The organism is Variovorax boronicumulans (assembly GCF_029892485.1).
GTDB classification, from domain to species: Bacteria; Pseudomonadota; Gammaproteobacteria; order Burkholderiales; family Burkholderiaceae_C; genus Variovorax; species Variovorax boronicumulans_B.
Genome location: NZ_JARXVG010000008.1, coordinates 57672 through 112635 on the forward strand (window position 1 = coordinate 57672; position 54964 = coordinate 112635).

A 54964-nucleotide genomic window follows, 5' to 3' on the forward strand; every position below is an offset into this window, starting at 1 on the left:
CGTACTACTCGCCGAACAAGGCGCGCTTCATCCTCACGCTGACGAAGACGCTCTAAATAAAAATAACGAGGTGGGGCCCCAAGCTGCCGCACCATTTCATTCCATCCAAAGGAGAAGTTCACATGAAGCTGGTCACAGCCATCATCAAACCGTTCAAGCTCGACGAAGTGCGTGAAGCACTGTCGGCGATCGGCGTGCAGGGGATCACCGTCACCGAAGTGAAGGGCTTCGGCCGCCAGAAGGGCCACACCGAGCTCTATCGCGGCGCGGAGTACGTGGTCGACTTCCTGCCAAAAGTCAAGATCGAAGCGGCCGTCTCCGACGACCTCGTCGATCGCGTGATCGAAGCCGTCGAAGGTGCAGCGCGCACCGGCAAGATCGGCGACGGAAAAATCTTTGTCTACAACCTCGAACAGGTCGTACGCATCCGCACCGGCGAAACGGGCCGCGAAGCCCTCTGACCGGGTCTGGCACTCAAGAACAAAGACCATGAAAAAACTGCTTGTCTCTCTTGCGCTCGGCCTGAGCGTTCTCGCCGCCGGCACCACCGGCTTCGCGCAAACTCCCGCCGCGCCTGCTGAAGCGCCCGCCGCATCCGCGCCGGCCGCTGCAGCGCCGGCCCCCGCGGCTGCCCCGGCAGCTGCTGCCCCCGCCGCTGCAGCACCTGCTGCGGCCGAAGCAGCACCCGCCGCAGCCCCCGCGCCGTCCTTCAACAAGGGCGACACCAGCTGGATGATGCTGTCCACGCTGCTCGTCATCATGATGACCATCCCCGGCCTCGCGCTGTTCTATGGCGGCCTGGTCCGCAGCAAGAACATGCTGTCGGTGCTGATGCAGGTGATGGTCACCTTCTCGCTGATCGTGGTGCTGTGGCTCATCTATGGCTACAGCATCGCATTCACCGAGGGGAACGCCTTCTTCGGCGGATTCGACCGGCTCTTCATGAAGGGGATCTTCGATCCGGCCACCGGCGTGTTCGCACCCGGCGCGACCTTCAGCAAGGGCGTCTACATCCCCGAGCTGCTGTTCGCCGCCTTCCAGGCCACGTTCGCCGGCATCACCTGCTGCCTGATCGTGGGTGCCTTTGCCGAACGTGCCAAGTTCTCGGCCGTGCTGCTGTTCATGGTGATCTGGTTCACCTTCAGCTACGCGCCGCTGGCCCACATGGTCTGGTTCTGGATGGGCCCGGACGCCTACACCGCCGCCAACGTGGTGGATGCCAACAACGCCAAGGCCGGCCTGATCTGGCAGTGGGGCGCGCTGGACTTCGCAGGCGGCACCGTGGTGCACATCAACGCGGCCGTCGCCGGCCTCGTGGGTGCCTTCGTGATCGGCAAGCGCGTCGGCTACGGCAAGGAAGCCTTCACCCCGCACTCGCTCACGCTCACCATGGTCGGCGCTTCGCTGCTGTGGGTCGGCTGGTTCGGCTTCAACGCAGGTTCGGCCCTGGAAGCCGGCACCAGCGCCGTGCTCGCCTTCATGAACACCTTCTCGGCCACCGCCGCCGCCGTGCTCGCATGGTGCATCGGTGAAGCACTGATGCGCGGCAAGGCCTCGATGCTGGGTGCCGCTTCGGGCGCCGTTGCAGGCCTCGTGGCCATCACCCCGGCCGCCGGCAACGTCGGCCTGATGGGCGCCCTCGTGATCGGCTTCATCGCCGGTTTCGCCTGCCTCTGGGGCGTCAACGGTCTCAAGAAGCTGCTCGGCGCAGACGACTCGCTCGACGTGTTCGGCGTGCACGGTGTCGGCGGTATCGTCGGCGCGCTGCTCACCGGCGTGTTCAACACCCAGGCACTCGGCGGCCCCGGCCTCGTGGGCGACTGGGTCACGGCCAGCGTCATCTCCAACGGCATCGGTGCCCAGGTCTGGATCCAGCTCAAGGGCGTGCTGCTGACCATCGTGTGGTCGGGCGTGGTGGCCTTCATCGCCTTCAAGATCGCCGACCTCACCATCGGTCTGCGTGTGTCGGAAGAAGAAGAGCGCGAAGGCCTCGACATCTCTTCCCACGGCGAAACCGCCTACAACCGTTGATCCCCTTCTGGGGAGCCCTTCGGGGTTCCCCAGCCGGATGACCACCATCCTTTTTCTTCACAAGAACAATTCTTCGTAACGAGTTTTTCAAGCGAGGTCTCCTTTGGATGTTCAGCCCGCGAGCGCCCCGGCGCCAGCGGGCTTTTTTTTGCCTGTCGCCGCCATCGCGAGGGGCACAATCGCCACCATGTGGACCTCCATCGAAGACAGCCTCTGCGAGCTCGGCGAATCGCCGTTCTGGCACCCTGAAGAACGTTCCCTGTACTGGCTCGATATTCCGGGCCGCGCCGTGCTGCGAACGCGCGGCGACATCGGAACACCGTCTGCCACCGTCGAGCGATGGGCGCTCTCCACCGAACCCGGCTGCATGGCGCCGGCCCGAACTGGCGGTCTCGTGATCGCGCTGCGCGACGGCATCTACCGCGCGCGCGAATGGGGTGGTGAGCTGGTCGCGATGGCGCGCGTGGAGCACGACGTGCGCACCATGCGCTTCAACGACGGCAAGTGCGATCCGCTCGGCCGCTTCTGGGGCGGTTCGCTCAACGAGGCGAAAGACCGAGCCAACGCAGCGCTCTACTGCTTCGATGCGCGCCCCGACACGGACATCTCGCCCACGCTCACGCAGATGGCCAACGAGTCCACCACCGCCAACGGCCTCGCGTTCTCGCCCGACGCCCGCACTCTCTACTGGGCCGACACCGCCGCGCACGTGGTCTGCGCATGGGACTGGGACGCCGAGGCCAACGCGCTCTCGCACGCCCGCGTGTTCCACCAGTTCGATGCCAAGCCCGAGGGCTGGACACCCGGTTCGCCCGTTCGTTACGAAGGCCGTCCCGATGGCGCGACGGTCGATGCAGAAGGGCACTACTGGGTCGCGATGTTCGAAGGGGCGCAGTTGCTGCGCTTCGCGCCGTCCGGTGACATCGTTGCTTCTGTTCCCGTCCCTGTTCAGTGCCCGACCATGCCCTGCTTCGGCGGCGACGATCTCAAGACGCTCTTCGTCACCAGCGGTCGCAAGGGCCGGCCTGCGGCGGAGATCGAACGGCTTCCGGCATCGGGCACGGTGATCTCGATGCGCGTCGATGTGCCTGGGTTGCCTGTCAGCTTCTTCGAGGATTGAGGTGGGGCATTCAGGGCGCGATCCCGCCGACGGGGTACCTTGCTCCGCGAATGTCCCCCGCCTTCGGCTCCTCCTTGATTTCGCTGCGCAAGGCACCCCATCGGCGTGCTCGTCATGCGCAGCGGTGGTTGATCGGCCGCACACCCACAGCGTGCCCAAGTGCACAGGGCATCGGGTGCTCCCCGCAGCGAAATCAAGGAGGAGGGCGAAGCCCGGGGGACATTCGCGGAGGGGAGTACCCGGTGGCCTGTGCACCCGCCCTGAACAAGCGATGAGCGCATAGAACCATGGCCCTCCAGCACATCCCGCCCATCCAGTGCCTGCTCACTTTCGAAGCCGTGGCCAGGTTGCGCAACGCAGGCCGCGCAGCCGATGAACTGTGCGTCACCCCCAGCGCAGTCAGCCACCGCATCCGCCAACTCGAAGCGCACGTCGGCTTCAAGCTCTTCGGCCGCAGCGATTTCAGCCTGACGGCCGACGGCGCCGCCTACCTCGCAAACGTTCGCACCGGCCTCGCGGCACTGCAGGCCACGCCGCTCGCCAATGCAGCCCCGCGCGCGACGCGCCTGCGCATTGCCGTCACGCCCACCTTCAGCCGCCAGTTCCTCATGCCCCGGCTCGAACTGTTCCGCAACATCTACCCGGACATCGAACTCGTGCTCCAGGTGTCGATCCCGCTGCTCGACGTGACGGCCGAGCAGGCCGACCTCGAAGTGCGTTACGGCACCGGCGCGTATGCCGACTGCGAGCACCGCCTGCTGCTCGAAGAAGAAGTGGTGCCCGCCTGCAGCCCCAGTTACCTCAACGAATTCGGACCGTTCGACGGTTTTCGCACCGCAGCCGAGATCGCGAGCGCGCGGCTCATCCGCAGCCCGCTCGAGCCCTGGAGCACCTGGTTCGCGCATTGCGGCATCGACCAGCCCGAGCCGCACGTCGGCTCGCAATTCAACGACCTGGGCCTCGTCTACGACGCGGCGGCGAGCGGCTTCGGCGTGGCGCTGGTGCGCCAGAAGATGGGCGCTGCGTGGTTCGAATCGGGCCGCCTGGTGGCGCTCTCCGACCGGGCCGTGCCGTCGCCGCACCGGCACACCATCTGCTGGCAGCCCGGCACCCTCGAGCGATGGGAGTGCGCGGCCTTCGTCGACTGGCTCGCGCAGAGCCTGCGCTGACCGTTCCGGGCCGGGTCCGCCGGCAAAGTTCTCTCAAGCGCCGCACAAAAAAGCTTCAACCCGGCGCCGCCGCATTTCCGTAGAGTGCGGTACACCACGAGACATCCCGCCCGAACAAGAGAAAGACGAGGCCCGCCGCATGAATGCGCCGCTCACTGCCGTCCAGAACGATTCGCTACAGAAAACGGAGCGCCAGTCGCAGATCGTGCGCGCGCTGCAAGCGCACCTGCCCGCGCATGCCCTGATCTGGCACGCCGAGGACACCACGCCCTACGAGTGCGACGGTCTCACCGCCTACCGGCAGCGGCCGCTCGTCGTGGCCCTGCCCGAGACCGAGGCGCAGGTCGCCGCGGTGCTCAAGACCTGCCACCAGCTCGGCGTGCCCGTGGTCGCGCGCGGCGCGGGCACCGGCCTCTCGGGCGGTGCGATGCCGCATGCGCTGGGCGTGACGCTCTCTCTGGCCAAGTTCAACCGCATCCTCAAGATCGATCCGGTGAGCCGCACGGCGGTCGTGCAGTGCGGCGTGCGCAACCTGGCGATCAGCGAGGCGGCCGCACCGTTCAATCTCTACTACGCGCCCGACCCGTCGAGCCAGATCGCCTGCACCATCGGCGGCAACGTGGCCGAGAACTCGGGGGGCGTGCATTGCCTGAAGTACGGCCTCACGCTGCACAACGTGCAGCGCGTGCGCGGCTTCACCGCCGAGGGCGACGCCATCGAGTTCGGTGGTGAGGCGCTCGATGCGCCGGGGCTCGACCTGCTCGCACTGGTCATCGGCAGCGAAGGCATGCTGGCCGTGACCACCGAGGTCACCGTCAAGCTGGTGCCCAAGCCGCAGCTCGCGCGCTGCATCATGGCCAGCTTCGACGACGTGCGAAAGGCCGGCGACGCGGTGGCCGCGGTGATTGCGGCCGGCATCATTCCGGCCGGGCTGGAGATGATGGACAAGCCCATGACCGCCGCCGTCGAGGACTTCGTGCGCGCGGGCTACGACCTCGATGCCGCGGCGATCCTGCTGTGCGAATCCGACGGCACGCCTGAAGAAGTCGAAGAAGAAATCGGCCGCATGACCGCCGTGCTGCGCGGCTGCGGCGCCACCGCCATCGCGGTGAGCAACAGCGAAGACGAGCGCATGAAATTCTGGAGCGGCCGCAAGAACGCCTTTCCGGCGTCGGGCCGCATCAGCCCCGACTACATGTGCCTGGACTCGACCATCCCGCGCAAGCGCCTGGCGGACATCCTGCTCGCGATCCAGGAGATGGAGAAGAAATACAACCTGCGCTGCTGCAACGTGTTCCACGCGGGCGACGGCAACCTGCATCCGCTGGTGCTGTTCGATGCGAACGATCCCGACGAGCTGCACCGCTGCGAGCTCTTCGGCGCCGACATCCTGGAGACCAGCGTCGCGATGGGCGGCACGGTTTCGGGGGAGCACGGCGTGGGCGTGGAAAAGCTCAACAGCATGTGCGTGCAGTTCACCGCCAGCGAGAACGAGCAGATGTTCGGTGTGAAGCGTGCGTTCGATCCGGCCGGGCTGCTGAACCCTGGCAAGGTGATTCCCACGCTGCAGCGCTGCGCTGAATACGGCAAGCAGGTGGTGCGCGGCGGCAGGCTGCCGCATCCCGATCTGCCGCGCTTCTGAAAAAAGAATCATGGATCAAGCCCTCAGCCAGATCGTCGAGCGCATCCGCGCCGCAGCCACCGACGCCACGCCGCTGTGCATACGCGGCGGCGGCACCAAGGATTTCCACGGCGAGGCGCTGCAAGGCGACATCCTCGACACCACCGCGCTCGCGGGCATCACGAGCTATGAGCCGAGCGAGCTCGTCGTCACCGTGCGTGCCGGCACGCCGCTCGCCGAACTCGAAGCCGCGCTGGCCGAGAAGGGGCAGTGCCTGCCCTTCGAGCCGCCGCACTTCGGCCCGGGCACCACCGTCGGCGGCATGGTCGCCGCGGGCCTGAGCGGCCCCGCGCGCGCCAGCGTGGGCGCGGTTCGCGACTACGTGCTCGGTGCCACGCTCGTCAACGGCCGTGGCGATGTCCTGAGCTTTGGCGGGCAGGTGATGAAGAACGTCGCGGGCTACGACGTCTCGCGCGTGCTCGCAGGCTCGCTCGGCACGCTGGGCGTGATCGCCGAGGTGAGCCTCAAGGTGCTGCCCGTCGCGCCGGCCGAGGCCACGCTGGAATTCGCCTGCAGCCAGGCCGATGCGCTGCGGCTGCTCAACGAATGGGGCGGCCGGCCGCTGCCGCTGAATGCGAGTTGCTGGTTCGAATACGCCGGCGCGGGCGCGCTCTACCTGCGGCTGCGTGGTGCGGTTGCGGCCGTGGAGGCGGCATGCGCGCATCTCGGCGGCGAGCGCAAGGACAACGCGCGCGCCGCCGCCGACTGGCAGGCACTGCGCGACCAGCAGCTGCCGTGGTTCGACACCGCCAATGGCCCGGATGCGCTCTGGCGCCTGTCGGTGCCGCAGACCGCGCCCGTGCTCGCGATCGAAGGCAATGCGCCGCTGATCGAGTGGCATGGCGGACAGCGCTGGTACAAGGCCCCGCCCGGGCAAGCAGCGCGCATCCGCGAGATCGCGCGCGCTGCAGGCGGACACGCCACGCTGTTCAGAACACCTGCCTCGGACGTCCCCCGCTTCGACGCACTGAGCGCCCCGATTGCCCGCATCCACCGCGCGCTGATGCACGAGTTCGATCCGCACCGCATCTTCAACCGCGGCCGGCTTTTCGCAGACGAATAAAAAGAGACCACACCCCGCGATGCAAACCGAACTCGCCCCCGAATTCCGCGACACCGACGAAGGTCGCGAAGCCGAAGCCATCCTGCGCAAGTGCGTGCACTGCGGCTTCTGCACCGCCACCTGCCCGACCTACCAGTTGCTGGGCGACGAGCTGGATGGCCCGCGCGGACGCATCTACCTGATCAAGCAGGTGCTCGAAGGCAAGGCGCCGACGCGCAGCACGCAGCTGCACCTGGACCGGTGCCTCACCTGCCGCAACTGCGAGAGCACCTGCCCGAGCGGCGTGCAGTACGGCAACCTCGTGGACATCGGCCGCAAGATCGTCGACGAGAAGGTGCCGCGCCCCGCGATGGAATCGGCCACGCGCTGGCTATTGAAGGAAGGGCTGCCGTCGCCGCTCTTCGGCCCCGCGATGAAGCTCGGGCAATCGGTGCGCGGCTTGCTGCCCGATGCGCTCAAGGCCAAGGTGCCCGCAAAGCAGGAAGCGGGCGCATGGCCCACCGCCACGCATGCGCGCAAGGTGCTGATGCTCGCGGGCTGCGTGCAGCCGTCGATGATGCCCAACATCAACAGCGCCACTGCGCGCGTGCTCGATGCGGCCGGTATCCAGGTCGTGATCGCGAAGGAGGCCGGCTGCTGCGGCGCGGTGAAGTTCCACCTCAACGACCAGGAGGGCGGCAAGGCGCAGATGCGCGCCAACATCGATGCGTGGTGGCCGCAGGTCGAACGCAATGAAGTGGAAGCCGTCGTGATGAACGCGTCAGGCTGCGGCGTCACGGTGCGCGAGTACGGGCACATGCTGCAGCACGACGCGGCCTATGCGGCGAAGGCGGCGCGCGTCAGCGAACTGACGCGCGACCTGAGCGAGCTGCTGCCCGATCTCGTGCCCGTCTTGAAGGCGCGCGTGCGTGCGCCCGAGGGCGTGGTCGCCTACCACCCGCCCTGCACGCTGCAGCACGGGCAGAAGCTGCGCGGCGGCGTCGAGACGCACCTGCGCGCGCTCGGCTTCGACGTGCGCGTGGCCATGAACGAATCGCACCTGTGCTGCGGCTCGGCCGGCACGTATTCGGTGCTGCAGCCTGAGCTGGCCTACCCGCTGCGCGACCGCAAGCTGGGGCACCTGAAGCAGTTGCAGCCCACCACCATCGCCTCGGCCAACATCGGCTGCATCACGCACCTTCAAAGCGGCAGCGGGGAGACGCCGGTGCGCCACTGGGTGGAATTGCTGGATGCCGCATTGGGCACGCCGGGTAGGGCCTGATCGCACAGCAGGGCAGGCTCCGGTCCGACTCGCGCGACGGGCGCTTGCGGCGCATCATGGCGGACCGAATCTGCAAGGAGCCCATGCCATGTCCCACCTTACCCAACTTCCGCTGCGACGCGTTCTGCTGGCCTGCGCTTGCGCAGCCGGCGCGGTGGCGGCGCACGCCCAGTCCGCAATGCCCGCATGGCAGGGCGCAGGGCCGACGCGCTATGTGTGCGGGGGCATCGGCTCCGACGAATCGAATGCCATGCGCGCCGCCATGAAGGAGCATCCGCTCTCGCTGCTGTTCGCGCGCGCCGACGGCGCCTACATGGCCAGCGTGGACGTCGCGATCAAGGGCGGCGACACGAACTCCTCGGCTGCCCTGGCCTTCCGCGCCGGTGGCCCGGTGTGCCTGATCGATTTGCCCGAGGGGCGCTACACCATCGACGTCACCACGCCCGGCGGGCAAGCCAAGAGCCAGACGGTGACGGTGGGCGGCGGTGCGAAGACCGCCAGCTTCCGCTTTTGAGGAAGGCCGTCAGCCGGCTGCCAGCGCCGCCTCGACATCGCGCGTGAGCGAGGCGGGCGTGTCCAGCGGCGCATAGCGCTTGAGCACCGTGCCGTCGCGCCCGATCAGGAACTTGGTGAAGTTCCACTTGATGGCCGTGAGGCCCAGGAGGCCGGGCTTCTCTTTGGTGAGCCACTGGTACAGCGGCGCGGCGTTGCCGCCGTTGACGTCGATCTTCTCCATCATCGGAAAACTCACGCCGTAGTTCTTGGTGCAGAAGGCGCCGATTTCCTCGTTGGTGCCCGGGTCCTGCGAGCCGAACTGGTTCGACGGAAAGCCCAGCACGACGAGGCCCTGGTCGGCGTACTTCTCGTGCAGCGTCTCCAGCCCGGCGAACTGCGGCGTGAAGCCGCATTTGCTCGCCGTGTTGACGATCAGCAGCACCTTGCCCTTGAAGGCGGAGAGCTTCACCGGCTTGCCGTCGATCTGGTTGGCTTCGAAGTCGTAGACGTTGGTCATGGGATGTCCTCAGTGAGTGGAGCGATCATCGCCCCGCGCGGGCGTTCGCGCAAACGCCGACCAGACCGCACCTGCCACGATCAGCGCGCCGCCCACGAGGATGCGCGCGTCCATGGTGGCCGCGCCCAGCGCCACCGACGAGACGCTGGCGAACAGCACTTCCGACAACATGATCACCGAGGCCGCGCTCGACGCGAGCCGCGCGGCGCCGTACTGCAGGCACACGTTGGCCACGATGAAGCCGCCCCCGAGGAGCACCGCCCAGCCGAGCCAGCCGGATGTAGCGAGCAGCGGGGAGGCGATGCCGCCGAAGCTGGAGCCGATCAGGGCCGCGACGCCGCCCACCACCGCGCAGCCGCAGAACATCGCCAGCGCGCGCGACTCCCCCGGCGCTTCGCGCAGATGGCGCAGCGTGATGTTCGTCACCGCGAAGCTGAAGCCCGCCGCCACGCCGAGCCAGTCGGGCAGGCTCGACGGCACGGGCCAGTCGGTGCCGGGCGCCTTGAGCACCACGACCACGCCGGTCAGCGCCAGCGCCACCCGTGCGAGCGCACCGCCCGTGGGCCGCTCACCGAGCAGCAGCCAGGCCAGCAATACGTTCCACAGCGGCATCAGGTAGAACAGCAGCACCACGCGCACCACGTCGCCCTCTGTCGCGGCCCAGTTGAAGCCCACGTTGGTGAACCCCGCGGCAAGGCCCAGCGCGATCAGCATCGGGAACGCCGCGAAGGCCTTCCATGCATGCCGCCGCAGGAGGCCCATCACGACCGCGATGAACAGGTAGATCAGGCAGGTGGTCCACAGCGGGTGCAGCCCATGGCCGGCGAGCTGGCGGAACGGGAACCAGGAAACGCCCCAGACGAAGGCGTTGAAGACAAGTGCGAGCGCGGGCATGGAGGCGTTGGAGGGGTGAGGGCTCGGGCGCTCGGCGCGCCGGCCTTCTCACCAACGCAGTCGCGCAATGTCAGTGATGCTTGTCGCTGCGGGCGATGGCCAGCAGATGCTCGACTTCTTCGGGGTACTTCTTCAGGTTGTTCTCGTGCCAGCGCTTGATGAGCCACATGCAGCCCGCCACCACCAGGCCGAAGGCGCTGATCGCACCATAGGCCGACAGGCCCAGCCCCGTGCACACGCTGTAGAAGCCGCCCAGCAGAAGAATGCAGGCCTGCTCGTTGAAGTTCTGCACGGCAATCGACCGGCCCGCGCCCATCAGGTTGTGGCCGCGGTGCTGCAGCAGCGCATTCATCGGCACGACGAGGAAGCCGCCCAGGCCGCCCAGGATGATGAGGAACGGCACCGCCAACCAGACGTTGCCGATGAAGTTCATGCCGATGACCATCAGCCCCATCGCGATGCCCATCGGGATCACGCGGGTGGCCATGTCCAGCCGCATGCGCATCGAGGCCACGATGGCGCCCACGGCCGTGCCGATGGTCACCACGCCGGTCAGCGCCGAGGCCTGGGTCGTGTTGTAGCCCAGCGCGAGCGATGCCCAGGCCAGCACGATGTACTTGAGGTTGCCGCCCGCGCCCCAGAAGAGCGTGGTGGTGGCCAGCGAAATCTGGCCCAGGCGGTCGCGCCACAGGCGCGCATTGCAATGCCAGAAGTCGGGCAGCAGCGCCACGATGTTGCGCGCGAAGCCCTGCTCGGGGTTGGAGCGCAGCGGGCGCATCTCGACGCCGGTGTGCGGGATGCGCGTGTTGAACCAGGCCGCCAGCATGTACACGAAGATCAGCACCGAGATCGCGGCTTCGGCCGGCGAATCGATGCCGGTGTCGATCAGCGGGAAGTCGAAGGACAGCAACTGGCTGGAGACCGCATGGCCCACCAGCGTGCCGCCGAGCACGATGCCCAGCAGGATGGAAGCGATGGTCAGCCCCTCGATCCAGCCGTTGGCCTTGACCAGCTGGGAGGCCGGCAACAGTTCGGTGAGGATGCCGTACTTGGCCGGCGAGTAGGCCGCGGCGCCCAGGCCCACGATCGAATACGACAACAGGGGGTGCGAGCCGAACAGCATCATCAGGCAGCCGATCACCTTGATCGCATTGCTGATGAACATCACCTTGCCCTTGGGCAGCGCATCCGCGAACGCGCCCACCAGCGGCGCGAGCACCACATAGAAGACCGCGAAGATCGGCACCAGGGCCGCGCGTTGCCATTCGGGGGCGCCCGAACTTCGCATGAGATCGACGGCAACAACGAAAAGCGCTTGGTCGGCCAGCGACGAAAAGAACTGGGCCGACATGATCGTGTAGAAACCGCGCTTCATCGATGGGCTGGCTGGCCAGAGGGGTCTGCTGGCGGTAGTGAAAAAGTGTCGCGTCCGGTGCGAATGGGCGGTTATAGCATGGGGGTACGACGCAGAAATGGGCATCCCTTCCGGATTCGACCCCATTCCCGGAAATGCTAAAACGTGGTCTGCGTTTCCTCCAAGCCCGCTCGAAGCCTGCCCGAAGCCCCTCATGCCGCGCCCCATTCTCGCCACCGTCCATACACCCGCCCTCCGCAACAACCTCGAGCGGGTCCGCCGTTCGGCCCTCGACGCCCGCGTCTGGGCGGTGGTCAAGGCCAATGCCTATGGCCATGGCATCGAGCGGGTCTATGAGGGCCTGCGCGGCGCCGACGGTTTTGCGCTGCTCGACCTGGCCGAAGCGGAACGCGTGCGCGCCCTGGGCTGGCGCGGTCCGGTGCTGCTGCTCGAAGGCGTGTTCGATGCGCGCGACCTGGAGCTGTGCTCGCGCCTGGACCTGTGGCACACCGTGCATTGCGACGAGCAGATCGACATGCTCGCAGCGCACAAGACCCTCAAGCCCCAGCGTGTTTTCCTCAAGATGAACTCGGGCATGAACCGCCTGGGCTTCACGCCCGAGCGCTTCGGTTCGGCCTGGACGCGCCTGAATGCGCTCACCCAGGTCGACGAGATTTCGCTGATGACGCACTTCAGCGACGCCGACGGCCCCCGCGGCATCGCGCACCAGCTCGAAGCCTTCGAGCGCGTGACGCGCGACCTGCCGGGCGAGCGCTCCATCGCCAACAGCGCCGCCACCCTGCGTCACGCGGACCAGACCCGCGGCGACTGGGTGCGTCCCGGCATCGTGCTGTACGGCAGCGCGCCCGACTTTCCGGCGAACGACGCGGCGCACTGGCAACTGCAGCCCACGATGACGCTGTCGACGCAGCTGCTCTCGGTGCAGACGCTCAAGGCCGGCGACACCATCGGCTACGGCTCCAACTTCACGGCCGAAGGGCCGCTCACCATCGGCGTGGCCGCGGTGGGCTATGCCGATGGCTATCCGCGCCACTGCAACACCGGCACGCCGGTGCTGGTGAACGGCGTGCGCACCCGCATGGTGGGCCGCGTGAGCATGGACATGATCACCGTCGACCTCACGCCCGTGCCCGACGCGAAATTCGGTGCCGAGGTCACGCTGTGGGGCCGCTCCACCGTGACCGGCACGGTGCTTCCCATCGACGAGGTCGCGCAGGCCGCCGGCACCGTCGGCTACGAACTCATGTGCGCCGTGGCGCAGCGCGTGCCTTTCGCCCCCGCCGAGACCGACCCCGAAACCCGGCAATGAAGGTTCTTTCCAACTGGCGCTCGATGCGCCTTTGGGAAACGCAGATCGAACGCGACCTGCACCGCAACCACAGCCTGCGCACGCACGGCATTCTGATCGGCAGCTTCATGCTGCTGCTGATGTGGGGCGTCTCGGCGCTGCAGATGCACCTGCTGCATGTGGACTCGCTGGCGGTGCGCTACTTCCTCACGCTGGGCGTGGGCTACCTCGGCTACCTGCTGGTGCTGCGCTGGTGGGCCCGGCGGCTGGTGGAGAAGGGCGTCGGCGCGAACCTCGATGTGGGCGCGGGCGACATGGTCGATGCAGGTGAATTCGCCCTGGACGTCGCCAGCAGCGCAAGCAGCGCCGGCGATGCCGTCGACGTGGCCGGCAGCGCGCTGGAACTGGCGGGCGCCTCCGACGAAGGCGCGATCATCGTCGTGCCGGTGGTCGCCATCTTCCTGATCTGCGTGGCGGTGCTGTTCGGCGCGGGCTCGCTGGTGCTGCTCTATTTCAGCTGGGACGCGCTGCTGGCCGTGGCCATCGAGGTGGCGTTCTCGTACGTGTCGGCGCGCGCCGCGGTGCGCGTGGCGCGCGAAGGCTGGCTGGTGGCCGCAGTCCGGCTGACCTGGAAGCCGCTGCTGGGCGCGCTGATCTCCGCCGTGATCCTCGGCGCGCTGCTCGACCACTTCATGCCGCAGGTCAATTCGTTGCCCGAGGCGGTGCGCGTCTTGCTGAAGACGCACTGAGGTTCTTGTCGCGCCCCTCGGCCAGCGCATCGAGCAGGTGGTCGATGAGCACCCGGCACTTGGGCACGGTGAAGCGGCTGGGCGGATAAAGAATCCACGCGTGCCCGCGGTAGTTGCCCTGGAACTCCCAGTCGGGCAGCACCCGCACGATGCCGCCGCTCGCGAGCGCTTCCTGCGCCATGAAGGCCGGCAGGCATGCCACGCCCAGCCCCGCAAGCGCGGCCTCCAGCCGCACCTCGCTGTGGTTCGAGACATAGCGCCCTCGCACCACGGCAATGGCTTCTTCCGCATCGCCCTGCCGGAAGCGCCAGTGGTTGTCGCGCTCATGCTCGCCCAGCGACAGGCAACTGTGCGCGACCAGGTCGCGCGGATGTTCGATGACCTCGCTTTGCGCCAGGTAACGCGGCGAGGCGCAGAGGATGTGCGCGACGGGCATCAGCTGCCGTGCCACCAATCCCTCGGGCGGCTCCGTCGTCAGGCGCACCACGAGGTCGACGCCTTCGCGGATCGGATCGATGTCGCGGTCCTGCACGATGAGCTGCACATCGACCTCGGGATAGCGCCGAAGAAAGTCGAGGATGTGCGGATGCAGCACGCGCCGCGCAAACGCCTTCGGTGCGCTGATGCGCACCAGCCCGTTGGGCTTCTTCGAGAACCGCTGCGCGATGTCCATGGTGCCCTGCGCCGCGGCGACCAGTTCCCGGCAGCGAGCAAAGGCTTCGACGCCCGGCTCGGTCAGCCGCAACTGGCGCGTCGTGCGCTGCAGCAGCTGTACACCGATTTCCTTCTCGAGCCGCTTGACCTGCCGGCTCGCGGCCGACGGCGTCATGCCCAGCAGGTCGGCCGCGGCGGAAAAACTCCCGAGCTCGGCGACCCTCAGGAAGGTCACCATCTCTGGAAGCACTTTGAGAAATGAATTCGTTCCCACGGCGCAAGGGTCCTGTTCCGGCCGATGGCTGTTCGGCCTGTGTGATGCCCTGAACAATTCTTCCTTTGTTGTTCAGGGACGGCGGCCGACAGTATGGATTCAAAGCAAGTGCAGGGTGCCGCGCCGGACGCATGGGGTGCGAGGAAGTGGGCCGGCATCGGCGCTGCCGAAGTCATGCTGCTGCTGGTGGCGGCCGTGTGGGGCGGCAGCTACGCGGTTGCCAAGCAGGCGACGCAGCAGTTGCCGGTGATGGAGTTCATCGCGCTGCGCTTCGGATTGACGTTCGTGGTGCTGCTGCCAGCGCTCAAGCCGCTGTTCAACGCGCAGTGGCGCCAGGGGCTCGCAGTGGGCGGGCTGCTCGGCGCCAACCTGCTGGCGATCTTCGTCTGCGAGACCTTCGGCGTGTCGCTCACCACGGCGAGCAACGCCGCGTTCCTGATCAGCCTGTGCGTGGCGCTCACGCCGTTCGTCGAATGGTGGCTGCTGGGGCAGCGGCCGGCACAGCGCATGTTCTGGGCGGCGGGCCTGTCGGCGGTGGGCGCCGCGATGCTGTCGGCCACCTCGCCCGCGGACATTGCCGTGGGCTGGGGCGACGCGCTGATGGTGCTCGCGGCGTTCCTGCGCGCCGTCATGGTGTGCATGACACGGCGGCTCGCCTGGCGGCATTCGATGCCGGCACTGACGCTGACGGCCGTGCAGTCGGGCGTGATGGCACTGGGGGCGATGGCGATGTCGCTCGCCACTTCGAACGGCGCCTGGCACATGCCGCCTGCCACGGCGTCGTTCTGGTGGGGCATGGCGTACCTCGTGCTGCTGTGCACGGTGTTCGCCTTCTTCGCGCAGAACCACGCGGCCTCGCGCTCGAGCCCGAGCCGGGTGTCGCTGCTGATGGGAAGCGAGCCGGTGTTCGGCGCGCTGATCGCGGGGTACGGATTCGGGGAAACGGTCGGGGCCTGGGGTTGGGCCGGCGGGTTGCTGATCGTGGCTGCGGCGTGGTGGGTGACCTGGCCGTCGAAACGCGTGTGAGCCGTGGCGCCCGCCCCGCGACGGGCGCTCAGTACAGCCCGAGCTGCCGCGTCCTCAACCGCGCCAGTCCCAGCAGCGCATCGGTGAACGGCGTGGCCACGCCCGTCAGCTCACCCAGCTCCCGCACCACCGTCACCAACGCATCGAGCTCCACCGAGCGCCCGGCCTCCACGTCCTGCAGCATCGAGGTCTTGAATGCGCCCAGCTTCTTCGTCACCTCGTGCCGGTCTTCGGGGCTCTGCGTGATCTCTATGCCGATGCGGCGGCCGATCTCCTTGGCCTCCAGCATCACGGCCGAGATGAACCCGCGTACATAGTCGTCGCCCATGATCAGGTCGGTGGTGGCACCGGTCAGTGCACTGATCGGGTTCACCGTCATGTTGCCCCAGAGCTTGAACCACACGTCCTTCTGGATCTGCGGCGACAGCGTGGTGTTGATGCCTGCGCGGTTCAACAGCTCGACCAGTGCCTGCACGCGCGGCGTCGCTTCGCCCGAAGGCTCGCCCACGATCAGCCCGTTGCCGAAGTGATGGCGCACCACCCCCGGCCCGTCGAGCGAGCAGCTCGCATGCACCACGCAGCCGATCACGTTGCGGGCCGGAATGGCACGGGCGATCGCGCCCTCGGGGTCCACCGCGGCCAGCCGGTGGCCCGTGATCTCGCCGCCGAAGCCGCCTTCGAGAAACCACCACGGCACGCCGTTCATCGCAACCAGCACGATGGTGTCGCGCCCGATCAGCGGCCCGATGCGTTCGGCCACCGCGGCCAGCGCGGGCGCCTTCACGGCGATCACCACCAGGTCCTGCACGCCGAGCGCTTCGGGGTCGGCCACCGCGTTGACCGGCACGCGCGTGCGCACGTCGCCGCGCATCAGCGAGAGGCCGTCCTGCTGCAGCGCTTCGAGCGTGGCGCCACGCGCGACCACATTGAGCCGTTCGCCGGCCTGCGCGAGGCCGGCACCGATCCAGCCGCCGATCGCGCCGGCGCCGTAAATACAAATCTTCATGGGAGAGGCTGCCTCAGTTTCTGTAGCTCGGGTCGATGCGGTCCACCTGCCGCACCAGCGCATTGAACACGTCCTGCCCGGCGCCGTGCGCGGGGCTGAACTGCAGCGCATCGCGCGTGCAGCGCTGCGCGATCTCCTCGCTCACCGGAATGGCCGCACCCATCGAGAAAGTGGCCATCTGGATCTCGCAGGCGCGCTGCAGGGTCCACAGGATGGCGAAGGTCTGCGGCAGCGTCTGGCCCCAGGCCAGGAGGCCGTGATTGCGCAGGATCACCGCGTTGCGGCTGCCGATGCTCTTGAGGAGGCGCGGGCCTTCGTCGGCATGGATCGTGATGCCCTCGAAGTCGTGGTACGCCACCATGCCGTGCAGCTGGGCGGTATAGAAATTGGTCTGCTGCAGGCCGCCCTGCAGGCATGCCACGGCCACGCCGGCCGTGGTGTGGGTGTGCATCACGCAGTGCGCGCCGGGCAGGCCGTCGTGGATGGCGGCGTGCACCGTGAAGCCGGCCGGGTTCACCGGGTACGAGGAACCATCGAGCACCTTGCCGTGCAGGTCGATCTTCACGAGGTTGCTGGCCGTCACCTCGCTGTAGTGCAGGCCGAAGGGGTTGATGAGGAACTGCTTCTCGCCACCGGTCACGCTGTCGGGAAGCCGCACCGTGATGTGGTTGTAGATCATCTCGACCCAGCCCAGCATCGCGAAAACGCGATAGCAGGCCGCGAGCTCTTCGCGCGCGGCGCGCTCGTCGGGGTGGATCGAGGGATGGACCAGCGCCGAGGGCGTGGGGGCGAGTGTGTTCATTGCAGTTCCTTCATGTGGTTAACCCTCCGCGGTGAAGCCGACCTCTTTGACGATCGGCGCCCACTTGGCGGTGTCTTTCTTGAGCAGCTCGGTCAGCTCCGCGGGCGTGGAAGACATGGCATCCAGCCCGAAGGTGCCGAGACCATCGATCACGTCTTTCTGTGCGAGCGTGTTCTTCATTGCGGTGTTCAGGCGCGTCACCAGCTCAGGCGATGCCTTGGCCGGAAGGAAGAAGGCGAACCATTCGCTGTGCGCCATGTTCTTGATGCCCTGTTCGCCGAAGGTCGGCACATCGGGTGCGAAGCGGCTGCGCTTGGCACCCGAGACGCCCAGGATGCGCACCTTGCCCGATTGCAGATGCTGCGTGATGTCGCCGATGGGGCCCGACACCGCCGAGATGTTGCTCCCCAGCAGGTCGAGCATGGCCGGCTGCGTGCCGCGGTAGGCTGCGTGCTTGAGGTCGACGCCGGCCTGCATGCCCAGCAGTGCGCCGATGAAATGCGGCGTGGAGCCCGCGGCCGGCGAGCCGTAGTTGGCGCCGGCCGGATTGGCCTTGGCCCAGGCCAGGAACTCGGGCACGCTCTTCACGCTGGCCGGCACGGCCGGGCCGACGGCAAAGCCGAAGTCGAAGATGCAGCCGATGCTGACGGGGGTGATGTCCACCATCGGGTCGTACGGCAGCTTCTTGTAGATGTGCGGGTAGATCGTGAGGATCGAGGTCGGCGTCTGCAGGATGGTGGTGCCATCGGCCGGGCGCCCCTTCACGTAGGTGACCGCGATCTGTCCGCCCGCGCCGGTGCGGTTCTCGACCACCACCGCCTTCGCGTATTCGGGGCTGAGCTTCTGCGCCACGCGGCGGCAGATGGTGTCCGACGTGCCGCCGGCTGCGAAGCCGGTGACGATGGTCGCGGTCTCGATGCCGGCCTGCGCAAAGGCCTGTTGGCCGATGCCGGCGAGCAGCGCCGAGGCGCCGGTGGTCTGAAGGATCTGGCGGCGTGTGAAGCTCATGAGGGTCTCTCTCCGGGGTGGTTGTTCGTGAGCGCGTATTTTTCCAGCAAGGCACGGGAGAAGACCCCCGCGTTTACCTCACGTCTGGAGGCCACCACAGGTTTTCCCGGAGCCGGCCGTTTGGTCATCAGAACATTCCGTTCTTGTTGGCGGCGGTTTCGGGCACGGGTTGCACCACGTCCCAGTGCTCGACGATCTTGCCGTTCTCGAGCTTGAAGATGTCCACGATGGCGCTGCCGCGCGTGCCTGGCTCGCGCACTGCGTTCACATGCAGGATCACGTAGTCGCCGTCGACGAAGGAGCGCTTGATCTCGCTGCGCGAATTGGGAAATTTCTCGCGCAGGAAGGCGATGAACTTGCGAAAGCCCTCGGGGCCGTCGGCCGCCGTGGGGTTGTGCTGCACATAGCGGTTGCCCACGTACTGCAGGGCGGCGTCCGCGTCCTTCTGGTTCAGGCCCTTTTCGTAGAAGGCCAGCACGGTCTGGCGATTGGTCTCCTGCTGAGCGGTGGTGCTCGGGCTGCCGCCCGGTTGCGCGCAGGCTGCGAGGAAGAGGGTGGCCGTCGCGAGTGCGGCGGCCAGGATCATGCGTTTCATCTGGAGCTCCCGGTGTGAAAGGATTTCAGTAGCCGTTGGGCGTGACGGCAGGCGTGGCGCCCGCGGCGTTCTTGTATTTCGCTGCCAGCTGCTTCGCCGCGGCTGTGAGCACGATGGTGTCCACGCCCACGGCCACGAACAGCGCGCCGGCCGCGAGCCACTTGCGCGCCTGCTCCTCGGTGGTCGAGAGAATGCCCGGCGCCTTGCCGGCTTTCAGGATGCGCGCGATGGCGTCGGCGATCACCGCCTGCACTTCGGGGTGGTTGGGTTGGCCCACGAAGCCCATCGATGCCGACAGGTCCGCCGGCCCGATGAACACGCCGTCCACGCCCGGCGTGGCCGCGATCGCGTCCAGGTTCTTCATCGCCTCGACCGTCTCGGCCTGCACCAGCAGGCAGGTCTGCGCGTTGGCTTCGTGCAGGTACTGCGGATAGGCCTGCCAGCGCGAGGCGCGCGCCAGCGCACTGCCCATGCCGCGGATGCCCTCGGGCGGATAGCGCATGCCCTGCACCATGCGCGCGGCCTGCTCGGCGGTATCGACCATGGGCACCAGCAGCGTCTGCGCGCCGATGTCCAGGTACTGCTTGATCAGCGTGGTATCGCCCGTCGGGATGCGCACGACCGGGTGCGAACGCTCCGCTTCGGGCTGCGCCGACCACGCGCTGGAGATGCCCTGCAGTTGCCCGAGCACCGAGCGCACGTCGTTGGGTGCGTGTTCGCCGTCGACCAGCAGCCAGTCGTAGCCGCAGCCGGCGAGGATCTCGGCGACGTAGCCGTCCGCGAGCCCGACCCACAGGCCGATCTTTGGCTGGCCGGCCTGCATGGCTTGCTTGAAGGTGTTGATGGGGGTTTGCATGAGCGTCTTTCTTTCAGACAAGGCGGAATGAGATGGCACCGAGCGGGCCGTAGTCGGCGTGGAAGGTGTCGCCGGGCAACGCAGTGGTCGGGCGCGTGAACGAGCCGGCCAGCACCACTTCACCGGCCGCAAGATGCTCGTCCCACGGTGCGAGCTTGTTTGCAAGCCACGCCACGCCGGTGGCCGGGTGGTTGAGCACGCCCGCGGCCACGCCCGTCTCCTCGATCACGCCGTTCTTGTAGAGCAGGGCGCTCACCCAGCGCAGATCGACCGCATCGGGCTTCACCGGCCGGCCGCCCATCACGATGCCGGCATTGGCCGCGTTGTCGGAGATGGTGTCGAACACCTTGCGCGGTGACTTGGTGTGGCGGTCGAACTGCTCGATGCGCGCGTCGATGATCTCGATGGCGGGCACCACGTAGTCGGTGGCGGCGAGCACGTCGAAGAGAGTCACGTTCGGGCCCTGAAGCTTCTTGCCGAGGATGAAGGCCAGCTCCACCTCGATGCGCGGCGCGATGAAGCGCGTGAAGGGAATGTCGCCGCCCTGCTCGAAGAACATGTCGTCCAGCAGCGTGCCGTAGTCGGGCTCGTCGATCTGGCTGGACTGCTGCATCGCGCGCGAGGTGAGGCCGATCTTGTGGCCCTTCACCGTGCGGCCTTCGGCGATCTTCTTCTTCACCCACTCGCGCGAGATGGCGTAGCCGTCTTCGACGGTCATCTCCGGAAAGCGCTTGGAAAAGTGCTCGACCTGCACGCGCGATTTCTCGCTCTCGTGAAGTTCCGCGGCCAGTTGGGCAATGACGGATGGGGAAAGCATGGCGGCTCGTTTCTTCTTATGGCTTGTTGAACAGGGGATGCAGGTTGCTGTGCTTGCCGTCGTACACCTGCCCGGGGCTCTCGTCGATCTGCAGCGTGATGCCGATGTGGCGCTGGTCGAAGATCGGCGCGAAATGCGCGCGCACGTCGGCCAGCAGCTCGTCGCCGGCCTTCTTCTTCACCGCTTCGGAGCGCCCTGCGGCCATGCGGATGTTGAGGTACACGAAGGCGTAGTCGGCCTTGCCGTCGGCCACCGCGCAGTGCGCGGCCGGGTAGGCCAGCACGCGCGTGCCGCCGATGGGGAACACGGGTTTGTCCGCCTCGTCGCGTTGCTTCAGCATCGTGTCGGCCAGCGTGCGGCACAGGGCCGACATGTCGGTCTCGGCTTCGATGTTGGGGGTGTACAGGATCACCAGGTGCGGCATGCGTGTTCTTTCGTTCAGGCCACCGACATGACGGCAGCCGTGCAGGTCACCGCGAAAATCGGGATGGCCTTCATGTGGAAGATCTCGCCCTTGCCGCGCGCGGCCGCGGCCACGCTCAGGAAGGTGCGGATTTCGAAGCCGCCCTGGCCGGCTTCGCGGTAGGTGGCCTCGTCGCTGTAGGCGTCCAGCGAGAGCAGCGCCTCGCGGTCGTTGGCGCACCAGCGGCGCATGAACTCGGCGTCCCACTCGGCATTCACCTTGCCCGAATCGGGCGTGGCCGGCCAGTGCGAGATGCCGCCCGTGCCCACCAGTGCAATGCGCTCGGGCGCCTTGTCGCAGGCACGCCGAAGCGCTTCGCCGAAGGCCCAGGCGCGGTGCAGTGGCGTGAGCGGCGGGCCCTGGCAGTTGATGTTCACGGGGATCACCTTGGTGTCGAAGTTCGGCGTGAGGAAGTGCAGCGGCACCATGATGCCGTGGTCGAACTTCCATTCTTCCGCGTAGGCCACATCGACCGTCTGCATCACTTCGCGAATCAGACGCTGCGAGAGCGCGGCATCGCCCGGGATGGTGTGCTTCTCGATGCCGAGCCACTTCGGGTCCTCGATCGGGCCTTCGTAGCTGTCGGCCATGCCGATGGCATAGGCCGGCATGTTGCTCATGAAGAAGTTGGCGAAGTGCTCGGCGGCGATGACGATGACCGCATCGGGCTTCGTTGCGCGCATCGCCTCGCCGAAGCGGTGGAACTGCGCGTGGAACTCGTCCTTCACCGCCGGGTCGGCGAGATGCGCTCGGCCGGTGATGCCAGGGGCGTGGCTGCATACGCCTGCGAATACGAGACTCATACGCCTGCCACCTTTTCGTTTGTTCCGGTTGTCATTGCGTAGATGCCTGCGCGGACTGGGCCGTACTTGCGCACGCCCTCGCGCATCGCTTCGAGATAGTCGGCCCATGCGATGCCGAGCAGCGGCGCAAAGTGCATCAGCAACTGGCCGTTGCAGCCCAGCACATAGAGCTTGCCGATGTCGCCGGTGGCGATGGCTTCGCGCTCTTCGTCGTTGAAGTCATAGGCCGAGAGAAGGGCCGAACGCGCGTCGCCGCCTTCGGCATAGCGCCGCTGCACGCCCGCATCGCGGTTGAGCGCGAAGAGGAATTTCTGCATCGCATAGAGGCTCATCGTTCAGCCCTCGATCTGGATGTTGGCTTTGCGGATCACGTCGCCGTACTTCGCGATCTCGCTCTGGATGAAGGCCGCGAAGCGCTCGGGCGTGCCCGACAGCGACGCGATGCCGCCCTTGCGGAAGCTTTCGGTCACAGCGGGGCTCGCGAGCGCGCGGTTCACCTCGTCGTTCACGCGCAGCACGATGGCATCGGGCGTGCCGGCGGGTGCCAGCAGGCCGTTCCACGAATTGGACTCGATGGCCACGCCCTGTTCTGCCAGTGTGGGTATGGCCGGCGCGTACTGCGAGCGCTGCGCGGTCGCGATGCCGAGCGCGACCAGCTTGCCGCTCTGGATGTGGCCGCGGAACTCGGGCCAGTTGCCGAACATCATCGTCACCTGGCCGCCGAGCAGGTCGGTGAGCGCGGGCCCTTGGCCTTTGTAGGGCACGTGCACGATGTCCAGGCCCATCTGCAGCTTGAGCATCTCGCCCGACAGGTGCGCCGAGGTGCCGTTGCCGAAGGAGGCGAAGCTCAGCGTGCCGGGTTTGGCCTTGGCCTGGTTGCGCAGGTCGGCCAGCGTCTTCAGGCCGCTCGATGGATGCGTGGCGAGCACGTGCTCCGACATGCCCATGAGCGCGACCGGGCGCAGGTCTTTCTGTGTTTCGTAAGGCAGCTTGCGCACCAGCGTCTGGTTGGCGGTGAAGCTGTTGGCGACACAGACGAAGCTGTAGCCATCGGGCGCCGACTTGGCGACCGAATCGACGCCGATCACCGTGCCCGCGCCGGGCTTGTTCTCGACGATCACGGCCTGCTCCAGCGTCTTGCCGAGTTCGACCGCCACGAGCCGCGCGACGAAGTCGGTGGTGCCGCCGGGCGGGAAGGGCACGACGATGCGCACCGGTTTGTTGGGCCAGTCGCCGCGTGCATGTGCGAACGGTGCAAGCGATGGCAGTGCCGCGAATGCGGCAACGCCCTGCAGCAGCGTGCGGCGGCTTGGGCTCACGCCACGCCCCAATGCGGAATGTGGTGCGAGCCCATCGACACCGCGATGTTCTTCGGCTCGCAGAACACTTCATAACTCCAGGTGCCGCCTTCGCGGCCCGTGCCCGAGGCCTTGGTGCCGCCGAAGGGCTGGCGCAAGTCCCGCACGTTCTGGCTGTTGACGAAGCACATGCCGGCTTCCACGGCGGCGGCCACGCGGTGGGCCTTGCCGATGTTCTCGGTCCACACGTAGCTCGAGAGGCCGTACTGGATGTCGTTGGCGAGTTCGATGGCGTGAGCTTCGTCCTTGAACGGAATCAGGCAGGCGACCGGGCCGAAGATTTCTTCCTGCGCGATCTTCATGCGGTTGTCGACGTCGGCGAAGACGGTCGGCATGACGTAGTTGCCCTTCTTCACGCGGTCCGGCAGGTTCGATGGCGCATCGAGCCCGCCGCACAGCAGCGTCGCGCCTTCCTTCGGCCCGAGCTCGATGTAGCTGCGCACCTTGGCCAGGTGCGCCTGCGAAATCATCGGGCCGACGATGGTCTTCTCGTCGAGCGGGTCGCCCACGGTGATGCGCTTCGCCCGCTCGGCGAATTTCGCGGCGAAGTCGGCGTAGATCGACTGCTGCACCAGGATGCGCGAGCCCGCCGTGCAGCGCTCGCCGTTGTTGCTGAAGATCATGAACACGGCCGCGTCGAGCGCACGGTCGAGGTCGGCGTCTTCGAAGATCACGAAGGGGCTCTTGCCCCCCAGCTCCATGCTGAACTTCTTGAGGCCGGCGCTCTTCACGATGCGGTTGCCGGTGGCGGTGGAGCCGGTGAATGAAATCGCGCGCACGTCGGGGTGTGCCACCAATGGCTCGCCGGCTTCCTTGCCGTAGCCATGCACCAGGTTCAGCACGCCGGGCGGAATGCCGGCTTCAAGCACGAGTTCGCCCAGGCGCGCAGCCGTGAGCGGCGAGAGCTCGCTCATCTTCAGCACGGCGGTGTTGCCGAATGCGAGGCAGGGCGCGACCTTCCAGGTGGCCGTCATGAAGGGCACGTTCCACGGGCTGATGAGCGCGCACACGCCCACCGGATGGAACAGCGTGTAGTTCAGGTGCGTGGGCGTGGGGTAGGTGTGGCCGTCCACCCGCGTGCACATCTCGGCGAAGTAGTAGAAGTTGTCGGCCGCGCGCGGAATCAGTTGCTTGCCCGTTTGCGCGATGACCTGGCCGCAGTCGTTGGTCTCGGTCTGCGCGATCTCTGGAACGTGCGCGGCGATCAGGTCGCCGAGCTTGCGGATGAGCTTGGCGCGTTCCGGCGCGGGCATGCCGGCCCATTTCGGAAAGGCTTCCTTGGCGGCGGCGACGGCCGCGTTCACCTCGGCTTCGCCGCCGGAGGCGACCTCGGCCAGCACCTCCTGCGTGGCGGGGTTGACGGTTTCGAAGTAGTCCTTGCCGGTGACGGACTTGCCGCCGATGAGGTGGTTGATCTGTTGCATGGAGGGTGTCCGGTTCAATCGAGTTTGATGTCGCGCGCCTTGATCAAGGCATGCCATTTCTTGCGTTCTGCGTCGGTGTAGCGCGTCATTTCGGTGGCGTCGGCGGGGCGTGCCTCCCAGCCGGCGTCGTAGAGCTTCTGCTTCACGCCCGCATCGCCCATGGCCTTCTGCAGTTCGGTGCCGAGCCTGGCCTGCACTTCCTTCGGCGTGGCCGCGGGCGTCACCAGGCCTTGCCAGGTGTAGGCCTCGACGTTGGCGTAGCCCAGTTCCTTGGCCGTGGGCACGTTGGGCAGTTGCGGAATGCGCTCGGCCGACATCGCCAGCAGCGGGATCACCTTTCCGGCCTTGACCGCGCTCACGCCACTGGGCAGGTCGAGCATCATCAGCGGCACCTGTCCGCCCATCAGGTCCTGCAATGCCGGTGCGCCGCCCTTGTAGGGCACATGCAGCATCGACACGCCGGCTTCGCGCTGGAAGAGTTCCATTGCCAGGTGATGCGGGCTGCCGGTGCCGGGCGTCGCGATGCTGAACTTGCCGGGCGATGCCTTCAGCGCGGCGATGAGCGCCTTCGCATCGGCCACGCCGGCGTTGGGTGCCGCGGTGATGACGAGCGGCGAGCGGCCCATCATGCCGACGAGCGCGAAGTCTTTCTCGGCGTCGTAGGGCAGCTTCTTGTAGAGCGCGGGGTTGTAGACCAGCACGCCGTTGTCGGCCGAGAACACGGTGTAGCCGTCGCCCGGCGAACGCGCGACGTTCTCCGACGCGATGATCGCGCCGGCCCCGGGCTTGTTGTCGACGAGCACCGGCTGGCCGATCTGCTGCGACACCTGCGCACCGACGGTGCGCGCGAGGAAATCGGTGCCACCGCCGGCCGGGTAGCCCACCACCCAGCGCACGGGTTTGGTGGGGTAGGCGGCCGTCTGTGCGGGCGCATCGAGCGCGAGCATTGAGGCGGTGAGTGCCACGAGGGCGACGGCGAGTGTTTTCTTTCTGGCGTTCATTGCGTTTGTCTCCGCTGGTTTTGTGTGTGTGACGGGAAAGAATTCAGGCTGCGGCGATGGTGTTGACCAGCGCGCCGATGTGCTCGATCTCGGTGACGATCACGTCGCCCGGCTTGCAATCGACCACGCCGTCGGGCGTGCCCGTGAGGATCAGATCGCCCGGCGAGAGCGTCATGAAACGGCTGAAGTACTCGATGAGGAAGGGCGCGTCGAAGATCATGTCGCGCGTGTTGCCCTGCTGCGTGACGGTGCCGTTGACGGTGGTGCGCAGCGCGAGCGCCATGGGGTCGGGAACGTCGGCCGCATCGACGAACCACGGGCCCAGCGGCGTGCAGGTGTCGCGGTTCTTCACGCGCAGGTTGGGGCGGTACCAGTTCTCCAGGTAGTCGCGGATCGCGTAGTCGTTGGCGACCGTGTAGCCGCCGATGAAGTCATAGGCGTCGTCGCGCTTCACGTTCTTCGCGGTCTTGCCGACCACGATGGCGAGCTCGCATTCGTAGTGCATGAACTGCACGCCGGCCGGGCGATGCGTTTGCTGGCGATGGCCGATCAGCGTGCTCTGGCCCTTGATGAACACCAATGGTTCTTCAGGCGCCTTGAATTCGAGTTCCTTCGCGTGGTCGGCGTAGTTGAGGCCGAGCGCAAGGATGGTGCGCGGCCGCGCGGTGGGTGCCAGCGGGGGCAGCCAGATGAGTTGCTCCTGCGGCACGACGCGGCCGTCTTCGAGACGCACGGCGGCGTCTGGCTGGCCGTTGAATTCGTGGCTCGTGCCGGTGTATTCACGGCCTTCGTGAATGACGCGTGCGTGCTTCATGCGGCGGTCTCCTGCACCAGCGTGTTGATCAATGTCTCGAAGCCCTGCGAGGAGATCTCGATGCGGTCGCCTGCGCGTGCCAGCGGACGGCCCGCATCGCAGCCCAGCATCAGCACATCGCCGTGCGCGAGCGTCATGAAGTCGCCGACGTCGGCCAGCAGCTGCTGCGCCGGCCGCACCAGCTGCGAGAAGTCGATCGACTGCTTCAGTCCGCCGTTGATGCGCACCTCGACGCGGAAGTTCGCCGGGTCGGCCACCTCCTGCGCATCGCGCAGCGCCGGACCGATGCCCAGAAAGCCATCGACGCACTTGAACTTGACCGGCGGGCGGAAGAAGCTCGCATGCGGAATCGACAGGTCGTTCATCAGCACGAAGCCTTCGACATCGCCCTCGGCGCCGATCACCATGCCGATGCTCGCGCCGATCTCCACTTCGGGCACCGACGAAGGCACGGCGATGGCGCTGCCGTGCGGACTCCAGGTATTGGCGGTCTTCACGTAGAGAACGGGCGCTTTCGGCGGCGCCTTGTAAGGCGGCTCGGTCATCTGCGGCGCGAGCGCCTCGACCTCGGCGCGGAAGTTCAGCAGCGTGCCGTACACGGTGCCGGTCGGAAGGAAGTGCGCGGTGCTCATGAGGGCTGCTCCAGTGCGATCAGTTCGTCGAGCAGTCCGTAGAGCTGCGTGAGCTTGGCCTTGCCGAGCGACTTTTCCATCCAGTCGTAGTGGGCCTCGATGCTGGTGCCCAGGCGCTTGACCAGCTTCATGCCGTGCGGCGTGGCCTCGACCACGGTGCGGCGCTGGTCGGCGGGGTCGCGTGCGCGGGTGATGAGGTTGTCGCGCTCCATGCGCGCGAGCACGCCGGTGAGGCTGGGCCCGAGGATGAAGGCCTCGCGCGCCACGCGGCCGGTGTCGACAGCGCCGTGCTCGCCGAGCACGCGCAGCACGCGCCATTGCTGGTCGGACAGCGCGTGTTCGCGCAGGCTGGGCCGCGTGTGGGCCATCACGGCTTCGCGGGCCTGCAGCAGCAGGCGCGGTAAATTGCGGTGGGTGAACGTAGTGCTCAAGAGCGAGGCCTCATCATCAAATTAGTTAACATGTTAAATGAATGGCGATTTCTTTCCAAGCCTCCAGCCATCAGGGTTTGTGCGGACACCTAAACTCGACCGATGGCCAAGGACAAATCTCTTTTCGTCTGCAGTGAATGCGGTGGCACCAGCCCCAAGTGGCTCGGCAAGTGCCCGAGCTGCGGCGCCTGGAACACACTGATCGAACAGGCGGCCGGCAGCAACGCACCGGCCAACAACCGCTTCGGCACGCAGTTCTCGCCGCTGGCGGGCGTCTCCGAACTGGCCACGCTCTCGGAGATCGAGGCGACCGACATCGCGCGCACGCCCACTGGCATCGACGAACTCGACCGCGTGCTGGGCGGCGGCATCGTCTCGGGCGGCGTGACGCTCATCGGCGGCGATCCGGGCATCGGCAAGTCGACGCTCTTGCTGCAGGCGGTCGATGCGCTCCAGCGTGCTGGGCAGAACGCGCTCTACGTGACCGGCGAAGAAAGCGGCGCACAGGTGGCGCTGCGCTCCAGGCGGCTCGGGCTCGATCACTCGCAGGTGCAGGTGCTCGCCGAGATCCAGCTTGAGAAAATCATCGCCACGCTCGATGCCACGCGGCCCGCGATCGCGGTGATCGACTCGATCCAGACGGTGTATTCCGACCAGCTCACCTCGGCCCCCGGCTCGGTGGCCCAGGTGCGCGAATGCGCGGCGCATCTCACGCGCTTTGCCAAGACCAGCGGCACGGCCGTGGTGCTCGTGGGCCACGTCACCAAAGAGGGCGCGCTCGCAGGACCGCGCGTGCTCGAGCACATGGTCGACACGGTGCTGTACTTCGAGGGCGACACGCATTCGAGCTTCCGCCTCGTGCGCGCCATCAAGAACCGCTTCGGCGCGGTCAACGAGATCGGCGTGTTCGCGATGACCGAGCGCGGCCTCAAGGGCGTGGCGAATCCGAGCGCGATCTTCCTGAGCCAGCATGCCGAGCCGGTGCCCGGCAGCGTGGTGCTGGTCACGCTCGAAGGCACACGGCCGATGCTGGTGGAAATCCAGGCGCTGGTCGACAACGGCGGGCCGAGCCCGCGGCGCCTGTCGGTTGGCCTGGATCGCGACCGCCTCGCGATGCTGCTGGCAGTGCTGCACCGCCACGCGGGCGTGCCCTGCATGGACCAGGACGTGTTCGTGAACGCAGTGGGCGGCGTGCGCATCAGCGAACCCGCGGCCGACCTGGCCGTGATGCTGGCCATCACCTCGAGCCTGCGTGGAAAGCCGCTGCCCAAGGGTTTCATCGCCTTCGGTGAAGTGGGCCTCGCCGGTGAGGTGCGCCCCGCGCCGCGCGGGCAGGAGCGTTTGCGCGAAGCCGCCAAGCTGGGCTTCAGCATCGCGGTGGTGCCCAAGGCGAACGCACCGCGCAAGGGTTCGAAGGAGATCGAAGGCCTGACCATCCACCCCGTCGAACGCATCGAAGAGGCGATGGACGTGGTCCGCCGCCTCGATTGATTTTTCTTGGGAAAAAAATGCCCGGCGCGTCAGTGACGCGCCGGGCCACCCTCCCTATCCCCCGATGTGCATCGTGAACGCCGGCCCGCTGTTGAGCACGCATTGGCCGCTGCCCAACGTGGCCGAGTTCATCGTGTACTGGCAACTCAGGTTGCCGCCGCGATTGCCGCTGGCATTTGCCACACCGGCACTTCGCGAGCCGGCAACCCGGGTCGCCTCTCCCTGAAACTGTTCACCGCCAATCTGCGCGTTGAAGTGGCCGCGGCCGTTCATGTCGTTGGTCACCGTGCCTGCGACGGTTCCGTAGCGCGCCGCTTCGGCGTTCGACGGATACAGGCGGGCACTGAAGCTCTGCGCGATCGGTCCCGGTGCAACGGCATAGGCCTGCGAAGGCGGCGCCGCGGGTGCGGATTGTGCGATGGGCACCACGTAGCAACCGCTGAGTGCGGCGGCCGTGAGCGTGGCGGCGAGAGTGAGACGAACGAAGGTGGCGGAACGCGGAATATTCATACGCTTTTCTGTGGCCCGGGTTGATGCCCGTGCGGTGAAATGTGCCGCCTCGCGCCACCGTGGCATGTGCATTTCGAGGTGAGTACCGTTTTTCGCGCCCGGCGGTAGCCACGGCCGATACAGCAGATCGCGCCCGCGATCCGAATGCGAACTTTCGAATGACCCGGCAAGGCGCAAACCACAGGGCGGCGACAATGCGCGCCATGAATTTCCAGAAATTGCTGGTGCCCGTGGGCGGCATCGTCCTTCTCGCCCTGGCGTGGCGCAGCTACGGCTGGGCCGGTGTTGCATTGACCGGCGGGGTCATCGTGATGTTCCTGCTGTTGCACTTCAACCGCGCGATGCAGGTGCTCAAGCGGGCCGCCGACCGGCCCGTGGGCTATGTCGCGAGCGCGGTGATGCTCAACGCCAAGCTCAAGCAGGGCGTGACGCTGATGCACGTCATTGCCATGACCCGCGCGCTCGGCGAACTGCGTTCGCCCCCGGACACGCAGCCTGAGCTGTACCGCTGGACCGACACGGGCGGCTCGTACGTCGATGTCGTGTTCAACGCCGGCAAGCTGCAGAGCTGGGAAATGACCCGGCCCGAGGTTCCCCCCGAAGAAGAAACGCCGGCCGGCTAGGCCGCAGCGTTCTGTCCCGATTGCTGCCGCAGGCCGACACACGGGCATCGGCAAGTCCGGCATCGTGGCGCAGATGAAGGTCGGCAACGGCACGCGCCGGTTGGGCATCCGCGCCGACATGGACGCGCTGCCCATCGTCGAGGCCACGGGCCTGCCGTATGCAAGCAGGCACCACGGCAGCATGCACGCCTGCGGCCACGACGGTCACACTGCCATCCTGCTTGCGGTGATGGCACAGGTCTGCGCCGAACTCGTCGGCGCGGAGCACGTGGTCACCGAGGCGCCGAAGGGCGCGTGCTGGGTGCGCCTCGCACAGACCTACCTGGTCGCCTGAGCGCCGCCTTCAGAACGGCGCGTCTTCCTCTTCCTCGGCGGCATCGGCCGGGGTCGCGGTGGCGGGTGCTGCCGCTTTCGCGGCGGGCTTCGGCGCTTCGTCCGCCGGTGCCGCGCCGAACGCCGCCTCGCCGCCCAGCGCATCGAGCAGCGCCGGCACCAGCTGGCCGAGCTCGCCGGTCGCGATCGCAACGTCGGCGTCGTAGTTGTCTTCCTTCTTGCCGCCCGCGGCACCGTCGCCCGTGCCTTCGAGGAACACGATCTTGCGGATCAGCATGCCGTGCGTGAGTTCGAACGACACGCGGTCGTCCCAGGTGAGCGCCAGGCGCGTGGGGCGTTTGCCGTCGGTGATGTGCTTCTGCACCTCCTCGATGTCCAGCGGGTGCTTGGCGTAGCGCACCACGGCCTTCGAGTCGTCCGAGGCCTTGAGCTCGCACTCGCGGTCGATGGTGAAGCCGGCCGGCGGCTCCTGCGTCAGGAGCCAGTTGGCCATGGCGGCGGCGGGCTCGATCTGCGTGTTGATCAGCGCCACCGCAAAGCCGTCGAGCGACTTCACGAGGCTGGTGACCACTTCGTCGGCGCGCGAGGCGTTGCCGCTGTTGATCACGAGGCGGTTCTCGGCCTTGTCGATCCACACCGCGACGCGCGCGCTGCGGGTGAAGGCCATCGGCAGCAGCTCCAGGGTGATGTCTTCCTTGAGCTCCTTCTTTTCCTTCTTGCCGGGCTTGCGGCCGGTGGTGGCCTCGATCTGCGCGCAACGCTCGTTGAGCTTGCGGCGCACCACGGAGCCGGGGACCTGCTTGCTCTCGATCATGTATTCGACGAGCCACTGGCCGTCGATGGATTCGACCAACGGGCCGCCGGCTTCGCCGCGGGGCTCGGCCCAGCCGGCGGACTTTTCCTGCGAGGGGCCGCAGGGCTCGAAGCGGTGCTTGCCCAAGCCCTCTTCCGCCTCGGCCAGTGATTGGGACCAGGCAGGTTCGATGCGATAGACGATGACGTTCTTGAATACGGACACGGAAACCCTTTTTCCACTGGTTTGCACAACCGGCCATTGTCGGGCACCCCGTTCCGGGCGCCGCCGTAAAATCGAAAGCTTTTGCGACGGCCCCTGTCGCACCCCCACACCGTTCCCAAAGGAATCAGGAAATGAGCTCGATCCCCCCCTCGCTGGACGACCGTGACGGCAAGATCTGGATGGACGGCGAACTCGTGGACTGGCGCGACGCCAAGATCCACGTGCTGAGCCACACGCTGCACTACGGCTGCGGCGCCTTCGAGGGCGTGCGCGCCTACAAGACGGCGGACGGCGGCACGTCCATCTTCCGCCTTGCCGAGCACACCGAGCGCCTGTTCAACAGCGCCAAGATCCTGCGCATGAAGATTCCCTTCTCGCACGAAGAGCTCAACGAAGCGCAAAAGCAGGTGGTCCGCGAGAACAAGCTCGAGAGCTGCTACCTGCGTCCGCTGATCTGGATCGGCTCCGAGAAGCTCGGCGTGAGCCCCAAGGGCAACAAGATCCACGCCATGGTCGCGGCCTGGTCCTGGGGCGCCTACCTCGGCGAAGAAGGCATGCGCCGCGGCATCCGCGTGAAGACCTCCAGCTACACCCGCCACCACGTCAACATCACGATGACGCAGGCCAAGTCGGTGAGCAACTACACGAACTCGATCCTCGCGAACATGGAAGCGCTGGACGACGGCTACGACGAAGCGCTGCTGCTCGATGCGAGCGGTTTCGTGTCGGAAGGCGCGGGCGAGAACATCTTCGTGGTCAAGGGCGGCGTGGTCTACACGCCCGACCTCTCGGCTGGTGCGCTCAACGGCATCACGCGCAACACGATCCTGCACATCTGCAAGGACCTGGGCCTGGAGCTGGTGCAAAAGCGCATCACGCGCGACGAGGTCTACATCTCCGACGAAGCCTTCTTCACCGGCACCGCCGCCGAAGTGACGCCCATCCGCGAACTCGACCGCATCGAGATCGGCAACCGTGGCGACGGCGGCTCGCGCGGCCCGATCACCGAGAAGATCCAGTCTGCCTTCTTCGACATCGTGAACGGCAAGAATCCCAAGTACGCCCACTGGCTCACGAAAGTCTGAGAAAACACATGTCTACCAATGCAGTCGTCGAACTCCTGGCCAAGGAGCTCAACCATCAGGGCGGCGTGTTCTGCCCCAGCCCCAAGGCCGACATGAAGCTCTGGAACAGCCACCCCAAGGTCTACCTGGACGTGGCGCGCACCGGCGAGGCCAAGTGCCCGTACTGCGGCACGGTGTACCGGCTGAAGGCCGGCGAAACCGTCTCGGCCCGCCACTGACGTGACGCTGCGGGGCCTGCTGTGCCGCTTTGCAGCGGCCTACCTGGTCCTGCTGGTCGTCGTCGCCGTGGTGCTGAATCTGGCGGGTGCCAGTTCCCACACCAGCGGCAACGTGGCCTCCTTGCTCGCCGCGGTGACGTGGGTGTGCATGGACTTCGCCAAAAAGAACGGCCGCTACTTCACGCCCGACGAAAAGAAACGCGCCATCGTGGGCATGCTGGTCATCGACATGGTCATGCAGGCGGCAGTGACGGCGGCGGCTGGCCTTTTTTCCGGCGCGCCGGTCCTTGCGCTCGGCCCCACGATGCTGGTGCTGCTGTTCGTCGGCGTGCTGCACGCGCTGGTGATCTGGTTCTTTGTCGGCTTCGCCGGCAAGCAGCAGGTGGCAGCCGAAGCCCGGCGCAACAACAAGAACAACTGATTCAGGGCGCAAGGACCACAGGGAGTGTCTTCTGGTCGCTGCGCCATTCGCCGCGCAGCGTGGTGCCTTCTGATTTGAGCCGCAGTCGCGCCTTGGATTCGGATTCCTCCAGGTCCAGCACGCCGTTCCGGTATTGACCAGACACGGAGATGGGCTTGCGATAGCGGTCGTAGAAGTACACCGCGTTCACCTGCCCATCGCCGCCGCCGGTCAGCGGCAACCGCAGCGTGATCGGCAGCCGCCCGTCGATGCTGCCGCGCAGCACCTGGCCGAAAGGCGAGGAGGGCGCCGGGGCGTCGCCCTCGCCGAGCAGCAGCGCGCGGCCGTAGCCTGTCAGCCAGGGCTTGAGCTGCGAAGCTGGCAAGCGCGTGCTGAAACTGCCGATGTCATCGAGTGCGCGCATGGCGTGATTGCTGCAGCGGCCCTGTGCGAACAGCACGGCGCCGGTTTCGATCTCCATCCGGCCCACGCCCTCGATCTTCCGGTACTCGGCGTCCCTGCGGGACAGGCAGTCCTCATACAGGTCGATTGAGGCGTCGTAGTCATCGGCCGATCTGCCATCCCTGGATTGCGGTGCCTTCTTCGCTTTTTGCAGCGACGCAATTTCCTTTCGAAGGGTCGCGGCATTGTTCGCGTCGACCTTGCCGGCGATGGCTTGCAGTCCCTGCGGCGTGAACAGGTCCTGCACCTCGAGGTGGCGGCCGGTTGCCGCATCGAAGGCATGGGCGTATGTGAAGGGCTCGCAGTAGGCGCCGCAACCCTCGCCCTCGATACGCAGCGACAGCAAGCGCGCGTCGTTGCGCAGCACCGTGTAGCCGAGCTCCGGCATGTTTTGCCATTGCTGCCCGCCCATCCCGCGCAGACCGTCGGCTGCACGCACTGGCGCCGGGATCTCGAAGGTCTCCAGGAAGAGCCACTGGTTGATGCGCGTTGCGACTCGGGTGTCCTCCGACTGGACGAAGGGAAACTTCTGGTCGGCGGTTTTGCCAGCCTGCCGCGTGAGCGTCTGCACGTTCAGCGAGGCAGCCTGTGCGCCGCCGAGGGTCCAGGCAAGTGACGCGGCGATCAGGCCCTGCCAGAGCCATAGGCGAGGAAAGCGCATGCGATGTCTTTCAGGCTTGCGCGGCGAGAGCCGGCGTCTTGGGCCAAGGCCACAGGTCGCGCCACGGCGCGGGGTCGTTCTTTTCTTGCGCGAGCCGCAGGTACACCATCGCGATCCACAGCAGCGCGAGGCCGATCTGCGCATCGCGCATGGCCGAGTTCACGCTCGATGCGATCAGCGCGATCAGCGTTGCGGCCAAGGCATAACGACCCGCGATGTCGGGGCGTTTCCATGCTTGCCACACAGCCGCGACCATGATGACCAGCAGGCTCAGCAGCGCGGGCAGGCCGCCCTGCGCGCCGACCCAGAGGAAGTCGTTGTGCGGCATGTTCGAGTCGGCGAACAGGGCCGGGCCGCGCTTGTGCCATTGGCTGGTCCAGCCGCCGATGCCCCAGCCGGTGAGTGGCCGGTCGGCGATCATGCGGCCCGTGTCGCGGTACATGTAGTAGCGAATGACCCAGCTTCCATGGAAGACAGCGCCGGTCTGCGCTTCCTCGATTTCCTGCAGGCCGGTCTCGACCTTGTGCTGCAACTGCGGCAACTGGTAGAGCGCGGCTCCCAGCACGACAGCCCCCAGCACCAGCGCGCTCACCAGCATCTTCAGATGGTTGCGCCACTGGTGGATGCACACCACCGGAATCACCAGCAGCAGCGCGAGCACCGAGGTGCGCGAGGTCAGCGGCAGCGCCACCACCAGGCCCAGCCCGAGCATCAGCACGAAGGCCGGAACGGCGCGCAACGGCTTGTGCGCGGCGATCTGCGCAATGCCCCACACGGCGGCCGTGGCGGCCACCACGCTGAACAGCAGCGCGTTGCTGATCGATTTGTTGCCCACCTCCATGACCACCGCGCGCAGCGGCGACCAGACCGGAAAGCCGATGGCGTAATAGAGCACGATCAGCAGGATGTTCAGCGCCGCGATCAGCAGGAAGCCGCGCAGCGCCCAGATCGCTTCCTCGCGCGTGAGCGCCATCGCCATCAGGATCGTGAGGCCGATGCGCAGGCCGTGGAACAGGTTGGACGGGGTTTCGGGGTAGTGCGGCCCGAAGGCCAGCACGAGGAGGGTCCAGGCCAGGTAGGCCACCACCGGCCACCACAGCGGGTTGGCGCGCAGGCGCGCGAAGCGTTCGCTGTAGCCGCCGGCGATGAGCATCGTCACCAACAGGAGGATGGCCGACAGGTAGGTGACGCCGACCGGCATGAACACCACCAGCCCCCAGAACATGGCCGCGGGCCGAACGATGTGCGATCTCTGCATAGGGGCGGGATTTTAGGTGGGGCTCATGGCCCCAACCTGACCGCGTGGTGTCCCTTGGAAAGGGATTCGGGCGTATCAGTGGGCGGGCGCGACCACCGGCAGGCGGATCACGAAGCTCGCGCCGCCCTCGGGCGCGTCTTCGCAGCGCACCGTGCCGCCGTGCCGCTCGGCAATCGACTTCACCAGCGCCAGCCCCAGGCCCACGCCGCCGTTGCGCTCGCTCGCGCCGGGCAGCCGGTAGAAGGGCTCGAAGATGCGTTCGCGCAAGGCTGGCGGCACGCCGGGGCCGCGGTCGTTGACGCGCACCGTGGCAAAGCCGTTCGTGCTGCCCAGTTCCACGCTGATGCTGCCGGCGCCGTAGCGGCGCGCGTTCTCCAGCAGGTTGCGGATCGCGCGGCGCAGGAGGCGCGACACGCCGGGCACCGTGAGCGTTGCGTTGTCGGTGCCCTCGGCCAGGTCGAGCTCGGCATTCACCTGCGCGCATTCCTCGGCGGCCAGGCCGGTCAGGTCGACCGCTTCGATGGTGCCCATGTCGGCCTCGCTGGCGTCCAGCCGGCTCGCGAGCAGGATCTCGTCGATCAGCTGGTCGAGTTCGCCGATGTTGCGCGAGATCTCCTCGCGCGACTTGGGGCTCGGCTGGTCGCCCATCAGTTCGAGGCTCATGCGGATGCGCGTGAGCGGCGAGCGCAGCTCATGCGATGCGTTGGCCAGCAGCGACTTGTGCGAGCGCACGAGCTGCTCGATGCGTTCGGCCGATGCGTTGAATCTTTTGGAGAGGTCTGTCACTTCGTCCTGCCCTTCTTCGGTCACGCGCACCGAGAGATCGCCCTCGCCCCAGCGTTGCACGCCGCGCTGCAGCGATTCCAGCCGCTGCGTGATGCGCCGCACGATGGGGTAGACGCCCAATGCCACTGCCACGCCCACCAGGGCAATCATCCAGCCCAGCCCGAACGGCGTGCGCCATGGTGCGAAACCGCCGCTGCCGGTGGGGCGCTCCCGAGGCGCCACGCGCAGCGTGATGGCCTTGCCGTCGCTCAGCGTCACGTCGAATTCCAGCCCCTGGCCCGGCACGCGCAGCGCGGTGCCGGAGCCGATGGTCCGGTCCTGCGCATCGAGCACCACCACGTTGCGCGGCACCGGCGCCAGGCGCTCGCGCTCGGCCTCGGCGGCCTCGCGCACGATCCAGTTGGCCATCAGCGTGAGGATGACCACGCCGCCCACCACCGCGAGCCAGATGCGGACGTAGAGGTGGCGGGAGTACAGATTGCGCAGCATCACGAGAAGAGGCGGCCGCCGCCGGGCCGCCCCAAGGCGAGCCGCGCCTCCCCCCCCGGGGGGTGGCGAATTACACGGAGCGCAGCGAGTGAAAAGCCGGGGGGCTGACATTTTTCAGTCTTGCTGCTTGGCGAACACGTAGCCCACGCCGCGCACGGTCAGGATGCGCTTGGGGTTCTTGGCATCGACTTCTATGGCGGCGCGGATGCGGCCCATGTGCACGTCGATCGAACGGTCGAAGGCTTCGAGCTCGCGGCCGCGCACGGCTTCCATGATCTGGTCGCGCGTGAGCACGCGGCCCGCGCGCTCGGCCATCGCCACCAGCAGGTCGAACTGGTAGGAGGTGAGATCGGCCATCGCGCCAGCCACCGACACGGTGCGCGCGTTGCGGTCGATCTCCAGCGTGCCGAAGCGCATCACGGTGGAGGCTTCGCTCTCGGTGGCGTTTTCGCTGCGCCGGCGCAGCACCGCGCGGATGCGCGCCAGCAGCTCACGCGGCTCGAAGGGCTTGGGCAGGTAGTCGTCGGCGCCGATCTCCAGGCCGATGATGCGGTCCATCGGGTCGCCCTTGGCGGTGAGCATCAGCACCGACACCTTGGAGATCGGGCCTGGCAGGGCGCGGATGCGGCGGCAGACTTCGAGCCCGTCGGTGTCGGGCAGCATCAGGTCGAGGATCACGAGGTCGGGGGCGTGCTGCTGCAGCTGCTCGAGGCCGCTGGCGCCGTCACCGGCGTGGTTGAAGGCGAAACCCGACTGCGTCAGGTATTCGCCCACCATCTGCGCCAGGCGGGCGTCGTCTTCGATCATCAGGAGTTGGGGGGTGCTCATGCGCTTCATGGTCGTCCAAAGGGAGCAAGCGGGCTTGAACGCTCCGTAAAGTTGGGTAAACCTCAGGCGTGCATGTCAACCGGAGGTGCTGCGAAAAGCATAGCGGCCGGACTCGTGGCAGCGGGTGGTGCCTCCGGTTTCTCGTCGAGAAGGGCTTGCAGGGCGCCGGCGTCCACGTCCGGATCTGCCGCTCGCGCCCGCGCAAGGATCTCGCCGGCCAGCTGTCGCAGCATGGCCGTGGAATCCTGGATGCGCGCCTTGAAGCCGGCATCGTCCAGCGTGTCCTTCAGGCTGCGGTTGAGTTCGGCGAACCACGGCATCGCGGCCTGGTCGAGCATCACGGCCGGGTTGCTCTTGTTGCTCGATGCCGACCAGTCGCGCATCAGCCGCTGCACCGCGAAGTTCAGCCGCTGGCAGTGCTGCAGCTCGTCCTTCAGGCCGCCGAGCGCGGGCAGGTCGGTCAGCCGCCGCTGGAAGAAGATCTGCGCGAGCACGCCCCAGTAGTAGGCGTAGTCCCAGATCACCTTCACCGGCAGCACCTCGGGGTCGCCGAAGAGCGGGTACTGGTCCTGGTAGAGGGCGAGCGTGCTCTCGTAGAACGAGTGGTAGAGCTGGTCGTAGACCTGGGCCCGCGCTTCCAGCGGGCGGCCGGCGCGGTCCTGCGCGATGAGGTCGGTGATGTAGGTGTTGCCAATCGCGATGAAGTCGCTGCCGGGCGAATAGAAGGGGTCCAGAAAGAGTCCGGCCTCGCCCGTCATCGCCCAGCGGTTGCCCGAGAACACCTGCTTGCAGCCGTGCGAGAAATGCTTGAGGAACGCGAAGTCCTGCAGCAGATGGCGCTTGTGGTCCAGCGCCTCGTACAGGCGCGGCTGGTAGGTGGCGAACCACGCCATGGCCTTCTCGAAGGTGTCGATGGTGTCCAGCGGGTGCAGCTTCGGGTCGGCCACGATGCCCACCGAATGCGAGCCCGAGGCCAGCGGGATCAGCCAGGCCCAGTAGCCGGCGCCCACGAAGTGGTTGGTCGAGAGCCAGCGCGCCTGCGGGTCGCAGCGCTCGCGCCATTCGGCGTTGTCGCTCCAGTCGTCCACCGCGATGCGCTCGCCGATGCGGAACCACACCGCGTTGACGTCGTGCGGATTGGACTCGGCCAAGCCGAGCTTGCGCTTGAGCATGCCGGCGCGGCCGCAGGCGTCGATGAGCCAGCGCGCCTCGGTGGCATGGCGCTCTTCACCGCGGGTCCATTCGATGCGGTGGGGCGCCCCGGGGTTTTCGGAGTTGTCGGCGAGGTCGATGCGCCGCACCAGCGCGCTGTCGACGAAGCGCACGCCGCAGCGGGCGGCCTCCTCGGCCAGGAAGTTCTCGAAGATGCCGCGGTCGATCTGGTAGCTGGGCACCGCCAGGTAGCGGCTCGCGCCGATCTCGGTGACGTTGTCGATGTCGCTGCGGCCTTCGCTGAAGAAGAAACGAAAGCCGAACTTGCGCAGCTGCGCCTCGTCCATGTGGGCCTTCAGGCCCAGCACCGTGTCGAAGTAGTGCGCCCCGATCTCGACCGACGATTCGCCCACCTTGTGGGCGGCGTGCGGCACCGGATGCGTGCGGCGCTCCAGCACCAGCACCTTCAGGTCGCCGAAGCGCTGCTTCAGTTGGATCGCCAGCGTGAGGCCGGCGAGACCGCCTCCCATGATCACTGCGTCAAAAGAATCCAGCGCAGTGTCGGTCATGGTGTGTGTCAGTCCTTGGACGGGGGCCGCAGCTGCAGCCGCAGAGACAGGGTAGGCGAGAGCCGCAACGCGACCGGCGGGCCCGCGCCGTCGGACAGGTGCGCGAGCGACTCGAACAGGCTCAGCGCCTGCGCCATCGGGTTGATGCCCGAGAGCGACTTTGCCGCCTCCGAGTGCGCCGGCGTGTAGGTGGAAGCCGCTTCAAGGCTGTTGCCAGCCAGTGACCAGTCCAGTGCGGCGACGGTGCGTTCGCTGCGTTCGGGCGCGATCACCATCGCCACCGCCAGCAGGCCGCGGCTGTCGGTCACCGAGGTCAGCGGGCCGACCGTGGGCGTGTCGTAGCCCACCACCAGCACCGGGCTGTGGTCGGCCGCGCATTGCACGGCCGCTTCGAGCAGGCCGGTCGCGAAGCTGTATTCGAAGGCCGAGACCGAATTGCTGGCCGCCATGCAGCCGGTGCCGATGGTCCAGTAGCCCACCGCGGCGTTGTGCACCGAGTTGTGAAAGCGCGTGGGCGACAGCACCGTGGGGTCGGTGGCGAGCGTGCTGCACATGTAGTCGTTGATCGAGAGGTCGCCGTGCGCCGAGATGAACACGCAGGGCACGTCGGCTGCGTTGCGTCCCGAGGCCGCCATGGCGGCGGCGGCCACTTCGAGCGCCAGCGCCACGGTGTCGGGCGCGCGGCGGCGCTCGGCCGGGGCCAGCACCTGCGGCGCCGGGCGCTTGGCCGGCGGATCGGTCAGCGTGCCTTCGCCGCGGAACGCCGCGCGCGCGGCGTCCCAGCCGGGGAGGGTCGGCGTCCAGAAGGCCGGGCCTTCGATGTAGAGGGTGGGGGGCGTGGCGGTCGTGCTCATGCTTGGGCCTTGCCGAACACGAGGGAGCAGTTGTTGCCGCCGAAGCCGAAGGAGTTGGAGAGCGCGTAGCGCACCTCGCCATGGGCGGGCGCCAGCTTGATCTGCGGGCCGAAGCCGCTGTCGATCTCGCGCGTGTTGACCGTGCCGGGCTTGAGCCCGCGCTCGATCGCCAGCAGGCTGATCACCGCCTCGACGATGCCCGCCGCGCCCAGCGTGTGGCCCATGAAGCCCTTGGTCGAGCTCGCATGCGTCGTGGCCGGGAAGCGGCGCGCCACCAGTGCGCCTTCGACCTCGTCGTTCTTCTGGCTCGCGGTGCCGTGCATGTTGATGTAGTCGATGGCTTCGGGGGCCAGGCCGGCGCGGGCCAGTGCCTCGTCGAGCGCGCGCTCGGCGCCCAGGCCCTCGGGATGCGGGGTCGACATGTGGTGCGCATCGCTCGCCTCGCCGTAACCCAGGAGGTGCAGCGGCGACGCCGAAGCGCCCGTCTGCACGCGCTCGACCAGCGCGAAGCCCGCCGCCTCGCCCAGGCTGATGCCGTTGCGGCCGGCGTCGAACGGACGGCAAGGCTCGTTGGACACCAGTTCGAGCGAGTTGAAGCCGAACAGCACGCTGCCGCAGAGCGTGTCCGCCCCGCCCACCACGGCCGCGTCGGCCAGGCCCAGGCGGATCAGCCGCTCGGCCGAGGCGAACACCTTGGCGCTCGACGAGCAGGCGGTCGAGATCGTCTCGCTCGGGCCTTCGAGGCCCAGCGCCTGCTGCACGAACATCGCCAGCGAATGGGGCGTGTGCACTTCGGCGCGGCGCTGGTCCGGCTGGAACATGCCGTTCTCGTCGAGCCGGGTGTAGGCCAGCTCGGTCTCGCCGATGCTGGAGGTGGAAGTGCCCAGGATCAGCGCGACGCGCGAAGCGCCGTACTTCTCACGCGCTGCAGCCACGGCTTCGGCAAAGCCGTCCGCCTGCAGCCCCAGCCAGGCCAGCCGGTTGTTGCGGCAGTCCCAGGAGGCCAGGGCTTCGGGGAGCCGGATGTCTTCGAGCCCCTCGACACGGCCGATCCACGTGGGCAGCGGCGCATCGCCGAAATCATTGGCACGCAGGCCGCTGCGGGAGTTTTCGAGCGCCTCGGCGAGCGGGGCCTTGCCGACGCCGACGGCCGAGGTGGCCGTGTAGGCGCTGATCTGTAGAGGGGAAATACGGGAGAGCACGATGAATCTTGGGGCGCGCGGCAGGCGAAAGGGCGTCGTTGGACAGAAGCGTAATTTTCACGCAATGAATGTCACGCAGCCTACCAGCAGTGCACGCGGCTGGGCGTCGGCTGTTTCCCACGCGTGCAGCCTAGGCCAGGGCCCTATTGACGGTCGTTGGCGCTTGTGGTCGTCGTCAGCCGCGAGGCCAGCGCCACCAGCAGCAGCACGGGCACGCCCAGCAGCGCGGTGGCGGTGAAGAACCGGGCGTAGCCGTAGGCATCGACGAAGGCGCCCGAGTAGCCGGCAATGAACTTGGGCAGCAGCAGCATCAATGAGCTGAACAGGGCGTACTGCGTGGCCGAGTAGCTGATGTTGGTCAGGCTCGACAGGTAGGCGATGAAGGCCGCCGAGGCGATGCCGCCGGCCAGGTTGTCGGCCGAGACCACCGCGATGAGCGCCGTGAGGTCGTGCCCGCGCGAGGCCAGCCAGGCGAACAGCAGGTTGCTCGCGGCGCTGAGCACCGCGCCCAGCATCAGTACGCGCATCACGCCCAGTCGCATGGACAGCACGCCGCCCACGAAGGCGCCGGCCAGCGTCATGACCACGCCGTAGATCTTGCTGACCGTGGCCACTTCGTCCTTGGTGAAGCCCATGTCCACGTAGAACGGGTTGGCCATGATGCCCATCACCACGTCGCTGATGCGGTAGATGGCAATCAGCGCGAGGATCAGCGCGGCCTGCCACCGGTAGCGGCGGATGAAGTCGGCAAAGGGATCGACCAGCACGTTCTGCAGCCACTCGGCCGCGTTCTTCGCCTTCGGCAGCACCAGCCGCACCGGCTCGGGCGAGAGCAGCACCGTGAGCACGCCGACGCCCATCGAGGCGGCCATCACGAGGTACGCGGTTTTCCACGCGCCGTTCTGGTAGGCCGCCGCACCGGTCGCGGCGACGGCGGGCGCCACCTCGGCCCAGGCCGCGACCCACAGCACGCCGGCGCCGGCCCAGATCATCGCGAGCCGGTAGCCCGTCTGGTAGGCGGCGGCGAGCGCGGCCTGCTTGCGCGTCTCGGCCGATTCGATGCGGAAGGCGTCCAGCGCGATGTCCTGCGTGGCCGAGCCGAAGGCCACGAGCAGCGCAAACCCGACCAGCGGCGCGAGCCCGTTGCGCGGGTCGTTCATGGCCATGCCGATCAGTCCCCAGATCACCACGCCCTGCGCCAGCAGCAGCCAGCCGCGGCGGCGGCCGAGCAGCGTGGTGAGCGGCGGCAGCGGCATCCGGTCGACCAGCGGCGCCCAGACCCACTTGAAGCCATAGGCCAGGCCGACCCAGCTCAGGTAGCCGATGGTGGTGCGGTCGATGCCGGCCTCGCGAAGGCGAAAGCTCAGCGTGCCCAGCACCAGCAGCAGCGGCAGCCCGGCCGAGAAGCCCAGCGCCAGCATGCGCAGCGTGGCCGGCTCGAGGTAGACCTTCAGCGTGTCGCGCCAGGGCGGTTTGGGGGCGGTGGGGGTTTCGAGCGGCGGGGCGGACATGAGCCCGGATTGTCCATGAGGCGCCGCGGGAATCCGCCGGCCCCTTTGTCTTCATTTGTTCCTATGATCCGCCCCCTATGTGCACACGATGCGAACGCCTCATTTCCGCCACCTCCGCCGCCTCCCCTGCCTCGCCCTGGCAGCCGCGAAGGGCCTTCCTGCTGGCCGCGGCCGGAGCGGCCGCCGCGGCTGTGGGCGGTCCGGCGTTCGCGCAGGTCAACGTCGGCAACGCCTCGGTGGCGCGCAACCTCGTGCCGGCAGACAAGATCGAGGCGGCCGGCGTCCAGCAGTACGGCCAGCTGCTAGCGCAGGCCCGTGCCAAGAACGCGCTCGCCGGCGACAACAACGCGCAACTGCAGCGGCTGCGCACCATCGCGCAGCGGCTCATTCCCTTCGCCACGCCCTGGAACACCCGGGCGCGCGAATGGAAGTGGGAGGTCAACCTGATCGGCAGCAAGCAGATCAACGCCTTCTGCATGCCCGGTGGCAAGATCGCCTTCTTCACCGGCATCCTCGAACAGCTCAAGCTGAGCGACGACGAGGTCGCGATGGTGATGGGCCACGAGATGGCCCACGCGCTGCGCGAACACGCCCGCGCCCGCATGGCCAAGAGCGCCGGCACCGGCGCGGCGCTGTCCATCGGCGCGCAGCTGCTCGGCCTGGGCCAGGTGGGCGATCTGGCGGCGCGTGCCGGCACGCAGCTCATCACGCTCAAGTTCAGCCGCAGCGACGAGACCGAGGCCGACCTCGTGGGGCTCGAACTCGCGGCGCGCGCGGGCTATGACCCGAAGGCCTCGGTCTCGCTGTGGAACAAGATGGCCACCGCCTCGAAGAACCAGGGCGGGCTGAGCTTTCTGTCGACCCACCCGAGCGGCACCGACCGGATCGCGAAGCTCGAAGCGAACATCCCGAAGGTCGAAAGCCTCTACCGCAACGCCAAGCGCAGCTGAGCCTCAGGCTCCCTGCATGACTCCCTCTCCCCTTGGGGAGAAGGCGGGGGTGAGGGCGGCGGCCTTCATATAAGGGGGCCGCTCCTCATCGCCGGCACCTCGCCCTCACCCCCCCAAGGGGAGAGGGAGCAAGTCCCCGATTGCCATCACGGCCCTCGTCCCGGCTGGCACATTGCTTGCATCTCGACTTGTACACAAGTTTGGATGCCTGATGATGGTGCATGAACCCGACCCGCTGACCGCCGCTGCCTGGATCGCGAAATTCGCGGCGCCCGTGGCCGGTGCCGAAACTGCCGAGACCCCCGGCGTGACCCTGCCGCTCGCCGGGCTGCGCTTCGCGGTCAAGGACAACATCGATGTGGCCGGCGTGCCCACCACCGCCGCCTGCCCGGCCTTCGACCGCCGGCCCACGGCACATGCGGCCGTGGTGCAGCGGCTGCTCGAAGCCGGTGCATCGCTGGCCGGCAAGACCAATCTCGACCAGTTCGCTTGCGGCCTGAACGGCACGCGCTCGCCGTATGGCGAAGTGCCCAATGCCTTCGATGCCCGTTATGTCTCGGGCGGCTCCAGTTCGGGCTCGGCCTATGTGGTGGCCGCAGGCGAGGTCGACTTCGCCCTCGGCACCGACACCGCCGGCTCGGGCCGCGTGCCCGCCGGGCTCAACAACATCGTCGGCCTCAAGCCCTCGCGCGGGCTGCTCAGCACCTTCGGCGTGGTGCCGGCAGCACAGAGCGCGGACTGCGTTTCGATCTTCGCGCGCACCGTCGCGCTGGCCGTCGACGTGATGCTGGCCGCCGCGGGCCACGACCCGCGCGACCCTTATTCGCGCGACATCGCCATGCGCCGCAAGCCGTTTCCTGCGCACTTCAGCTTCGGCGTGCCGGACACGCTGAGCTTCTTCGGCGACACCGCTGCCGAAGAAGCCTTCCGCGATGCGCAGGCCAAGCTCGTCGCGCTGGGCGGCACGGCCGTCACCATTCCCTATGCGCCGCTCGCCGAAGCAGCCGCGCTGCTCTATGAAAGCGCGCTCGTCGCAGAGCGCTACGCCGCCGTGCGCGAGTTCTTCGATGCGCATGCCGACGAGGTGATCGAGCCGGTGCGCAGCATCCTCGCGAGCGGCAAAGGCTACGTGGCCGCGGACGTGTTCGAAGCGCAAACGCAATTGCGCGCCATCGCGCAACAGGTCGAACCGATGTGGCGCGACATCGACGTGCTGCTCGTGCCCACCGCGCCCACGCACTACACGCGCGAGCAGATGCGCGCCGACCCGGTCGTGCTCAACCGCAACCTCGGCGCGTACACCAACTTCGTCAACCTGCTCGACTACGCGGCGCTCTCGGTGCCGAGCAGCCTGCGTGCGGACAGCCTGCCGTTCGGCATCACGCTGATCGGCCCGAGCGGCAGCGACCTCGCGCTGGCCGACCTCGGCCAGCGCTACCACCACGCGACCGGCCTCACGCAGGGCGCGACCGGCCAGCCGCTCCCCGCGCCGCGCCCCGTGCCCTGTCTCGCGGCACCGGCACCGCAGACCCTCGCCATCGCGGTGGTCGGCGCCCATCTCTCGGGCATGCCGCTCAACGGCCAGCTCACCGAACGCGGCGCCACGCTGCTGCGCGCCACGACCACTTCGGCCGCCTACCGCCTCTTCGCGTTGCCCGGCACCACGCCGCCCAAACCCGGCCTGCAGCGCAGTGCGGAAGGCGGTGCCGCCATCGCGCTGGAGGTGTGGGCCATGCCCATCGCGCAGGTCGGCAGCTTTCTCGCTTTGATCCCGCCACCGCTGGGCCTCGGCAGTGTCGAGCTGGCCGACGGCAGCTGGGTGAACGGCTTCATCTGCGAGGGCCACGCACTGGCCGACGCACAGGACGTGACCCACCACGGCGGCTGGCGTGCCTATGTGGCGAGCCGTGCCGCCACCCTTTCCAACTGATCGACCGATCCAGGAGCCCCGATGAGCACCCTCGAAAAATCTTCCGCATCACGCCGCCAGTTGTTGCAGGCCGGTGCCGCGGGCCTGGCCGTGCTGGCCGCGCCGGCCATCGTGCGCGCGCAGGCCGCGCCCAAGCTGCGCATCGGCTTCTGGCCTGTGGCTGCGGGCTTGCCTTTCTTCGCCGCGGTGGACAGGGGTTACTTCAAGGAAGCGGGCCTCGACGTCGAGCCGCTGAAGTTCGCCGGTGCGCAGCAGGTGATGGAGGGCATGCTCGCGGGCCGCTGCGACGGCAGCGCGAACGGCACCGGCTCGGCCAACCTTGCCATCGGCGAGATCGCGCAGCCCGGCCTCTTCAAGATCTTCTGCACCAACCCGAGCAACGCGAAGTTCGTGCTCGACGAATTCATCGTCGCCAAGGACAGCCCCGTCAAGACGATGGCCGAGTTGGCCGGCAAGAAGGTCGCCTCGGGCCCCGGCATCCAGAACGTCACGCTGTGCAAGACCATGCTGGAGCGCGCGGGCGCCAAGGGCGCGGTCGTGAGCGAGCTGCCCATCGGCCAGCATGTGGCCGCGCTGGTCGCGGGCCAGGTCGATGCCTGCTACACGCTGGAGCCCACAGGCACGGTCGGGCGCATGAACGGCACCACGCGCGTCATCGAGGCCGGCGTGGTCGCCAAATACATCCTCGGCGATCCGATGGCGCCATGGCACGGCGGTGCGGCCAGCCTCATCACCGAGTTCATCAAGAAGAACCCGGAGGTCGCGAAGAAGTACATCGCCGCGTATGCGCGCGGCGTGGAGCTGGTCCGCACCAAACCCGACGATGCGCGCCAGCACATGAAGGGCTACACCGCCATCGAAGGCAAGCTCACGGCCGAAGTGCCGCTCGCCTCGTACATGCTCTACAACGAGTTCAAGCCGAGCGACGTCGCGTACTTCCAGAAGTTCTACGACCTGTTCACCGACAAAGGCATCTTCGAGAAGAAGGTGCTGGTGGACGGCCTCCTCTACAAGGCGTGACCATGGCCGACGCAAGCACGACCACGGCCGCGCCGTGGACACCGCCGGCCAGCCTCAACGCCGTCGCGCCCAAGCCGCCGCTGCGCGACCGGATGCTGCCCTTCATCGGCCCCGTGGTGCTGTTCATCGTGTGGGACCTGGTGGTGCGCCTGGGCTTCATCAAGCCGATTCTTCTGCCCACGCCCGCCGACACCATCGCCGCGCTGATCACGGGTCTCGCGGGCGGGCCGCTGCTCACCGACTTCGCGATGACGGTCTGGCGCACCTTGCAGGCCTTTCTCATCGCGGCGGTGGTCGGCGTACCGCTGGGCGTGCTGCTCGGCAGCAACGAGAAGGCGTACCGCAGCGTGGAGTTCCTGATCGACTTCTTCCGCTCGACGCCGTCGTCCGCGCTCATTCCGCTGTTTCTGCTGATCTTCGGCGTGAGCGACGTCAACAAGATCGCCATCGCGGCCTTCGGCGCGCTGCTCATCGTGGTGTTCAACAGCGCCTACGGTGTCATCAATGCCAGGAAGCAACGCGTGATGGCAGCGAAGGTCATGGGCGCCTCGCGCTGGCAGGTCTTCAAGGATGTGCTGATCTGGGAGAGCCTGCAGCCCAGCTTCGTCGGCCTGCGCTCGGCGGTGTCGATGGCGCTGGTGATCGTCATCGTGGCCGAGATGTTCATCGGCTCCGACACGGGCCTGGGCCACCGCATCATCGATGCGCAGCAGGTGCTCAACGTGAAGAGCATGTATGCGGCAATCCTTGCAGCCGGTGCGCTGGGCTACGCGCTCAACATCCTCTTTCTCGTCGCCGAGCGCCGCATCGTGCACTGGAGCGGAAGATGAAAGTCACACCCGACATCGTCATCAACGGCCCGGTGTATGCCGACGTGCCCAAGCCGGTCTTCAAGCCCGGCCCCGCCGGCACGCACATCACCATCCGCGGCCTGACCAAGTACTTCGCGGGCTGGCCGCTGTACGAGAACTTCGACCTGGACATTCCCAAGCACCGCATCGTCTCGGTGTTCGGGCCCAACGGCTGCGGCAAGTCCACGCTCATCAACATGATCGCGGGGCTGGTGCCCATCGATTCGGGCGAGATCCTGTTCGACGGCAAGCAGCGCAAGGACACCAAGATCGGCTACGTGTTCCAGAACTACCGCGAGGCAATGTTCCCGTGGATGCGCACCATCGACAACATCGCCTATCCGCTGAAGCTCGAAGGGCGCAGCAAGGCCGAGGTCGACCGGCGCATGGAGGAACTCGTGGCGTCGTTCGACGTGAAGTTCGACCTGAAGCGCTTTCCGTACGAACTCTCGGGCGGCCAGCAGCAGACCGCATCGATCATGCGCGCGCTCGCGCCCAACCCCGAGGTGCTGTTCCTCGACGAGCCCTTCTCCGCGCTGGACTTCGAGATGACGCTCTTCATCCGCGAGAAGCTGCAGGAGGTGTTCATGAAGACCGGCACCACGATGCTGCTGGTGTCGCACGACCTCGAGGAGGCCGTCTACCTCGCCGACGAAGTGCTGTTGCTGACCAAGCGCCCCACCAAGGTGGCCGAGATCCTGCGCTACGGCGATGCGCGCCCGCGCACCATCGAGACGCTCAGCACCGAGAGCTTCGTCGCGATGAAGAAGCTGAGCCTGGACATCTTCCAGCGCGAGGTGCGCCGATGACGCTGGAGATCAACCTTCCCGAGGTGCATGCCGAGGTCAGCGCCGTATTCGCGCGCTACGAAGAAGCGCTCGTGACCAACCAGCGCGCCGTGCTCGACGAACTGTTCTGGAACAGCCCGCACACGCTGCGCTACGGCTTCTCCGAGAACCACTACGGCCACGCCGACATCCGCGCCTTTCGCGCTTCGCTGCCGGTGCAGAGTCCGCCGCGCGAGCTGCTGCGCACCGTCATCACCACCTACGGCCGCGACTTCGCGACCGCGAACGTCGAGTTCCGCCGCGAAGGCAGCCGCCAGGTCGGCCGCCAGAGCCAGACCTGGATACGCACCGCCGACGGCTGGCGCGTGGCCGCCGCCCACGTGAGCCTGCCGGCCTGAGCGGCACATTTTTTGCACCTCCCTTCACTTCTTGAAAGAACGCCATGACTAGCCCACTCAATCGCCGCGATTCCCTCAAGTCCCTGGCCGCGCTCGGCGCCGCCGGCACCCTCGGAGGCTGGAGTGCCTTCGCCAGCGCACAGGCCAAGCCGCTGACCGTCGGCGTGATCTACGTCGGCGCGCGCGACGACTACGGCTACAACCAGGCGCACGCCATGGCCGCGGCCGAAATCAAGAAGCTGCCCGGCGTGAAGGTGGTGGAAGAAGAGAACGTGCCCGAGACTGCGGCCGTGCAGAAGACCATGGCCGGCATGATTTCGCAGGACGGCGCCAAGCTCCTGTTCCCCACTTCGTTCGGCTACTTCGATCCGCACATCCTGGCCGTGGCGCCCAAGTACCCCGACGTGCGCTTCTCGCACTGCGGTGGCCTGTGGACCGAAGGCAAGCACCCGAAGAACGCGGGCAGCTTCTTCGGCTACATCGACGAGTGCCAGTTCCTCAACGGCGTGATCGCCGCGCACATGACCAAGAGCAACAAGATCGCCTTCGTCGCCGCCAAGCCCATTCCGCAGGTGCTGCGCAACATCAACGCCTTCACGCTCGGTGCGCGCTCGGTCAAGCCGAACATCACCTGCAGCGTGATCTTCACCGGCGACTGGTCGATGGCCGTGAAGGAGGCCGAGGCCACCAACAGCCTGGCCGACCAGGGCTGCGACGTGTTCACCATGCATGTGGACGGCCCCAAGGTGGTGGTCGAGACAGCAGCCAAGCGCGGCAAGATGGTCTGCGGCTACCACGCGAGCCAGGCCAAGCTGGCACCCAATGCGTACCTCACGGGCGCCGAGTGGAACTGGCTCACCGCCTACAAGACCGCCATCGACGCCGCGCAGGCCGGCAAGCCGCATCCCAACTTCCTGCGTGGCGGCCTGAAGGAGGGCTACGTGAAGATGTCCGCCTACGGCCCCATGGTGCCGGACGCCGCGAAGAAGCAGGCCGACGACATCAAGGCCAAGATGATCGCGGGCACCTTCGACATCTTCAAGGACGGCATCAAGGACAACAAGGGCGCGGTCGTGGTGCCCGCCGGCAAAGTCCTGAAGCAGACCGACCTGGAGCTCGAGAAGATGAACTACCTCGTCGAAGGCGTCATCGGCTCGGCCTGAGCTCGACCTCCATGCGTCACGCGCTCAAGGAATTCGCCCTGCCGGTGTTCGCCATCGCGGCGGCGCTGCTGCTGTTCGGCGTGCTCGTCGCCTTTGCCGGCGTCGATCCGGTGGAAGTGTGGGCGACGCTCTTCAAGGGCGCGTTCGGCGACTGGTTCTCATGGCAGAACACGCTGCAGCGCGCGGCGCCGCTGATGCTCACCGCGCTGTGCGTGGCGCTGCCCGCGCGTGCGGGGCTGATCGTCATCGGCGGCGAGGGCGCGCTGGTGTTCGGCGGCCTGGCCTGCGCGGCGCTGGCGCATGCGGTGCCGTTGCCCGCCAACGTCGTCGGCACGATGATCGTCTGCATCGCGGGTGCGCTGGCCGGCGCGCTGTGGATCTCGCTCGCGGGCTGGCTGCGCCAGTACCGCGGCATCAACGAAACCATCAGCAGCCTGCTGCTGGCCTACATCGCCATCGGCATCTTCAAGCACCTGGTCGAAGGGCCGCTGCGCGATCCGGCGAGCCTGAACAAGCCATCGACGTACGCGCTGAACGACGGGCTGCTGATCGGCGGCATCGGTGGCTCCGACGTGCACTGGGGCTTCGTGATCGGCGTGGTGGCCTGCCTCGGCCTCGGCTGGTGGCTGCGCGCGACCGCCTCGGGCTTTTCGGTGCGCGTGGTCGGCGGCAATCCGCGCACCGCGCAGCTCGTGGGCCTGCCGGCCACGCGGCTCATCCTCGGTGCCTGCGGACTCGGCGGCGCCTGCGCGGGGCTCGCGGGCGCGGTCGAGGTGGCGGCGGTGCACACCAATGCCAATGCCTCGCTGATCGCGGGCTATGGCTACGCGGGCATCCTGGTGTCGTTCATCGCGCGGCACAACCCGGTGGCCATCGTGCCGGTGGCGATCCTGTTCGGCGGCTTCGGTGCGGCGGGCAGCCTGCTGCAGCGGCGGCTCGGGTTGCCCGATGCCTCTGTGCTGGTGCTGCAGGGCATCGCGTTCGTGCTGATCCTCGCGAGCGAGGGCTTGCGCATGATCGACTGGAAGGCGCTGCGCACGCGCATGTTCCGCGCCTCGGGGAGCCCTGCATGACCGCTGACCAGTGGATCGCCCTCGTGGCCGGCATCGTCGGCGGTGCGTTGCGCGTGGGCGCACCTTTTCTTTTCGTGAGCCTGGGCGAATGCCTCACCGAGAAATCGGGCCGCATCAATCTCGGGCTCGAAGGCGTGCTGGTGCTGTCGGCGATGGCGGCCTTCGGCGGCGCCTACCTCACCGATTCGGCCTGGCTCGGTGTGCTGATCGGTGCGTTGGCGGGTGCGGTGCTCGCGCTGCTGCACGGCCTTTTGTGCTCGCTCGATCGCGTCAACGACGTGGCGACCGGCATCGCGCTGATGCTGCTCGGCACGGGCCTCGCGTTCTACCTGGGCAAGCCATTGATCCAGCCGCAGGCGCCGCAGATCCCCGCGATACCACTGGGCTTCTGGAGCGACAACACGGTGGTGCGCTCCGCACTGCAGCTCAACGCGCTGGTGCCCATCGGCATCGCGCTCGCGGTGCTGCTCTGGTGGGGCTTCGCACGCACCCGTGCCGGCCTGCTGGTGCGCATGGCGGGCGACTCGGCGCACGCCACGCGCGCGCTCGGCTATTCGGTCTTGGGCCTGCGCATCGCGGCAACCACGGCGGGTGGCTTCATCGCCGGTCTCGGCGGCGCGTCGCTCACGCTGTTCTATCCGGGCAGCTGGAACGAAGGCATCTCGAGCGGCCAGGGCCTGATCGCCGTCGCGCTCGTGATCTTTGCGCGCTGGAGCCCGCTGCGCTGCGTGGGCGCGGCCTTTCTCTTCGGCGGCGCAGGTGCCATCGGCCCCGCGCTGCAGTGGATCGGCATCGGCTGGGGCTACCACCTCTTCAACACCGTGCCCTATGTGCTCACGCTGGTGATCCTGGTGCTCACCTGCAAGCCGGGCAGCGCGGCCATCGGCAGCCCCGGCGAACTTTCTTCGACAAGGAACTGAACACCATGAGCGGTCTGGGTGGCCTCAACAAATCGGCGCACGGCGTCGTCGTCGGCCTGGTGCAGTTGCAACTGCCGAACGTGAAGACGCCGGCCGACCTGGCCGCGCAGACGCAGCGCATCTGCGAGATGGTGGGCAAGGCGCGCCGCAACCAGTCGACGATGGACCTCGTGGTGTTCCCGGAGTACGCGCTGCACGGCCTCTCGATGGACACCAACCCCGAGATCATGTGCACGCTCGACGGCCCCGAGGTCGCGGCCTTCAAGCGCGCGTGTGTCGAGCACCGCATCTGGGGCTGCTTCTCGATCATGGAAGCCAACCCCGGCGGCAACCCGTACAACAGCGGCCTCGTCATCGACGACCAGGGCGAGATCAAGCTTTACTACCGCAAGCTGCACCCATGGGTGCCGGTCGAACCGTGGGAGCCCGGCAACCTCGGCATTCCGGTGTGCGACGGCCCCAACGGCAGCAAGCTCTCGCTCATCATCTGCCACGACGGCATGTTCCCCGAGATGGCACGCGAGGCTGCGTACAAAGGCGCCGACATCATCCTGCGCACGGCCGGCTACACCGCGCCGATCCGGCATGCGTGGAAGATCACCAACCAGGCCAACGCCTTCTGCAACCTCGCCTACACCGCGAGCGTGTGCCTCTGCGGCAGCGACGGCAGCTTCGACTCGATGGGCGAGGGCATGTTCTGCAATTTCGACGGCACGGTGCTGGTCGAGGGCGGCGGGCGCGTCGACGAGATCATCACCGCCGAACTGCGGCCCGACCTCGTGCATGAGGCACGCACCGGCTGGGGTGTGGAGAACAACATCTACCAGCTCTACCACCGCGGTTATGTCGCGGTGAAGGGCGGCGCGCAGGACTGCCCCTACACCTACATGCACGACATGGCCGCCGGCACCTACAAGTTGCCGTGGAGCACCGACGTGAAGGTGACCGACGGCACGAGCTGCGGCTTCGCGCCGCCGGAACGCAACTACCAAGGATGAGCACCGCCATGACCACCATCGCTTCCGAGCCCTATGCCTGGCCCTACAACGGCGACCTGCGCCCCGAGAACACCGCGCTGATCGTGATCGACATGCAGACCGACTTCTGCGGCAAGGGCGGCTATGTCGATGTGATGGGCTACGACCTGTCGCTGGTGCAGGCGCCCATCCAACCGATCGCGCGCACGCTCGCCGCATTGAGGCCGCTGGGCTTTCACATCATCCACACGCGCGAAGGCCACCGGCCCGACCTTGCGGACCTGCCGGCCAACAAGCGCTGGCGTTCGCGCCAGATCGGCGCCAACGGCGTGGGCATCGGCGACGACGGCCCGTGCGGCCGCATCCTCGTGCGCGGCGAGCCGGGCTGGGACATCATTCCCGAACTCGCGCCGCTGCCCGGCGAGGTGGTGATCGACAAGCCCGGCAAGGGCTCGTTCTATGCGACCGACCTGGAGCTCATCCTGCGCACGCGCGGCATCGAGAACCTGATCCTCGCGGGCATCACCACCGACGTGTGCGTGCACACCACGATGCGCGATGCGAACGACCGCGGCTTCGAATGCCTCTTGCTGTCGGACTGCACGGCCGCCACCGACCACGGCAACCATCTCGCGGCGCTGAAGATGATCACGATGCAGGGCGGCGTGTTCGGCGCGCACACGACCTCGCAGCAGCTGCTGGCCGCGCTGGGTTGATGAACCCATGAGCACCGTCGCTCTCCATGCCATTGGCGCGCTGCCCGCGGGCAGTGGTGCGCTCGCGCTCGATACCTACGAACTGACCAAGCGCTTCGGCGCCTTCACCGCGATGGACCGCGTGACCATGCGCGTGGAGCCCGGCACGGTGCATGCGCTGCTCGGCGAGAACGGCGCCGGCAAGAGCACGCTGGTGAAGTGCGTGGCCGGTTTCCAGCGCGCGGAGGAGGGCAGCATCCTGATCGACGGGCGCGAGCAGGACATCGCCAACCCCATCGTCGCGCGCGCGCTGGGCATCGGCATGGTCTACCAGCACTTCACGCTGGCACCGGGCATGACGGTGGCCGAGAACCTGCTGCTGGCCGGCGGCAAGACGCCCCCGCTGATCGACTGGAAGACCAAGCGCGCGGAGCTGAAGGCGTTTCTCGCCACCACGCCTTTCAGCCTGGACCTCGATGTGCGGCCGTCGGAGCTTGCGGCGGGCGAGAAGCAGAAGCTGGAACTGCTCAAGCAGCTCTACCTGAAGCCGCGCCTGCTGATCCTCGACGAGCCCACCTCGGTGCTCACGCCGCAGGAGGCCGACGAGGTGCTGGGCCATGTGCGCGAGTTCGCGCGCAGCGGCCTGTGCACCGTGCTCATCATCACGCACAAGTTCCGCGAGGTGATGGCCTATGCGGACAGCGTGACGGTGCTGCGCAGGGGCAAGGCGGTGCATCACTGCCGCGTGGCGGACACGAGCCCGGCGCAGTTGGCGCAGGCCATGATGGGCGGTGAGGACGCGGTGCTTTCCGCGCCGCCTGCATCGCCCGTCGCCAGGAAGCCTGTGTCCGATGCGGCGCCCGTTGCGCTGAAGGTCGAAGGCCTCAAGGCACAGGGCGACCGCGGCACGCTCGCGCTGCATGACCTGAGCCTTTCAGTGCGCGCGGGAGAAATCCTCGGCGTGGCGGGCGTCTCCGGCAACGGGCAGCGCGAACTGGTCGAAGCCCTGGTCGGGCAACGCCCGCGGCTGGCCGGCCGCGTGACCGTGATGGGCCAGCCCTACAACGCGCGCCGTGCCGAGAACCGCAGCCTCAAGGTGCGCAGCCTTCCCGAAGAGCCGCTGCGCAACGCCTGCGTGGGCG

General features: G+C 67.5%; 58 protein-coding genes and 1 pseudogene (2 of these 59 only partly in view). 30 read left to right on the forward strand and 29 right to left on the reverse strand.

All coding sequences use genetic code 11. From position 1 onward, the window contains the following. From M2282_RS19155 to M2282_RS19195, 9 genes are all read left to right on the forward strand, one after another. A protein-coding gene (locus M2282_RS19155; RefSeq protein ID WP_280810362.1) for a TorF family putative porin crosses the window boundary here: on the forward strand, positions 1-56 show its final stretch. 823 nt of this gene lie to the left of the window's left edge; only the last 56 of its 879 coding nucleotides appear in the window; the start codon falls outside the window, past its left edge; its stop codon occupies positions 54-56. 66 nt (positions 57-122) lie between these two features. Next, on the forward strand, positions 123-461 hold the full coding sequence (gene glnK, locus M2282_RS19160) for a P-II family nitrogen regulator (RefSeq protein ID WP_007833403.1): 339 nt from the start codon (positions 123-125) through the stop codon (positions 459-461). A gap of 28 nt (positions 462-489) precedes the next feature. Continuing rightward, positions 490-2031 carry an ammonium transporter gene (locus M2282_RS19165; RefSeq protein WP_280810363.1) on the forward strand — a complete coding sequence of 514 codons (1542 nt, stop codon included), beginning with the start codon at positions 490-492 and terminating at the stop codon, positions 2029-2031. 187 nt (positions 2032-2218) lie between these two features. Further along, positions 2219-3151, forward strand: a complete 933-nt coding sequence (locus M2282_RS19170) for an SMP-30/gluconolactonase/LRE family protein (RefSeq protein ID WP_280810364.1) — start codon at positions 2219-2221, stop codon at positions 3149-3151. A gap of 287 nt (positions 3152-3438) precedes the next feature. Beyond that, the gene (locus M2282_RS19175) at positions 3439-4320 is read left to right on the forward strand and encodes a LysR substrate-binding domain-containing protein (protein ID WP_280810365.1); all 882 of its coding nucleotides are present in this window, start codon (positions 3439-3441) and stop codon (positions 4318-4320) included. Between the two features lie 139 nt (positions 4321-4459). Further along, positions 4460-5962, forward strand: coding sequence for an FAD-linked oxidase C-terminal domain-containing protein (locus M2282_RS19180; protein WP_280810366.1), 1503 nt, complete (start codon positions 4460-4462; stop codon positions 5960-5962). A gap of 10 nt (positions 5963-5972) precedes the next feature. After that, complete coding sequence (glcE, locus tag M2282_RS19185; protein ID WP_280810367.1) at positions 5973-7064, forward strand: glycolate oxidase subunit GlcE; 1092 nt, start codon at positions 5973-5975, stop codon at positions 7062-7064. Positions 7065-7083: 19 nt separating this feature from the next. Beyond that, positions 7084-8325 (forward strand): glycolate oxidase subunit GlcF, encoded by a 1242-nt coding sequence (gene glcF / locus M2282_RS19190; protein WP_280810368.1) that lies wholly within the window; start codon positions 7084-7086, stop codon positions 8323-8325. A gap of 88 nt (positions 8326-8413) precedes the next feature. Continuing rightward, positions 8414-8839, forward strand: a complete 426-nt coding sequence (locus M2282_RS19195) for a carboxypeptidase regulatory-like domain-containing protein (protein WP_280810369.1) — start codon at positions 8414-8416, stop codon at positions 8837-8839. 9 nt (positions 8840-8848) lie between these two features. Here the strand turns inward: M2282_RS19195 and M2282_RS19200 are convergent, their stop codons facing one another. The 3 genes from M2282_RS19200 to lplT form a co-directional block, all read right to left on the reverse strand. Next, positions 8849-9337, reverse strand: a complete 489-nt coding sequence (locus M2282_RS19200; protein WP_280810370.1) for a glutathione peroxidase — start codon at positions 9335-9337, stop codon at positions 8849-8851. 9 nt (positions 9338-9346) lie between these two features. Then, complete coding sequence (locus M2282_RS19205; protein ID WP_280810371.1) at positions 9347-10231, reverse strand: DMT family transporter; 885 nt, start codon at positions 10229-10231, stop codon at positions 9347-9349. Positions 10232-10301: 70 nt separating this feature from the next. Next, complete coding sequence (gene lplT, locus M2282_RS19210) at positions 10302-11606, reverse strand: lysophospholipid transporter LplT (protein ID WP_280810372.1); 1305 nt, start codon at positions 11604-11606, stop codon at positions 10302-10304. 193 nt (positions 11607-11799) lie between these two features. Here lplT and alr point away from each other — a divergent pair, with 193 nt between their 5' ends. Further along, positions 11800-12915, forward strand: coding sequence for an alanine racemase (gene alr, locus M2282_RS19215; RefSeq protein ID WP_280810373.1), 1116 nt, complete (start codon positions 11800-11802; stop codon positions 12913-12915). After that, positions 12912-13643 carry a hypothetical protein gene (locus M2282_RS19220; RefSeq protein ID WP_280810374.1) on the forward strand — a complete coding sequence of 244 codons (732 nt, stop codon included), beginning with the start codon at positions 12912-12914 and terminating at the stop codon, positions 13641-13643. The genes alr and M2282_RS19220 overlap by 4 nt, the downstream gene beginning before the upstream one ends. Here M2282_RS19220 and M2282_RS19225 read toward each other — a convergent pair. Continuing rightward, entirely contained in the window at positions 13597-14571 is a 975-nt protein-coding gene (locus M2282_RS19225; RefSeq protein ID WP_280810375.1) for a LysR family transcriptional regulator, read from the reverse strand. The genes M2282_RS19220 and M2282_RS19225 overlap by 47 nt on opposite strands. Before the next feature lie 93 nt (positions 14572-14664). Between M2282_RS19225 and M2282_RS19230 the strand changes: the two genes are divergently transcribed. Next, entirely contained in the window at positions 14665-15597 is a 933-nt protein-coding gene (locus tag M2282_RS19230) for a DMT family transporter (RefSeq protein WP_280810376.1), read from the forward strand. A 28-nt stretch (positions 15598-15625) separates the two neighbouring features. On the opposite strand, the gene M2282_RS19235 is transcribed toward M2282_RS19230, so the two are convergent. The 15 genes from M2282_RS19235 to hpaR all read right to left on the reverse strand — a co-directional run bounded on the left by M2282_RS19235 (position 15626) and on the right by hpaR (position 27607). Further along, positions 15626-16603: a 2-dehydropantoate 2-reductase gene (locus M2282_RS19235; protein ID WP_280810377.1), complete on the reverse strand. Its 978-nt coding sequence runs from the start codon at positions 16601-16603 to the stop codon at positions 15626-15628. A 13-nt stretch (positions 16604-16616) separates the two neighbouring features. Further along, a complete protein-coding gene (locus tag M2282_RS19240) occupies positions 16617-17405 on the reverse strand; it encodes a class II aldolase/adducin family protein (RefSeq protein ID WP_280810378.1) in 789 nt (262 codons plus the stop codon). A gap of 18 nt (positions 17406-17423) precedes the next feature. After that, on the reverse strand, positions 17424-18413 hold the full coding sequence (locus M2282_RS19245; RefSeq protein ID WP_280810379.1) for a Bug family tripartite tricarboxylate transporter substrate binding protein: 990 nt from the start codon (positions 18411-18413) through the stop codon (positions 17424-17426). 127 nt (positions 18414-18540) lie between these two features. Further along, positions 18541-19008 carry a nuclear transport factor 2 family protein gene (locus tag M2282_RS19250; RefSeq protein WP_280810380.1) on the reverse strand — a complete coding sequence of 156 codons (468 nt, stop codon included), beginning with the start codon at positions 19006-19008 and terminating at the stop codon, positions 18541-18543. Between the two features lie 25 nt (positions 19009-19033). Continuing rightward, positions 19034-19864 (reverse strand): 4-hydroxy-2-oxoheptanedioate aldolase, encoded by an 831-nt coding sequence (gene hpaI, locus M2282_RS19255; RefSeq protein WP_280810381.1) that lies wholly within the window; start codon positions 19862-19864, stop codon positions 19034-19036. Between the two features lie 13 nt (positions 19865-19877). Continuing rightward, positions 19878-20681: a 2-oxo-hept-4-ene-1,7-dioate hydratase gene (gene hpaH / locus M2282_RS19260; RefSeq protein ID WP_280810382.1), complete on the reverse strand. Its 804-nt coding sequence runs from the start codon at positions 20679-20681 to the stop codon at positions 19878-19880. A gap of 16 nt (positions 20682-20697) precedes the next feature. Continuing rightward, positions 20698-21105, reverse strand: coding sequence for a 5-carboxymethyl-2-hydroxymuconate Delta-isomerase (locus M2282_RS19265; RefSeq protein ID WP_280810383.1), 408 nt, complete (start codon positions 21103-21105; stop codon positions 20698-20700). 14 nt (positions 21106-21119) lie between these two features. Beyond that, positions 21120-21947, reverse strand: a complete 828-nt coding sequence (locus M2282_RS19270) for an extradiol ring-cleavage dioxygenase (protein WP_280810384.1) — start codon at positions 21945-21947, stop codon at positions 21120-21122. Continuing rightward, entirely contained in the window at positions 21944-22279 is a 336-nt protein-coding gene (locus M2282_RS19275; RefSeq protein ID WP_280810385.1) for an aromatic ring-opening dioxygenase subunit LigA, read from the reverse strand. The genes M2282_RS19270 and M2282_RS19275 overlap by 4 nt, the downstream gene beginning before the upstream one ends. A gap of 3 nt (positions 22280-22282) precedes the next feature. Further along, positions 22283-23266 (reverse strand): tripartite tricarboxylate transporter substrate binding protein, encoded by a 984-nt coding sequence (locus M2282_RS19280; RefSeq protein ID WP_280810386.1) that lies wholly within the window; start codon positions 23264-23266, stop codon positions 22283-22285. After that, positions 23263-24729: a 5-carboxymethyl-2-hydroxymuconate semialdehyde dehydrogenase gene (gene hpaE / locus M2282_RS19285; protein ID WP_280810387.1), complete on the reverse strand. Its 1467-nt coding sequence runs from the start codon at positions 24727-24729 to the stop codon at positions 23263-23265. The genes M2282_RS19280 and hpaE overlap by 4 nt, the downstream gene beginning before the upstream one ends. Before the next feature lie 14 nt (positions 24730-24743). Further along, the gene (locus M2282_RS19290; RefSeq protein WP_280810388.1) at positions 24744-25730 is read right to left on the reverse strand and encodes a Bug family tripartite tricarboxylate transporter substrate binding protein; all 987 of its coding nucleotides are present in this window, start codon (positions 25728-25730) and stop codon (positions 24744-24746) included. A 43-nt stretch (positions 25731-25773) separates the two neighbouring features. Beyond that, positions 25774-26544 (reverse strand): fumarylacetoacetate hydrolase family protein, encoded by a 771-nt coding sequence (locus M2282_RS19295; RefSeq protein WP_280810389.1) that lies wholly within the window; start codon positions 26542-26544, stop codon positions 25774-25776. Further along, positions 26541-27176, reverse strand: a complete 636-nt coding sequence (locus M2282_RS19300; protein WP_280810390.1) for a fumarylacetoacetate hydrolase family protein — start codon at positions 27174-27176, stop codon at positions 26541-26543. The genes M2282_RS19295 and M2282_RS19300 overlap by 4 nt, the downstream gene beginning before the upstream one ends. Then, positions 27173-27607: a homoprotocatechuate degradation operon regulator HpaR gene (gene hpaR / locus M2282_RS19305; RefSeq protein ID WP_013538719.1), complete on the reverse strand. Its 435-nt coding sequence runs from the start codon at positions 27605-27607 to the stop codon at positions 27173-27175. Before hpaR ends, M2282_RS19300 begins: the two co-directional genes overlap by 4 nt. A 102-nt stretch (positions 27608-27709) precedes the next feature. Here hpaR and radA point away from each other — a divergent pair, with 102 nt between their 5' ends. Then, a complete protein-coding gene (gene radA / locus M2282_RS19310; RefSeq protein ID WP_280810391.1) occupies positions 27710-29098 on the forward strand; it encodes a DNA repair protein RadA in 1389 nt (462 codons plus the stop codon). Positions 29099-29152: 54 nt separating this feature from the next. Here radA and M2282_RS19315 read toward each other — a convergent pair whose 3' ends face one another. Next, positions 29153-29608 carry a hypothetical protein gene (locus M2282_RS19315; protein WP_280810392.1) on the reverse strand — a complete coding sequence of 152 codons (456 nt, stop codon included), beginning with the start codon at positions 29606-29608 and terminating at the stop codon, positions 29153-29155. A 194-nt stretch (positions 29609-29802) separates the two neighbouring features. Between M2282_RS19315 and M2282_RS19320 the strand changes: the two genes are divergently transcribed. Together M2282_RS19320 and M2282_RS19325 are read left to right on the forward strand one after the other, a co-directional pair. Beyond that, positions 29803-30231: a glycerate kinase gene (locus M2282_RS19320; RefSeq protein WP_280810393.1), complete on the forward strand. Its 429-nt coding sequence runs from the start codon at positions 29803-29805 to the stop codon at positions 30229-30231. Positions 30232-30268: 37 nt separating this feature from the next. Beyond that, positions 30269-30481: pseudogene (locus M2282_RS19325) on the forward strand (M20/M25/M40 family metallo-hydrolase); the annotation flags it as partial. 93 nt (positions 30482-30574) lie between these two features. Here M2282_RS19325 and M2282_RS19330 read toward each other — a convergent pair. Next, positions 30575-31582 carry a recombination-associated protein RdgC gene (locus M2282_RS19330; protein ID WP_280810394.1) on the reverse strand — a complete coding sequence of 336 codons (1008 nt, stop codon included), beginning with the start codon at positions 31580-31582 and terminating at the stop codon, positions 30575-30577. A gap of 131 nt (positions 31583-31713) precedes the next feature. Between M2282_RS19330 and M2282_RS19335 the strand changes: the two genes are divergently transcribed. The 3 genes from M2282_RS19335 to M2282_RS19345 are packed head-to-tail and all read left to right on the forward strand — an operon-like array spanning position 31714 to position 33306. Next, complete coding sequence (locus tag M2282_RS19335) at positions 31714-32667, forward strand: branched-chain amino acid transaminase (protein WP_280810395.1); 954 nt, start codon at positions 31714-31716, stop codon at positions 32665-32667. Between the two features lie 8 nt (positions 32668-32675). Then, positions 32676-32885, forward strand: coding sequence for a zinc-finger domain-containing protein (locus M2282_RS19340; RefSeq protein ID WP_081270012.1), 210 nt, complete (start codon positions 32676-32678; stop codon positions 32883-32885). Position 32886: 1 nt separating this feature from the next. Next, positions 32887-33306: an ABZJ_00895 family protein gene (locus M2282_RS19345; protein WP_280810396.1), complete on the forward strand. Its 420-nt coding sequence runs from the start codon at positions 32887-32889 to the stop codon at positions 33304-33306. 1 nt (position 33307) lies between these two features. On the opposite strand, the gene M2282_RS19350 is transcribed toward M2282_RS19345, so the two are convergent. From M2282_RS19350 to M2282_RS19385, 8 genes are all read right to left on the reverse strand, one after another. Continuing rightward, positions 33308-34408: a hypothetical protein gene (locus M2282_RS19350; protein ID WP_280810397.1), complete on the reverse strand. Its 1101-nt coding sequence runs from the start codon at positions 34406-34408 to the stop codon at positions 33308-33310. 10 nt (positions 34409-34418) lie between these two features. After that, on the reverse strand, positions 34419-35666 hold the full coding sequence (locus M2282_RS19355; RefSeq protein WP_280810398.1) for an O-antigen ligase family protein: 1248 nt from the start codon (positions 35664-35666) through the stop codon (positions 34419-34421). A gap of 75 nt (positions 35667-35741) precedes the next feature. Next, a complete protein-coding gene (locus tag M2282_RS19360; protein WP_280810399.1) occupies positions 35742-36941 on the reverse strand; it encodes an ATP-binding protein in 1200 nt (399 codons plus the stop codon). Between the two features lie 114 nt (positions 36942-37055). Then, complete coding sequence (locus M2282_RS19365) at positions 37056-37778, reverse strand: response regulator transcription factor (RefSeq protein ID WP_280810400.1); 723 nt, start codon at positions 37776-37778, stop codon at positions 37056-37058. 53 nt (positions 37779-37831) lie between these two features. Then, a complete protein-coding gene (locus tag M2282_RS19370; protein WP_280810401.1) occupies positions 37832-39490 on the reverse strand; it encodes an NAD(P)/FAD-dependent oxidoreductase in 1659 nt (552 codons plus the stop codon). 8 nt (positions 39491-39498) lie between these two features. Beyond that, positions 39499-40344 carry a beta-ketoacyl synthase chain length factor gene (locus M2282_RS19375; protein WP_280810402.1) on the reverse strand — a complete coding sequence of 282 codons (846 nt, stop codon included), beginning with the start codon at positions 40342-40344 and terminating at the stop codon, positions 39499-39501. Next, positions 40341-41546, reverse strand: coding sequence for a beta-ketoacyl-[acyl-carrier-protein] synthase family protein (locus tag M2282_RS19380; protein ID WP_280810403.1), 1206 nt, complete (start codon positions 41544-41546; stop codon positions 40341-40343). Before M2282_RS19380 ends, M2282_RS19375 begins: the two co-directional genes overlap by 4 nt. Positions 41547-41689: 143 nt before the next feature. After that, the gene (locus M2282_RS19385) at positions 41690-43057 is read right to left on the reverse strand and encodes an AmpG family muropeptide MFS transporter (protein WP_280810404.1); all 1368 of its coding nucleotides are present in this window, start codon (positions 43055-43057) and stop codon (positions 41690-41692) included. Positions 43058-43134: 77 nt separating this feature from the next. Here M2282_RS19385 and M2282_RS19390 point away from each other — a divergent pair, with 77 nt between their 5' ends. The 12 genes from M2282_RS19390 to M2282_RS19445 form a co-directional block, all read left to right on the forward strand. Then, positions 43135-44007 (forward strand): M48 family metallopeptidase, encoded by an 873-nt coding sequence (locus M2282_RS19390; RefSeq protein ID WP_280810405.1) that lies wholly within the window; start codon positions 43135-43137, stop codon positions 44005-44007. Between the two features lie 211 nt (positions 44008-44218). Next, positions 44219-45937, forward strand: a complete 1719-nt coding sequence (atzF, locus tag M2282_RS19395) for an allophanate hydrolase (protein ID WP_280810406.1) — start codon at positions 44219-44221, stop codon at positions 45935-45937. A gap of 21 nt (positions 45938-45958) precedes the next feature. After that, positions 45959-46957, forward strand: a complete 999-nt coding sequence (locus tag M2282_RS19400) for an ABC transporter substrate-binding protein (protein ID WP_280810407.1) — start codon at positions 45959-45961, stop codon at positions 46955-46957. A gap of 2 nt (positions 46958-46959) precedes the next feature. After that, positions 46960-47787, forward strand: coding sequence for an ABC transporter permease (locus tag M2282_RS19405; protein WP_280810408.1), 828 nt, complete (start codon positions 46960-46962; stop codon positions 47785-47787). Continuing rightward, positions 47784-48617, forward strand: a complete 834-nt coding sequence (locus tag M2282_RS19410) for an ABC transporter ATP-binding protein (RefSeq protein WP_280810409.1) — start codon at positions 47784-47786, stop codon at positions 48615-48617. The genes M2282_RS19405 and M2282_RS19410 overlap by 4 nt, the downstream gene beginning before the upstream one ends. Continuing rightward, a complete protein-coding gene (gene hpxZ, locus M2282_RS19415; RefSeq protein WP_280810410.1) occupies positions 48614-48994 on the forward strand; it encodes an oxalurate catabolism protein HpxZ in 381 nt (126 codons plus the stop codon). The genes M2282_RS19410 and hpxZ overlap by 4 nt, the downstream gene beginning before the upstream one ends. 44 nt (positions 48995-49038) lie before the next feature. After that, positions 49039-50157 (forward strand): BMP family ABC transporter substrate-binding protein, encoded by a 1119-nt coding sequence (locus M2282_RS19420; protein WP_280810411.1) that lies wholly within the window; start codon positions 49039-49041, stop codon positions 50155-50157. An 11-nt stretch (positions 50158-50168) separates the two neighbouring features. Further along, on the forward strand, positions 50169-51230 hold the full coding sequence (locus M2282_RS19425) for an ABC transporter permease (protein ID WP_280810412.1): 1062 nt from the start codon (positions 50169-50171) through the stop codon (positions 51228-51230). Further along, positions 51227-52150, forward strand: coding sequence for an ABC transporter permease (locus M2282_RS19430; RefSeq protein WP_280810413.1), 924 nt, complete (start codon positions 51227-51229; stop codon positions 52148-52150). Before M2282_RS19425 ends, M2282_RS19430 begins: the two co-directional genes overlap by 4 nt. Positions 52151-52155: 5 nt before the next feature. Continuing rightward, complete coding sequence (locus M2282_RS19435) at positions 52156-53148, forward strand: formamidase (protein WP_280810414.1); 993 nt, start codon at positions 52156-52158, stop codon at positions 53146-53148. An 8-nt stretch (positions 53149-53156) separates the two neighbouring features. Further along, positions 53157-53843 (forward strand): biuret amidohydrolase, encoded by a 687-nt coding sequence (biuH, locus tag M2282_RS19440; RefSeq protein WP_432422916.1) that lies wholly within the window; start codon positions 53157-53159, stop codon positions 53841-53843. Between the two features lie 7 nt (positions 53844-53850). Beyond that, a protein-coding gene (locus tag M2282_RS19445) for an ABC transporter ATP-binding protein (RefSeq protein WP_280810416.1) crosses the window boundary here: on the forward strand, positions 53851-54964 show its 5' portion. 485 nt of this gene lie beyond the right edge of the window; only the first 1114 of its 1599 coding nucleotides appear in the window; its start codon is at positions 53851-53853; its stop codon lies beyond the right edge, outside the window.

What these genes read in the sequence shown, in the direction of transcription:
- glnK (WP_007833403.1), top strand. Translation starts at nt 123, where the DNA reads ATGAAGCTGGTCACAGCCATCATCAAACCGTTCAAGCTCGACGAAGTG.
- M2282_RS19165 (WP_280810363.1), top strand. Translation starts at nt 490, where the DNA reads ATGAAAAAACTGCTTGTCTCTCTTGCGCTCGGCCTGAGCGTTCTCGCC.
- M2282_RS19170 (WP_280810364.1), top strand. Translation starts at nt 2,219, where the DNA reads ATGTGGACCTCCATCGAAGACAGCCTCTGCGAGCTCGGCGAATCGCCG.
- M2282_RS19175 (WP_280810365.1), top strand. Translation starts at nt 3,439, where the DNA reads ATGGCCCTCCAGCACATCCCGCCCATCCAGTGCCTGCTCACTTTCGAA.
- M2282_RS19180 (WP_280810366.1), top strand. Translation starts at nt 4,460, where the DNA reads ATGAATGCGCCGCTCACTGCCGTCCAGAACGATTCGCTACAGAAAACG.
- glcE (WP_280810367.1), top strand. Translation starts at nt 5,973, where the DNA reads ATGGATCAAGCCCTCAGCCAGATCGTCGAGCGCATCCGCGCCGCAGCC.
- glcF (WP_280810368.1), top strand. Translation starts at nt 7,084, where the DNA reads ATGCAAACCGAACTCGCCCCCGAATTCCGCGACACCGACGAAGGTCGC.
- M2282_RS19195 (WP_280810369.1), top strand. Translation starts at nt 8,414, where the DNA reads ATGTCCCACCTTACCCAACTTCCGCTGCGACGCGTTCTGCTGGCCTGC.
- M2282_RS19200 (WP_280810370.1), bottom strand. Translation starts at nt 9,337, where the DNA reads ATGACCAACGTCTACGACTTCGAAGCCAACCAGATCGACGGCAAGCCG.
- M2282_RS19205 (WP_280810371.1), bottom strand. Translation starts at nt 10,231, where the DNA reads ATGCCCGCGCTCGCACTTGTCTTCAACGCCTTCGTCTGGGGCGTTTCC.
- lplT (WP_280810372.1), bottom strand. Translation starts at nt 11,606, where the DNA reads ATGAAGCGCGGTTTCTACACGATCATGTCGGCCCAGTTCTTTTCGTCG.
- alr (WP_280810373.1), top strand. Translation starts at nt 11,800, where the DNA reads ATGCCGCGCCCCATTCTCGCCACCGTCCATACACCCGCCCTCCGCAAC.
- M2282_RS19220 (WP_280810374.1), top strand. Translation starts at nt 12,912, where the DNA reads ATGAAGGTTCTTTCCAACTGGCGCTCGATGCGCCTTTGGGAAACGCAG.
- M2282_RS19230 (WP_280810376.1), top strand. Translation starts at nt 14,665, where the DNA reads ATGGATTCAAAGCAAGTGCAGGGTGCCGCGCCGGACGCATGGGGTGCG.
- M2282_RS19235 (WP_280810377.1), bottom strand. Translation starts at nt 16,603, where the DNA reads ATGAAGATTTGTATTTACGGCGCCGGCGCGATCGGCGGCTGGATCGGT.
- M2282_RS19240 (WP_280810378.1), bottom strand. Translation starts at nt 17,405, where the DNA reads ATGAACACACTCGCCCCCACGCCCTCGGCGCTGGTCCATCCCTCGATC.
- M2282_RS19245 (WP_280810379.1), bottom strand. Translation starts at nt 18,413, where the DNA reads ATGAGCTTCACACGCCGCCAGATCCTTCAGACCACCGGCGCCTCGGCG.
- M2282_RS19250 (WP_280810380.1), bottom strand. Translation starts at nt 19,008, where the DNA reads ATGAAACGCATGATCCTGGCCGCCGCACTCGCGACGGCCACCCTCTTC.
- hpaI (WP_280810381.1), bottom strand. Translation starts at nt 19,864, where the DNA reads ATGCAAACCCCCATCAACACCTTCAAGCAAGCCATGCAGGCCGGCCAG.
- hpaH (WP_280810382.1), bottom strand. Translation starts at nt 20,681, where the DNA reads ATGCTTTCCCCATCCGTCATTGCCCAACTGGCCGCGGAACTTCACGAG.
- M2282_RS19265 (WP_280810383.1), bottom strand. Translation starts at nt 21,105, where the DNA reads ATGCCGCACCTGGTGATCCTGTACACCCCCAACATCGAAGCCGAGACC.
- M2282_RS19270 (WP_280810384.1), bottom strand. Translation starts at nt 21,947, where the DNA reads ATGAGTCTCGTATTCGCAGGCGTATGCAGCCACGCCCCTGGCATCACC.
- M2282_RS19275 (WP_280810385.1), bottom strand. Translation starts at nt 22,279, where the DNA reads ATGAGCCTCTATGCGATGCAGAAATTCCTCTTCGCGCTCAACCGCGAT.
- hpaE (WP_280810387.1), bottom strand. Translation starts at nt 24,729, where the DNA reads ATGCAACAGATCAACCACCTCATCGGCGGCAAGTCCGTCACCGGCAAG.
- M2282_RS19290 (WP_280810388.1), bottom strand. Translation starts at nt 25,730, where the DNA reads ATGAACGCCAGAAAGAAAACACTCGCCGTCGCCCTCGTGGCACTCACC.
- M2282_RS19295 (WP_280810389.1), bottom strand. Translation starts at nt 26,544, where the DNA reads ATGAAGCACGCACGCGTCATTCACGAAGGCCGTGAATACACCGGCACG.
- M2282_RS19300 (WP_280810390.1), bottom strand. Translation starts at nt 27,176, where the DNA reads ATGAGCACCGCGCACTTCCTTCCGACCGGCACCGTGTACGGCACGCTG.
- radA (WP_280810391.1), top strand. Translation starts at nt 27,710, where the DNA reads ATGGCCAAGGACAAATCTCTTTTCGTCTGCAGTGAATGCGGTGGCACC.
- M2282_RS19315 (WP_280810392.1), bottom strand. Translation starts at nt 29,608, where the DNA reads ATGAATATTCCGCGTTCCGCCACCTTCGTTCGTCTCACTCTCGCCGCC.
- M2282_RS19320 (WP_280810393.1), top strand. Translation starts at nt 29,803, where the DNA reads ATGCGCGCCATGAATTTCCAGAAATTGCTGGTGCCCGTGGGCGGCATC.
- M2282_RS19335 (WP_280810395.1), top strand. Translation starts at nt 31,714, where the DNA reads ATGAGCTCGATCCCCCCCTCGCTGGACGACCGTGACGGCAAGATCTGG.
- M2282_RS19340 (WP_081270012.1), top strand. Translation starts at nt 32,676, where the DNA reads ATGTCTACCAATGCAGTCGTCGAACTCCTGGCCAAGGAGCTCAACCAT.
- M2282_RS19350 (WP_280810397.1), bottom strand. Translation starts at nt 34,408, where the DNA reads ATGCGCTTTCCTCGCCTATGGCTCTGGCAGGGCCTGATCGCCGCGTCA.
- M2282_RS19355 (WP_280810398.1), bottom strand. Translation starts at nt 35,666, where the DNA reads ATGCAGAGATCGCACATCGTTCGGCCCGCGGCCATGTTCTGGGGGCTG.
- M2282_RS19360 (WP_280810399.1), bottom strand. Translation starts at nt 36,941, where the DNA reads ATGCTGCGCAATCTGTACTCCCGCCACCTCTACGTCCGCATCTGGCTC.
- M2282_RS19365 (WP_280810400.1), bottom strand. Translation starts at nt 37,778, where the DNA reads ATGAAGCGCATGAGCACCCCCCAACTCCTGATGATCGAAGACGACGCC.
- M2282_RS19370 (WP_280810401.1), bottom strand. Translation starts at nt 39,490, where the DNA reads ATGACCGACACTGCGCTGGATTCTTTTGACGCAGTGATCATGGGAGGC.
- M2282_RS19375 (WP_280810402.1), bottom strand. Translation starts at nt 40,344, where the DNA reads ATGAGCACGACCGCCACGCCCCCCACCCTCTACATCGAAGGCCCGGCC.
- M2282_RS19385 (WP_280810404.1), bottom strand. Translation starts at nt 43,057, where the DNA reads ATGTCCGCCCCGCCGCTCGAAACCCCCACCGCCCCCAAACCGCCCTGG.
- M2282_RS19390 (WP_280810405.1), top strand. Translation starts at nt 43,135, where the DNA reads ATGTGCACACGATGCGAACGCCTCATTTCCGCCACCTCCGCCGCCTCC.
- atzF (WP_280810406.1), top strand. Translation starts at nt 44,219, where the DNA reads ATGATGGTGCATGAACCCGACCCGCTGACCGCCGCTGCCTGGATCGCG.
- M2282_RS19400 (WP_280810407.1), top strand. Translation starts at nt 45,959, where the DNA reads ATGAGCACCCTCGAAAAATCTTCCGCATCACGCCGCCAGTTGTTGCAG.
- M2282_RS19405 (WP_280810408.1), top strand. Translation starts at nt 46,960, where the DNA reads ATGGCCGACGCAAGCACGACCACGGCCGCGCCGTGGACACCGCCGGCC.
- M2282_RS19410 (WP_280810409.1), top strand. Translation starts at nt 47,784, where the DNA reads ATGAAAGTCACACCCGACATCGTCATCAACGGCCCGGTGTATGCCGAC.
- hpxZ (WP_280810410.1), top strand. Translation starts at nt 48,614, where the DNA reads ATGACGCTGGAGATCAACCTTCCCGAGGTGCATGCCGAGGTCAGCGCC.
- M2282_RS19420 (WP_280810411.1), top strand. Translation starts at nt 49,039, where the DNA reads ATGACTAGCCCACTCAATCGCCGCGATTCCCTCAAGTCCCTGGCCGCG.
- M2282_RS19425 (WP_280810412.1), top strand. Translation starts at nt 50,169, where the DNA reads ATGCGTCACGCGCTCAAGGAATTCGCCCTGCCGGTGTTCGCCATCGCG.
- M2282_RS19430 (WP_280810413.1), top strand. Translation starts at nt 51,227, where the DNA reads ATGACCGCTGACCAGTGGATCGCCCTCGTGGCCGGCATCGTCGGCGGT.
- M2282_RS19435 (WP_280810414.1), top strand. Translation starts at nt 52,156, where the DNA reads ATGAGCGGTCTGGGTGGCCTCAACAAATCGGCGCACGGCGTCGTCGTC.
- biuH (WP_432422916.1), top strand. Translation starts at nt 53,157, where the DNA reads ATGACCACCATCGCTTCCGAGCCCTATGCCTGGCCCTACAACGGCGAC.